Raw genomic sequence first — 43,509 nt, 5'->3', positions numbered from 1 at the left:
CTCCGGACTGCCCCTGCGTCAACCTCGTACGCCTTCGGCTCCCTACGGTTTCCCTCGGGCGCATCTACACGCCCCGCACCCCCCGCCGCCCGCCGCGACAGACTTGCGTTGACGGCTCATGAGGGCCGTCGGGACGAAAGGTGTGCTTGGCGTTTTTGCCGACACTGTCGTGGGGAGGAGCGTCTTGCGGGGCTGCTGCAACGGGGCCGCGCGGGCGGCCCGTTGCAGCGTCTGGGCGGTGGGGCGTCGAGGCGATGCCGGGTGGCCGGTTTCGGCGGGGGGGGTGTCGCGGGGAGTGAATTTGGCAAAGGGCTTCTTCTTGGAAGCCCTTTTGTTTTGTTGGCGGGCGGATGTGGGGGTATCGCGCCCTGCGTCTGCCTGGTCGTTCAGTGGCGGTGACCCGGATCGTTGTGGCCGTGGGCGTGGTCGTGGCCGTCCTCTTCGTCCTCGTCGTCTTCTTCCTCGTCTTCCTCATCCGGATCGGGCAGGGGTTCCTCGGTCAGGGCGAAGGGCAGGACATCTTCCAGGTTGTCGGACCAGGCGGATTCCTCGCCGTCGTGGTCGAGCTTGATGAAGCGTTCGCCTTCGTTCAGCGAGATCTGGATGGCCCAGAGGTAGAGGCAGTCGTAGGTGTCGTCGCCGGTCTGGGGCAGGCCGCCGCGGTTGCCGAGCAGGCGGGCGCCGGCGCCGCCCAACTGCACGTGGGTCTGCTCTTCGTCGGGCTTGGCGTTTTCGTCGATGGGCACGCCGTAGGTGACCCATTCGGTGCCTTCTTCGCCCAGCGCGACTTCGGCCAGCACCGGCTTGCCCAGGTAGGCGCTGAGGGCGTCGGCGGTCTTGGCGAGCATGTCCAGCTCGGTCGCGCTGAAATGGGTCAGGGAAGGCGGGGGCGTGGCGGAGGCGGACATGAGGGTTCCTGGCGCGATGATGCCGCGGGGACGGCGTTACGAAAAATTTGCAGACGCTATTGTCTCGCGATCGCGCGAGGCTTGCATCGGACGCTTGGATTACGCGGGTTTCAGGTGGGCGTGGCGGCGCGCTTGCGGGCCGTGTCGGGCGACTGGCCGGTCAGGCGCTGGAACATGGCGATGAAGGCGGAGGGTGTGCTGTAGCCGAGTTCGCGGGCGACGGTCTGCACGGCCTGGCCGGCGTCGAGCATTTCGAGGGCGCTGACCACGCGCAGGCGCTGCCGCCATTCATTGAAGGACATGCCCAGGTGCTGCTGGCAGTGGCGCAGCAGCGTGCGTTCGGTAATGCCGGCGGTGGCGGCCCAGTGGGCGGCGCCGCGCTTGTCGCCGGGCTGGCGTTGCAGCGCGGCCAGGACCGGGGCCAGCACGGGTTCGGTGGTGGACGGCAGATAGCTGGCATAGGCGCGCGCGACGCGGATCTGGTCGATGACGACTTGCGCCAGGCGCCGGTCTTCCGGTGTATCCGGATAGGCGATGCCGCGCCGTTCGAAGTCGGCCAGGATGGCGCGCATGACCGGGCTGATCTCCAGCGTGCAGGGCGCGGCGGGCAGGTCGACGCAGGCGGCGGCCGGGATGTCGATGCAGGCGTAATGCACTTCGCCCTGGTTCTGGCAGCAGTGCGGCACGCCCGGCGGTATCCAGATGGCGTACTGCGGGGGGGACAGGTAGGTCGTCTCCGAGATGCCGATTTCCATGATGCCGGACAGCGCGAAATTCAGTTCGCCCCACGGCGAGGCATGACGCTGGATGCGCGAGCGCGGCAGGAAGTGCAGGATGCGGCAGGCCAGCGGATAGGGCCGGCCCGGGCCGAGGCTGGGCGGGGAAGCGGCAAGGTCCATGTCCGAAGTTCGCGGGCGGTTGTCGGTTTTTCATTATATACAGCGAGTCAGACAAGCCCTACACTGGCCCGCCATCGTCCTGTTTCTGCTGTTTTCCATGACCCGCCCAGAAGCCTCGCCCACGCCCGCCCGCTATTTGCTGTTCCCGCTGCTGGCGGCACTGATCTGGTCGGTCAACATGATCGTGACCAAGATGGCGGCCGGCGTGATCGCGCCGGCCGCCATCGGTTTTTACCGCTGGGCGTTGGCCGGGTTGCTGCTGACCCCGTTCGCGCTGCCGGCCGCGTGGCGCCAGCGGCGCGCGCTGTGGCCGTACCTGCCCAAGTTCGCGGTGCTGGGCGGACTGGGCATGGCGCTGTACCAGGGGCTGGCCTATGTGGCGGCGGGCAGCACCACCGCCACCAACATGGGCATCATCACCGCCATGATTCCGCTGCTGACGATCGCCGTCGGCGCCGTGGTGCTGCGCGAGCGGCCCTCGGCGATGGCGCTGCTCGGGGGGCTGCTGTCGCTGGCGGGGCTGGCGCTGCTGATCGGCGAGGGCGACCCGGCGCGCCTGCTGTCGGTGGGCGCGAACCACGGCGATGTGCTGATGGGCGTGGCGGCGCTGGCCTACGCGCTGTACGGCGTGCTGCTGCGCCGCTGGGGCCTGCCGGTGGGGCCATGGCTGTCGCTGTATGTGCAGGTGGCGTTCGGTGTGCTGTTCCAGCTTCCGGCTTTTCTGATGGCGCCGCCCTCGCCGCTCAATGGCGACAACCTGCCGCTGGTGCTGTATGCGGGCCTGTTCCCGTCGCTGTTCGCGCCGTTCCTGTGGATGCAGGGCGTGCGCCACCTGGGACCGGCCCGGGCCAGCGTGTTCCTGAACCTGATGCCGGTGGCCACGGTGGCGATCGCGGCGCTGTTCCTGGACGAAAAACCGCATCTGTTCCATATCGTCGGCGGCGCGCTGGCGCTGGCCGGTGTGATGCTGGCGCAGATGCGGGCGCCGTTCGCCCGCGCGCGGCGGGCCCGGGCCGCTTCGTAGGGCGGCCGCCTGTCGCACGCCTGTCGGGGTTCCGGCCTACAATCAGCGATTCATCAGCTTTCTTTCCCTATACGAGCCCATGGCCCAATACGTCTACACCATGAACCGCGTCGGCAAGATCGTGCCGCCCAAGCGGCAGATCCTGCGCGACATCTCGCTTTCGTTTTTTCCTGGCGCCAAGATCGGCGTGCTGGGCCTGAACGGCTCGGGCAAGTCGACGCTGCTGAAGATCATGGCCGGCGTGGACCGCGAGATCGAAGGCGAAGCCATCCCCATGCCGGGCCTGAACATCGGCTACCTGCCGCAGGAGCCGCAGCTCAACCCCGAGCACACGGTGCGCCAGGCGGTTGAGGAAGGCCTGGGCGCGGTGGTCACCGCCAAGAAGCGCCTGGACGAGGTCTACGCCGCCTACGCCGAGCCGGATGCCGACTTCGACGCGCTGGCCGCCGAGCAGGCCGAGCTGGAAGCCATCATCGCGGCCGCCGCGTCCAGCGGCGCCGACGACATCGAACACCAGATGGAAATCGCCGCCGACGCGCTGCGCCTGCCGCCCTGGGATGCCATCGTCGGCAACCTGTCCGGCGGTGAAAAGCGCCGCGTGGCGCTGTGCCGCCTGCTGCTGTCCAAGCCCGACATGCTGCTGTTGGACGAACCGACCAATCACCTGGATGCCGAAAGCGTCGAATGGCTGGAGCAGTTCCTGCACAAGTTCCCGGGCACCGTGGTGGCCGTGACCCACGATCGCTATTTCCTGGACAACGCGGCCGAATGGATCCTCGAACTGGATCGCGGCTACGGCATCCCCTGGAAGGGCAACTACAGCTCGTGGCTGGAACAGAAGGAAGACCGCCTCAAGCAGGAAGAGGCTTCCGAATCGGCCCGCCAGAAGACCATCAAGAAAGAACTGGAGTGGGTGCGCCAGAACCCGAAGGGCCGCCAGGCCAAGGCCAAGGCGCGCCTGGCCCGCTTCGAGGAACTGTCGTCCTACGAATACCAGAAGCGCAACGAGACCCAGGAAATCTTCATTCCGGTGGGTGAGCGCCTGGGCAACGAGGTCATCGAGTTCAACAACGTCAGCAAAGCCTACGGCGACCGCCTGCTGATCGACAACCTCAGCTTCAAGGTTCCGGCCGGCGCCATCGTCGGCATCATCGGCGCCAACGGCGCCGGCAAGTCGACGCTGTTCCGCATGATCGCGGGCCGCGAGCAGCCGGATTCGGGCGAAGTGAAGATCGGCCAGACCGTCAAGCTGGCCTACGTCGACCAATCGCGCGACGCGCTCGAAGACAAGAAGACCGTGTTCGACGCCGTGGCCGACGGCGCCGACCTGCTCACCGTGGGCAAGTTCGAGATGTCCTCGCGCGCCTACCTGGGCCGCTTCAACTTCAAGGGCGGCGACCAGAACAAGGTGGTCGGCCAGCTGTCGGGCGGTGAACGCGGCCGCCTGCACATGGCCAAGACGCTGATCGCCGGGGGCAACGTGCTGCTGCTGGACGAACCGTCCAACGACCTCGACGTCGAAACCCTGCGCGCGCTGGAAGACGCGCTGCTGGAGTTCCCCGGCAGCGTCATGGTGATCAGCCACGATCGCTGGTTCCTGGATCGTATCGCCACGCACATCCTGGCCTTCGAAGGCGATTCGCAAGTGGTGTTCTTCGACGGCAACTACCAGGAGTACGAAGCCGACAAGAAGCGCCGCCTGGGCGAAGAGGGCGCCAAGCCCAAGCGCCTGCGCTACAAGGCGCTCAAGTAAAGTAAAGCCAGCCTGTCAGGCAGCCCGAAAATCCCGGCCCATTGCGCGCCGGGATTTTTTTATGCCGGCGTCGGCCCGGGAGATGGCCCCGCGCCAGGCGGGCTGACGGCTGGCCCGCTTGGCGGCGAGCCTGCCGCGATATCATTGAGCGATATGGCATCACGCCGGCGGTGGTCCGCCGATGCGGCTCGATCAGGCCGTTCTCAAGATTCCAGGAGATCCCCATGTTGCTGCAAGCTTCCGATTCCACGCTGCTCATTGTCGACATGCAGGGGCGCCTGATGCCCGTGATCCACGACGGCGATGCGGTGCTGGCGGCCAATGCCAAGCTGGCGCGGGCCGCGCGGCTGCTGGAGGTGCCGGTGATCGCCACCGAACATCACAGCAAGATGCTGGGCGTCACGGTGGCGCCGCTGGCCGAACTGGCGCAGTCGACCTTCCAGAAGATGCACTTCGCGGCCACGCGCGAACGCGGCTTCGATGCCTGGCTGCCGGCCGCGCGCAAGACCGTGCTGGTCACGGGTTGCGAAGCCCACATCTGCGTGTTGCAGACCGTCATCGGCTTGGCCGAAATGGGCTACCAGGCGGTGCTGGTGGCCGATGCGGCCGGCTCGCGCAAGCCCGCCGACCACCATGCCGCGCTGCGCCGCGCGCGTGCCCATGGCGCCGAGATCGTCACCACCGAAATGGCGATTTTCGAATGGATGGAAACTTGCGAGCATCCGCGCTTTCGCGACGTGTTACGTCTGGTCAAATAGCGCGCGGTGGCTGCAACACTGTCCCGGGGAGCCGCAAGGATTCCCTCGCCCTTTGACACAATTCCTGGGCAAACTTCACACCCCGCGCAGGGATATTTTGCGATCCTGGAGACTCCAAGCCCATAAGGGGTATCGTGCGCTCGCGTCAGGACTCAGGTGCGGCCCCGGGGACAAGAATAGGAGCCTCATCATGAAAATCGCATCTCTTTCCAAAATCTGTGTGGCTGTGGCCATGACCGCCGCAATGGCGGGCTGCTCGTCGTGGGACAGCATGAGCCACCGCCAGAAAAGCACGGTGGGCGGTGCGGCGCTCGGCGGTGTGGCGGGTGCCGTCATCACCAATGGCGGCATCCTGGGCACGGTGGGGGGCGCGGCCATCGGCGGCGTCATCGGCGACCAGGTGGGCAAGCGCTGAACTTCGCCCCTGGCGCCGCCGCCTGCGCGCGGCGGCGCCAGACGCAAGAACGCCCGGCATTGCCGGGCGTTTTCGTTGCGGGCGCAGCGAGCGCCCGCGTCCGGCGCCGGCCAGCGGCGCGCGGAACGCATCAGGACTCGCTTTGCGGCATCTCGATCTTCACTTCCAGGACTTCGAGGGTGTCCTGGCGTTCCAGGTGCACCTTGATGTCTTCGGGATTGATCTTCACGTACTTCGAGATCACCGCAATCAGTTCCTGCTGCAACTGCGGCAGGTAGTCGGGCGAGTCGCCACGGCCCCGCTCGTGGGCCAGGATGATCTGCAACCGTTCCTTGGCGACGGAAGCAGAGGTTTTCTTTTGACCGAGCAGAAACGACAGGAAGGACATTGCTTACTTGCCTCCGAACAGGCGTTTCAGGAAACCCGGCTTTTCGTAATCGGTAAAGCGCAGGGCCTTGTCTTCGCCCAGGTAGCGGGCCACGACGTCCTTGTAGGCCTCGGAGACGTCGGTATCTTTCAGGTGGATGGCGGGCAGGCCCTGGTTCGAGGCCTGCAGCACGGCTTCGGATTCGGGGATCACGCCGATCAGCTTGATGCGCAGGATGTCCTCGATGTCGCCCAGCGACAGCATTTCGCCGTCGACCACGCGCTTGGGGTTGTAGCGCGTCAGCAGCAGGAACTCCTTGACCGGCTCGTTGCCTTCCACGGCGCGCTTGGACTTGGCCGCCAGGATGCCGAGGATGCGGTCGGAGTCGCGCACCGAGGAGACTTCGGGGTTGGTCACGACCAGCGCGTCGTCGGCGAAGTAGGCCGCCATCAGCGCGCCCGTCTCGATGCCGGCGGGCGAGTCGCAGACGATGTAGTCGAAGCCCATTTCCTTCAGGTCGTTGATGACCTTTTCCACGCCTTCCTGCGTCAGCGCGTCCTTGTCGCGCGTTTGCGAGGCGGGCAGGATGAACAGGTTTTCAAGCTGCTTGTCCTTGATCAGCGCCTGGTTCAGCGTGGCTTCGCCCTGGATCACGTTGACGAAGTCGTACACCACGCGCCGCTCGCAGCCCATGATGAGGTCGAGATTGCGCAGGCCGACATCGAAGTCGATGACAGCGGTCTTGTGGCCCCGCATCGCGAGGCCCGCGGAAAAACTGGCGCTCGTCGTGGTTTTGCCCACGCCGCCTTTGCCGGAAGTCACCACAACAATGCGTGTCATGACGATCAAACCCTTATGTTCGAATAAATCGCGTTATCGTAAAGCAAAAAGCCCATGTAAGGCTTCTTACAGAATGTGTTGAACGGGCACCGCCGGTTCAGGGGCGGACGGCCGGTTTCGTTGCAAGACCATTCCGAGCCTGGCGCGGTCGCGCGCCAGGCACGCCGGCAGGGGGCGCAAGCGTCGCGCCTCAGGCCTTCAGGGCCTCGATGCGCAGGGTGTCGCCGTCCAGCCGCACCAGCGCGGGCTGGTTGTGCAGCGAGCGGTCGAGCTTGTCTTCCACCACCCGGTACACGCCGGCCACGGCCAGCAGCTCCGCGTCCAGGTGGGTGGTGAAGATGCGCGCCGATGTGTCGCCGCGCGCGCCGGCCATGGCCTTGCCGCGCAGCGGGCCGTACACGTGCACGTTGCCGTCGGCGATGACCTCGGCGCCCTGGCTGACCATGCCGATGACGACCAGGTCGGTGTGGCGCGCGTAGACACGCTGGCCGGAGCGCAGCGGCTTGGTGATGACCAGCGCCGACGACGAGTGCGGCGCGGCCGGCGTCGGGCTCGGCGCCGACGTGGTGCTGGCGGCGGCGCGCTCGGGCAGCGGCTCGGCCGCCGCCTTGTCCGCGGGCTTTTCGGCGGCTTTGTCGGCCGGCGCTTGCGCGGCGGCGGTGGGAGCGGGCGCGATCTCGACGGCGGCGGCCGGCACCGACGGCACCGGCGTGGCGACATCGTTGGGCGGCGCGGTGTCGATCACTTGCGCCGGGCGGGCCGCGGGCGTCGACAGCTCCACCGGCGTCAGGCCGGCGGCGCGGGCCGAGGCCAGGTTGGCGCCTTCGGCGACCACGCCGATCGGAGGCAGATTGTGGCCGCGCAGGGCCGCGACCAGCGCCGGCCAGTCGATGGCATCCTCGACGCGGCTGGCGTCGATCACCACGGGCTCGTTCTCGAAGAAGCTGCCGGCGTCCGCCATGCGCTTGGCCAGCGCGGCGTTCAGGCGTTCAGGGTCGGCGCTGTGCAGGACCACCCGGATGGCATACAGGGTGGCGCTCTTGAAGTCCAGGGCTAGGGATTCAGTGTTCATCTTGATTGGGGCTGGCGGGGTTCGGGGCGCCTGGAAGGGGCGCGCGCAACCAGCTGCGGAATGTCGGGCATGATAACCCGCCCCGGGCCTGTTCAATCGTTTCGCCAAGGGGGAAAAACCGCGGGTTTGCGGCGGCGCCGGCCGATACCGGCGCCGCCCGGGAGGGCATTTCGCGCGCGTGCCGGCCCGGGGCAGCCCGTTCCGTGGACGCTCAGCCCTGGACCCAGGAGTCGCGCAGCGTCACGACACGGTTCAAGACCGGTTTTTCCGCCGTCGACTCCTTCAGATCGGCCGTGAAATACCCCAGCCGTTCGAACTGCCAGGTCGCGCCCGGCGTGGCCACCGTGCCCGGCTCCAGCCACGCCGTCACCGTCTGCTTCGAATTCGGATTCAGGCAGGCCAGGAAATCCTTGTCGCCGCCGTCGGGCCGCGGATCCGCGAACAGGCGGTCGTACAGGTGGATCTGCGCCGGCACCGCATGCGCCGCGCTGACCCAGGTGATATTGCCCTTGACTTTCACGCTGTCCGCGCCCGGCGTGCCGCTGCGCGTCTCCGGCAGGTATTCGGCCTGTACTTCCACCACGTCGCCGGCGTCGTTCTTGGTGAAGCCGGTGCAGCGCACCACGTAGCCATACTTCAGCCGCACCAGGTTGCCCGGGAACAGGCGGAAGTACTTCTTCGGCGCTTCCTCGCGGAAATCATCGCGTTCGATCCAGAGTTCGCGCGACAGCGGGAACTCGCGCACGCCGGCGTCCGGGTCGTGCGGATTGCGCGGCGCGGTGCAGATCTCGGTCTGGCCTTCCGGATAGTTGGTGATGACCAGCTTGAGCGGGTCCAGCACCGCCACCGAACGCGGCGCGATCGGATCCAGGTCGTCGCGCACCGCCTGTTCCAGCAGGCTGTAGTCGATGCGCGAATCCGACTTCGACACCGCCGTGCGGTCGCAGAACAGGCGGATCGAGGCCGGCGTGTAGCCGCGGCGGCGCAGGCCGAAGATGGTTGGCATGCGCGGATCGTCCCAGCCGTCCACGTGGCCTTCGCGCACCAGTTGCAGCAGCTTGCGCTTGCTGGTGACCACGTAGCTCAGGTTCAGGCGGGCGAATTCATACTGGTGCGGCAGCGGCCGGGCCAATTTGCCCAGCTCGGCTAGGCGCTCCAGGATCCAGTCGTAGAACGGCCGCTGGTCTTCGAACTCCAGCGTGCAGACGCTGTGCGTGATGCCTTCCAGCGCGTCCTCGACCGGGTGTGCCCAGCTGTACATCGGGTAGATGCACCACTGGTTGCCGGTACGGTGGTGGGTGGCGTGGCGCACGCGGTACATGACCGGATCGCGCAGGTTGATGTTGGGCGACGCCATGTTGATCTTGGCGCGCAGCACCAGGCTGCCGTCCGGGTGCTTGCCGTCGCGCATCTCGCGCAGCAGCGCGATCGACTCGGCGGCCGGGCGGTTGCGCCAGGGCGAGTCGGTGCCGGGTTCGGTCAGGGTGCCGCGGTTGGCGCGGATCTCGTCCGGGCTCTGTTCGTCGACATAGGCGTGGCCCGCCTCGACCAGGGCCTCGGCGAACTCATACATATAGCCGAAATAGTCGCTGGCGAAATACAGGTTCTCGCGGCCGTCGGCCTTCCAGTCGAAGCCCAGCCAGCGCACCGCCTCGATGATGGCGTCGACGTATTCCTGGTCTTCCTTCTCGGGGTTGGTGTCGTCAAAGCGCAGGTGACAGACACCGCCGAAGTCGCGGGCCAGGCCGAAGTTCACGCAGATGCTCTTGGCGTGGCCGATGTGCAGGTAGCCGTTGGGCTCCGGCGGAAAACGGGTGCGGATCTTCGCCGGATCGGGCTCGCCTTGCTGCTGCACGGCGGCCGGCCCGGGCTTGCCGGCCCAACGCTTACCCTGGAAGCGGTTGGCTTGCAGGTCGTCTTCGACGATGTTGAGCAGGAAATTGGATGCGGCGGGGGTCGGCGTCGTGGCGGAGGTCATTCTTGAAAGAATAGGAAAAAGCAGCGACAAAGCGTCAATTTTGCCACGTTCCCGGGACGAGCCCTTTTTGGCCCGCTGCAAGCGGTTTCAAACCGGCCCCCATTGTCATGTAACTGGCTCTACACTACGGGCCATCATGGATATCTCCACCCTTTCCCTGGCCCGCGCGCAATTCGTGGCCAGCCTGAGCTTCCTGGCGTTGTTCCTCGCCGTGGCCCTGGCGCTTGCGTGGGTTCTGCTGTTCTTCAAGATCCGCGCCCGGTTCTCGGCGCGGGGCGGCTGGACCGCCGCCTACCGCTTCTGGGTCCGCATTTTCGCCCTGTCGTTCGTGCTCACCCTGGCGGCCTGCGTGCCCGTGCTGATTCAGTTGGGCAGCCTGTGGGCCGGCCTGATGGACAAGATCGGCAACGTCGCCGGTCCGCTGCTGGGCTACGGCATCCTGTCGGTCTTCATTCTCAAGTCGTGTTTCCTGGGGGTCATGCTGTTCGGCCAGCGCCGTGTTTCCGACGGCGCCCATACCCTGGCGGTGCTGATGGTGGCGGTGGGCCAGCTGGTGGCGCTGTTCTGGGTGCTGGCGCTGCAATCATGGATGCAGACGCCGGATGGCGCCGTGCTGGTCGACGGCCGCTACCAGGTCTACGACTGGACCGCGGTGGTGTTCAACCCCTCGGTTGGCTGGCGCATGGCCGTGGTGGCGGTGGGCGCGGCCCTGGCCGCCGCCTTCCTGATGATGGGCGTGACCGCGCTGCAATCCTTGCGCCGGCCGCTCGGGGACGGCGAACGCGCCACCTTCAAGACCGGCCTGGTGATCGCCGTGCTGGCCGCCGTGCTGCAATTGCCAGTGGCCAGCGGCGCCGGCGAGGTGGTCGCCAAGTACCAGCCCGCCAAGGCCGCCGCCGCCGCCGGCTATTGGGAAAGCGGCAAGCAGCCGCGCCTGGTGCTGTTCGGCTGGCCGGACGCCCGCAATCACACCAACGTGGCCGACTGGACCTGGAACAACGCCGGCGGCAGGTGGCTGCACCGCGATGAAGACGGCACCTACCTGGGCCTGGACAAGTATTCGGGCATGTTGCCGCCGGTGGCGCTGACCTTCTGGTCGCTGCGGGTCGCGGCCGGGCTGGGCCTGTTGATGCTGGCGGTTTCCTGGATCACCTTCCTGTGGAGCTGGCGTCGCGGCATGGACGTGTCGGTGTTGCCGCAATGGTGGCAGCGCGTCCTGTGCGGCATGATGTTCTCGGGCGGTATCGCCGTGGTGGCCGGCTGGTGGTTCTCGGTGATCGGCCTGCAGCCCTTCGTCGTCAGTGGCACCATCACCCAGACCGAGGTGCTGGGCACCATGTCCTCCAGCACCGTGCTGTACGGACTGATCGGCTATGGCCTGTTGTACACCCTGCTGCTGGCGGCCTTTGCCGGCATGTTGTTCCACGCCGCCCGCTACGGCGTGGTGCCGGTGCGCAAACTCGCGGGGGGCGCGCCATGATCGCCATGCTCGCCGCCTCGCAGGGCCTGAGCCCCGATGATCCTTCCTTCTGGATGCCGCTGGCGTTCATGGGCCTGTTGTTCGTCGTTATCGCCGCGGGCGTGGTGCTGGACGGCTTCGACCTGGGCGTGGGCATCCTGTTGCAGTTGGCGCCCGAGCAGGAGCGCGGCCGCATGATGAGCCTGCTCAGCCCATGGCGCGACGCCAACGAATTCTGGCTGTTGCTGGGCATGGGCCTGTTCGCCTCGGCCTTCCCGTTCGCCTGGGGCGCGGTGCTGGGCAAGCTGTACGGGCCGCTCACCTTCATGGTGCTGGGCGTGGTGCTGCGCAGCGTGTCATTCGAATTCCGCATCCGCGCCCGCAACGAGGCCAAGCCGCGCTGGATCTTCGGCTTCTGGGCCGGCTCGCTGATGACCGCCTTCGGCCAGGGCATGCTGTTGGGGCGCATCGCCACCGGCTACCAATCCGACGCCGGCTACGGCTGGTTCGCGCTGTTCGTCGGCCTGTGCGCGGTGGCGGCCTATGTGCTGCTGGGCGCCTCGTGGCTGGTGATGCGGGTCGATGGCGACCTGCAACGCCGCGCCGCCAATTGGGCGCGCCACGCGATCCGCTGGACCGCGGTCGGCATGGTCGCCATCGCCGTTACGCTGGGCCTGGCCAATGCCGGCATCTTCTACAAATGGAGCAACATCGCCCACCTGAGCCTCGCGGCCACGGTATGGCTGATGATGCTGGCCGGCTTCGTCGCCGCCGAAATGCTGCTGACGCGCCTGCCGGGCCGCGCCGACCGCTTCAGTTGGCTGCCGTTCGTGTTATGCGTGGCGCTGTTCCTGCTGATGCTCAGCGGCCTGGCCTACAGCCTGTTCCCCTACTTGATCCTGGACGACATGACGCTGTGGGACGGCGCCGGCGCGCTGGGCTCGATGCGGCTGGTGATGGCCGGCGCGGTGGTGGGGATTCCGGTGGTGCTGGTGTTCAACATCCTGGCCTACCGCTCGGTGTTCGGCAAGGAGCGCGCGCCCGTCGCGCTGCTGCCGCCGCCGTCGCCCTGACGGCCGGCGCGCGGCGTTACAGCACCGGCCGCGCCACCCGTTGCAGGATCTCTTCGCCGTAGGCTTCCAGCTTGCGCGCGCCGACGCCGCTGATGTGGCTGAGCGCGTCCATCGAGTCCGGCCGGGCCAGCGCGATCTCGCGCAGCGTGGCGTCGTGGAAGATGACGTAGGCCGGCACGCCGTGGCTCTTGGCCACTTCGCCGCGCCAGGCGCGCAGCGCCTCGAACACCGGTTGCAGTTCGGCGGGCAGGTCGATCGCCGCGGCCTTGGCGCGGGTGCCGCCGCTCTTGCCGGACCGGGCTTTCTTTTCGGATTCGCGCCGCAGCATCAACTGGCGCTCGCCCTTGAGCACGGCGCGGCTGCCCTCGGTCAGGGCCAGCGTGCCGTAGCCTTCGTTGTCGACCGTCAACAGGCCCTGCGCCAGCAACTGGCGCAGCACGCCGCGCCAGGCGGTGTCGCTGAGGTCTTCGCCCACGCCGAACACGCTCAGGGTTTCGTGGCCGTGCTGCTTGGTGCGCTCGGTGACCTTGCCGCGCAGGATGTCGATGATGTGGCCGGCCCCATAGCGCTGGCCGCGTTCCTTCCACAGCCGGTAGACCGCCGACAGCACCTTCTGCGCGGCCACGGTGCCGTCCCAGGCCTGGGGCGGATCGAGGCAGACGTCGCAATTGCCGCAGGCGCTGATGTGCTGGCCGAAGTACGCCAGCAGCCGCACGCGGCGGCATTCCACGGTTTCGCACAGGCCCAGCATCGCGTCCAGCTGCTGGCCGAGGCGGCGGCGATAGGCGTCGTCGCCGGGGGATTCGTCGATCATGCGGCGCTGCTGCACCACGTCCTGCAGGCCGTAGGCCAGCCAGGCGGTGGCGGGCAGGCCGTCGCGGCCGGCGCGGCCGGTTTCCTGGTAGTAGCCCTCGACCGATTTGGGCAGGTCGATGTGGGCCACGAAGCGCACGTCGGGCTTGTCGATGCCCATGCCGAAGGCGATGGTGGCGACCATGACCACGCCGTCTTCGCGCAGGAAGCGCGCCTGGTTGGCGGCCCGCACCTGGGGGCTGAGGCCGGCGTGGTAGGGCATGGCGTCGATGCCCTGGTTGCAGAGGAATTCGGCCGTTTCCTCGACCCGCGCCCGCGACAAGGCATAAACCACGCCGGATTCGCCTTCGTGTTCGGTGCGGATCATGTCCAGCAGTTGCTTGCGCACTTCGTTCTTTTCGACGATGCGGTAGCGGATGTTGGGGCGGTCGAAACTGGAAACGAAATGGTGCGCGTCGGTCAGCGACAGGCGCTGGGCGATCTCGGTGCGGGTTTCGGCGGTGGCGGTGGCCGTCAGCGCGATGCGCGGCACATCCGGCCAGCGCTCGTGCAGCATCGACAGGCCCAGGTATTCCGGCCGGAAATCGTGGCCCCATTGCGAGACGCAGTGGGCCTCGTCGATGGCGAACAGGGCGATGTTGCCGCGTTCCAGCAGCTGCAGGCAGCGGTCGGTGAGCAGGCGCTCGGGCGCCACATACAGTAGGTCGAGTTCGCCGGCCAGGAAGGCCTGCTCGACGTCGCGCGCCACGCGCCAGTCCTGGGTCGAATTCAGGAAGGCGGCGCGCACGCCGAGTTCGGTCAGCGCGTCGACCTGATCCTGCATCAGGGCGATCAGGGGCGAGACGACGATGCCGGTGCCGTCGCGCACCAGGGAGGGAATCTGGTAGCACAGCGACTTGCCGCCGCCGGTGGGCATCAGCACCAGCGCGTCGCCGCCGTCGATGACTTGCTGGACGATGGCTTGCTGGTCGCCGCGGAAGGATTCGTAACCGAAAACGCGCTGCAGGACGCCGAGAGCGCGCGTGTCAGACATGGGGGTAGGCCGTGAGCATCATGGCGGGGATTTTAAGCCGCAAATCCGGCGGCCCGGGCGCGGCGGGCCATTTTCATCCACCGATCCGGCCGTGTCACCAGCTCAGCCAGGTCCCGCGCATGAAGGTGTCCACCGGCATGCTGAGGTTGGCGCGCCACTCGTAGTTGCCCGAAAGGATGTCGCGGTCGGCCGCGACCGCCAGCTTGACCTTCGGCGCCACGAACATGCTGTGGCTCAGGCCGACGCGCTGCTCGGCCAGCGCCGAGCCTTCGTGCAGCCCCGAATAGGTGCCGCTGAGCGTGCCCCAACCGGTGATCGGCACGCCGGCCGTCAGGGTGTTGCGGGTCTGCGGGGCCGCGGCGACGCCGCCGGAATAGGTGGACAGGTCGCCGAAGCCGGCGCCGATCTGTTCGTTGGTGTAGCCGAGGTTGACGGCGTCGGCCACGTCCACGCTGTAGCCGACGCGGTAGCGCCAGGCGCTGGCGGCATCGAACGAACTCTGGGTGGCGCCGGCCTGGAAGGTGCCGTAGTCGCCGGCGGCATAGGTGGTGCCCATGCCGCGGGTGGTCAGCGACGGCGCGCTCTGCATCTGGCCTTCCAGCGTCAGCGCCGGCGTTAGCCCGTAGCGCACGGTGCTGTTGCCGACCGAGGCGCCATAGTCGACCGCGCCGGAGGTGGCCGACGGATCCATGCGGTTGAGCCGGCCCAGCGACGACGAGTAACCGAAGCTGCCTTCGGTCAGCGGTGCCGTGGTGCTATGTAGATTGGAAATCTGCAGCCCGCCCACCGGCGCGCTGCTGCCCCAGGTGGGCGCGTTGGCGTTGATGTTGCCCACCGCGAAAGAGGGGCCGCCGGTGCTGCGATACACCCAGTTGCGGTCGCCGCCGTAGCGCAGCCCGTCCTGGCCGCTGACCGACGCGAACCACGGGCGGCTCGGGCGCGACACGCCCGAGATCACGACCACGGGTACCCGCGGTATGTCCCCGCTTTCCAGGTCGAGCGCGTAGTCGGGGCTGTCGGCCGGGGCCGTGGCGCTCTGGGGCGCATCGCACCCCAGCGGGGCGGTGGCGGCGTCGCCAGCCAGGCTTGAGCCCGTCCCCGGAATCACTTCGGCAGCCGGGCCGCTGCCGGCCACATTGGTGTCGATGGCCGGCTCACTCGTCTGCAGATCGCACGGCGCCGGATCGAGCGGCACCGCGCGCGACGCCATCGACGGCGCCGGCCGCACCGGCACCGGCTGCACCGGCGATAGCGCGCCGATGCCGCGGGCCACGTAGGCGGGGGCGGGGGAGGAAACCGCAGGCGTGCCGCCGAACGCCGGCATCAACGGGCTGGCCAGGCCAACCGTCAACGCCGTTTGCAGCAGCCGTCTGCGCCAATGTGCAGGGACGACCATAACCGACAGTGTAGAAAGGGGACGTTGCCTCAGCTGTAAACGATTTTTAGTAAACCGGACCAGCGGATGCGGGGCAATGAGGGGATATTTTAGGGCCAGTCCCGGCCCGAGGCCATGCCGGCGCCAAAGGGCCGCCAACGCCGGCAAACATCGTGCAACAGGTATATTTCAGATGATTTCCCGGCTCTTGCCGCCAACGTCGGACGGCTCCACTATGGCATCCATGGACAATCACCACACCAAGCTGTTGGTCGTCGACGACGATCCGGCCCTGCGGCAACTGCTGGCCGACTACCTGAATCGCCACGGCTACGACACGCTGCTGGCGCCGGACGCCAGCGACCTGCCTTCGCGCATCACCCGCTACGCGCCCGATCTGCTGGTGCTGGACCGCATGCTCCCGGGGGGCGACGGCGCCGACGCCTGTCGCCGCCTGCGCGAGCAGGGCGAGGATATCCCGGTCATCCTGCTGACCGCCCGCGACGAGGCCGTCGACCGCATCATCGGACTGGAAGCCGGCGCCGACGACTATGTCGGCAAGCCTTTCGACCCGCGCGAATTGCTGGCCCGCATCGAAGCCGTGCTGCGGCGCAAGCGCGGCCCCTCGGCCCTGACCAAGGATGCGCCGGTGGCGTTCGGGCCGTTCCTGTTCGATCCTTCCACCCGCCAATTGTCGCGCGACGGCACGGTGGTCAAGCTCACCGGCGGCGAAATCAACCTGCTCGAAGCCCTGGTGCGCAATGCCGGCAAGCCGCTATCGCGCGAGCGCCTGCTGGCGCTGGCGCGCGACGACGACGCCGGCGAACGCAACGACCGCGCCATCGACATCGCCATCCTGCGCCTGCGCCGCGTCATCGAAGACGATCCCAAGCAACCCCGCTGGATCCAGACCGTCTGGGGCATCGGCTACCGGTTCTCGCCCTGATGCGCCTTTCCGCTGGTTTCCTGGTTCCGCGTTCGCTGCGGGCGCGGCTCATCCTGCTGATTCTCGGGTCGGTGCTGCTGACGCAGGCGGCCACGCTCGTAACGGTCTCGTACTTCCGCCATAAGTTCATGGAAGACGTGGCCATCGGCTACATCACCACCACCATCCGTACCCTGCGCGCCGCGGTGTCGCAGGTGCCGGCCGAGGATCGCGCCGATTTCGTGCGCGCGGCCTCGCAGAACCAATGGCGCCTGTGGTCGCGGGTGCTGCCGGCCGAAGCCAAGCTGCAGCGCTTCAACGGCCACCGGCCGCCGCGCAACCCCCAGCATCCGCCGCCGCCGCCCCCGCCGCCCAACTCGCAGCTCCACGGCCCGCCGTTGCCGCCCGAGATGCGCGACGGCGAGCGCGGGCTCGACGACGTGCAGGCCGAACGCGAACGCCAGCGCGAGCATGAGGAACACGTGCGCCGCTACAAGCCCGAGCCGGACGACATCCGGCGCGACCTGCGCGGCCTGGTGCAGCAGCTCAACGAGCGCCTGAACGACGGCACCCGGGTGGCGCTGTCGCGCGGGCCCACGCCCGAGATCTTCATCTCGCTGGCGCCCAATCCCGCCAGCGAGGACGCGCCCCGACTGCGCGAATGGCTGGTGATCCCGCTGGACCGCCTCGATCCGCCGGTGGCCACGCCGCTGATCGCCGCCTGGCTGGGCGGCCTGGGCCTGCTGTTGCTGTTGGCGGTGGGCTTCTCGTGGCACATCACCCGGCCCATCACCCGCCTGGCCGACGCCGCCGACCGCCTGGCCGCGGGCCAGCCGCAGCGGGTCGAACCCTCCGGCCCGCACGAAACCCGGGTGCTGGGCGAGCGCTTCAACGCCATGCTGGACGCGCTGGCCGAGTCCGATTCGGTCAGGCGCACGCTGTTGTCGGGATTGCCGCACGACCTGAAGGGGCCGCTGTCGCGCATGTGGCTGCGCATCGAACTGGCCGACGATTCCGCCCTCAAGGAGGGGTTGCGCACCGACCTGCAGGACATGCAGCACATGGTCGACCAGTTCATCGGTTTTGTGCGCGGCACCGATCCGGCGGCCTACCGCTATGCCTCGATGGTGCTGCCCGACTGGCTTACCGAGCGCGTCAACGCCTGGCGCGGCGCGGGCACCGACATCCATCTCAAGACCTACGACGGCGATGACACGCTGGTGGTGCAGGGCGATGCCGTCGCCCTGGGCCGGCTGCTCGACAACCTGATCGGCAACGCCCTGAACCACGGCGCGCCCCCCGTCGATGTCAGCCTGCGGCGCGAAGGCCGCCAGGCGGTGCTGGACGTGGCCGACCACGGCCCCGGCATCGTGCCGGAACGCCGCCAGGAAGCATTGCGGCCGTTCAGCCGCCTGGACGATGCCCGCACCCGCACCGGCAGCGTCGGCCTGGGGCTGGCGCTGGCCGAGGCCATCGCCCGCGCCCACGGCGGCTCGCTGGAACTGCTGCAGGCCGAATCGGGCGGGCTGTGCGTGCGGGTCAAGCTGCCGGTCGCGGACGCAGGCTGATCCGGGCCGGGCGGGTTTCGCGCCCGGCGCCGGCGCCGCGCCCGGCGGTTACGGTACGATGCAGCATCCTGCTCAGTATCCTGTCGTTTCCGCACCATGGCCATCCAGTCCGATTCGCTTTCCTCCCGTCCCGACGCGCCCCGTATCGTGGCGCCGCAACCGGCGTCGCCCAACGAGGAGTCGATCGAGCGCGCCCTGCGCCCCAAGGCGTTGCAGGAGTACGTCGGCCAGCAACGCGCGCGCGAGCAGCTCGAGATCTTCATCGCCGCCGCCCGCAAGCGCGGCGAGGCGCTGGACCACGTGCTGCTGTTCGGCCCGCCGGGCCTGGGCAAGACCACGCTGGCCCACATCATCGCGCACGAAATGGGCGTGCAGTTGCGCCAGACCTCCGGCCCGGTGCTGGAACGCCCGGGCGACCTGGCCGCGCTGCTGACCAACCTCGAAAAGAATGACGTCCTGTTCATCGACGAAATCCACCGTCTGTCGCCCGTGGTCGAGGAAATCCTCTACCCGGCGCTGGAGGATTTCCAGATCGACATCCTCATCGGCGAAGGCCCGGCCGCGCGCAGCGTCAAACTCGACCTGCAGCCGTTCACGCTGGTTGGCGCCACCACCCGCGCCGGCATGCTGACCAACCCGCTGCGCGACCGCTTCGGCATCGTCTCGCGGCTGGAGTTCTACAACGCGGACGACCTCGGCCGCATCGTCGCCCGTAGCGCCGGTCTGCTCAATGCCACCATCACGCCAGAGGGCGCCGCCGAGGTGGCGCGCCGCGCCCGCGGCACGCCGCGCATCGCCAACCGTCTGCTGCGGCGGGTGCGCGACTACGCCGAAGTCAAGGCCGGCGGCACCATCGATGCCGACGTCGCCGGCCGCGCGCTGGCCATGCTCGAAGTCGATCCGCAAGGCCTGGATCTGATGGACCGCAAACTGCTGGAGGCCATCATCCACAAGTTCGACGGCGGTCCCGTCGGTGTCGACAGCCTGGCCGCCGCCATCGGCGAAGAGCGCGACACCATCGAGGACGTGATCGAGCCCTACCTGATCCAGCACGGCTACCTGCAACGCACGCCGCGCGGCCGCACCGCCACCCTGACCACCTGGCGCCACCTGGGCCTGACCCCGCCGGCCGGCGCCGCCAGCACCAGCGGCGAGCTGTTCGGCAAGTAAATCGCCCCCGGGCGGCGGGCGCGGCGGCGCGAATGCCGCCGCGGGTTTATGATCCGAAGGTTTCGCTTCCGATTCTTTCCGCGATTAAAGGACTGTTTCCATGTTGCCCGAACTGCCCTCATTCGACGACGTCGCGCGCGCCAGCGAGCGCCTGGCCGGCCAGGCGCACCGCACGCCGGTGCTGACGTCGACCACGGCCGACGCCATCGCCGGCGCCTCGCTGTTCTTCAAGTGCGAGAACTACCAGCGCATGGGCGCCTTCAAGTTTCGCGGCGGCTTCAACGCCATCGCGCGCCTGAGCCCCGAGCAGCGCGCCGCCGGCGTGGTCACGTTCTCGTCGGGCAACCATGCGCAGGCGATCGCGCTGGCCTCCAAGTTGCAGGGCGTCCAGGCCACCATCATCATGCCGCTGGATGCGCCGGCGGCCAAGCGCGCCGCCACCGAGGGCTACGGCGGCCGGATCGTCACCTACGATCGCTACACCGAAGACCGCGAAGAGATCGCGCGCCGCATCCAGGCCGAGACCGGCGCCACGCTGATCCCGCCGTACGACCACGAGGACGTGATCGCCGGGCAGGGCACCGCCGCCAAGGAACTGTTCGAGGACGTCGGCGAGCTGGACTACCTGTTCGTGTGCCTGGGCGGCGGCGGGCTGCTGTCGGGTTCGGCGCTGTCGGCGTTTGCGCTCAGCCCGCGCTGCCTGGTCTATGGGGTCGAGCCGGAAGCCGGCAACGACGGCCAGCAATCGCTGCGCAAGGGCGAGATCGTCCGCATCCAGGCGCCCAAGACCCTGGCCGACGGCGCCGCCACCACCCACCTGGGCCACCTGACCTTCCCCCTTATTCAGAAGCACGTGCGCGACATCGTCACGGTGACGGATGAGCACCTGGTGACCACCATGAAATTCTTCGCCGAACGCATGAAGATGGTGGTGGAGCCCACCGGCTGCCTGGCGGCCGCGGCGGTGCTGCAGGGCGTGGTGCCGGTGCGCGGCGCGCGGGTCGGCGTCATCATCAGCGGCGGCAATGTCGACCTTCCGGCCTACGGCAAGTTGCTGACCAGCTGACCCGCGCGGGCGGGGCGGCGGTGGGATATCGTCCGGCGCTTCGGTCGCGCGCTTGCGGATGCGGCCGGTGCAGGGCAGAATCGGGCCTGAATCCTGAAGAACAGGGGCTGCTACATGCGTATCCTTGTCATCGGCGGCACCGGCTTCATCGGCCGTCATCTCATCGCCCGGCTGTCGGGCGGGCAGCACCAGATCCTGGTGCCCACCCGCCGCTACGGCCAGGGGCGTGAACTCCAGATCCTGCCCACCGTCACGTTGGTCGACAGCGACGTGCATGACGACGACGCGCTCGATCGCCTGGTACGCGGCTGCGACGCGGTGGTCAATCTGGTCGGCATCCTGCACGGCAATGCCGGCCGGCCCTATGGTTCCGATTTCGCGAAGGCGCACGTGCACCTGCCGCAGCGTATCGCGCGCGCCTGCCGCCGCCAGGGAGTGCGCCGGTTGCTGCATATCAGCGCCCTGGGGGCGGATTCCGACGGCCCCAGCATGTACCAGCGTTCCAAGGGCGACGGCGAGGCCGCCATCAAGCAGGAACTGGCCGACTGGCGCGAGGGCGGCTGGACGATCTTCCGCCCCTCGGTGGTGTTCGGGCCGGACGACAATTTCACCAACATGTTCGCGCGCCTGGCGCGCTTGCTGCCGGTGCTGCCGCTGGCCGGCGCGCACGCGCGCATGCAGCCGGTGTACGTGGGCGACGTGGTTTCGGCGATGCTGACGGCGCTGGGCAATACGCATACCTGCGGCAAGACCTACGAGCTGGGCGGGCCGCAGGTCTACACCCTGGGCGAGATCGCGCGCCTGTGCGCGGCCTGGGGCGGCCATCCGCGCCCGGTGGTGAGCGTGCCGATGGGCGTGGGCCGCATGCAGGCATTGCTATTCGAATGCCTGCCGGGCCAGCCGCTGATGTCGCGCGACAATCTCGATTCCCTGCGCAGCGACAACATCTGCGGCGCGCCGATGGCACCCGAATTGAACGTGGTGCCGACCGGCCTGGAGGCGGTGGCGCCCGGCTACCTGGCGCCGGCGCGCTAGGGCGCGGCGCCGCTGTTGGCGGCATTGGCTCGGGGGCTTCTCTCTTGCCCCCGCTCAGGCGCCCGGCGCCGCCCGGGCGCGCTGCTAGCGCACCAGCGCTTTCAATGCCTGCTTGATGCCGTCCGACACGCCCACGCCTTCCGGCAGCGTCTTCAGGGCGGACAGCGATTCCTTTTCGGAGTACCCCAACGCCAGCAGCGCGTTCAGGATGTCGGATTGGTTGTCCTGCACCGCATGCGCGCTGGCGCCGAGATCCGCGCCTAGCTTGCCGCGCATCTCCAGCAACAGGCGCTCGGCAGTCTTTTTGCCGATGCCCGGCACGCGCGTCAGGCGGCCCGATTCCTGCAGCGTGATGGCCTGGGCCAGGTCGGCCACCGACAGACCCGACAGCACCGACAGCGCGGTGCGCGCGCCGATGCCGCTGACCTTGATCAGTTCGCGGAAGGCGCTGCGTTCACCCGCGGTGGCGAAGCCATAAAGGATGTGGGCGTCTTCGCGCACGGTCAGGTGCGTGTAGAGCGTGACGCGGGCGCCGGTTTCCGGCAGCGAGTACAGCGTACTCATGGGCACGTCGATGTCATAGCCCAGACCGTTGACGTCCACGCAGACGGTGGGCGGCAGTTTCTCGATCAGGGTTCCGGTAATGCGTCCGATCATGGTGGCAGTGGCCTGGCAAAAGAGGGGCCGCGTCAGTCGCGGCGGATGCGGGGATTCTATACGGGTCCGCGCAGCGCGTGGCGGGCCGGCCTCAGCCGAGCAGGCGGCCGTTGCGGATGCGGGTCCTGCCGCCCAGGCTCAGGCGGGTGCCCAGTTGCGCCAGCTTGTCCTGCAAGGGGCCGACATGGGCGTGGCAGATGGCGCAGGCCAGGGCGTCGGCCGAATCGGGCGCCGGTGTGCCGTCCAGCGCCAGCAGGTGCTGCACCATCATCTGCACCTGTTCCTTGGCGGCGCGGCCGGTGCCGACCACCGCTTTCTTGATCTGCAGCGCGGTGTACTCGTGCACCGCCAGCGAACTGTCGGCCAGCGCGCACAGCGCTGCGCCGCGGGCCTGACCCAGCAGCAGGGTCGAGGCCGGATTGGTGTTCAGGAAGACGATTTCCAGGGCGGCGACATCCGGTTGCGTGTCGCGCGCCACCTGGCGCAGATTGTCCAGGATGACCTTCAGACGCTCGGACAGCGTCAGCGCCGGCGGCACCACGATGGTGCCGCTGGCGACATAACGCAGGCGCGGGCCGTCGGCATCGATCACACCGAAGCCGGTGCGGCGCAGGCCGGGATCGATGCCGAGGACGCGCATCAGTGGCGGAAGTGGCGGGTGCCGGTCAGCACCATGGCGATGCCGTGCTCGTCGGCCGCCGCGATGACTTCATCGTCGCGCACGCTGCCGCCGGGCTGGATCACGCAGGTCGCGCCCGCCGCCACCACCACGTCCAGGCCGTCGCGGAACGGGAAGAAGGCGTCCGACGCCACCGCCGAACCCTTCAGCGTCAGGCCGGCGTTCTCGGCCTTGATCGAGGCGATGCGGGCCGAATCGATGCGGCTCATCTGGCCGGCGCCCACGCCCAGCGTCATGCCGCCGCCGACGAACACGATGGCGTTGGACTTGACGTACTTGGCGACCTTCCAGGCGAACGCCAGGTCGTTCATTTCCTGCTCGGTGGGCTGGCGCTTGGTGACGACTTTCAGGGCGTCGCGCGGCACGTTGTAGGCGTCCGGCGTCTGCACCAGCCAGCCGCCGCCGACGCGCTTGACGTCGAAGGCGTTCTGGCCCGTGCCCATCGGCACCTCCAGCACGCGCACGTTCTTCTTGGCGGCCAGGATGGCCAGCGCGGCGCCGTCATAGGCCGGCGCCAGCAGCACTTCCAGGAACTGGGCGCTGACGGCTTCGGCGGTGGCGGCGTCGACCGGGCGGTTGAAGGCGATGATGCCGCCGAAGGCCGAGGTCGGGTCGGTCTTGAAGGCCTGCTGGTAGGCGCCCAGGGTGTCGGCCGCGACCGCCACGCCGCACGGATTGGCGTGCTTGACAATGACGCAGGCGGGCGCCTCGAAGCTGCGCGCGCATTCCCACGCGGCATCGGCGTCGGCGATGTTGTTGTACGAGAGTTCCTTGCCCTGCAGTTGGCGGTAGTTGCCCAGCAGACCGGCGGGGCGCTGCGGGTCGACGTAGAACGCCGCGGTCTGGTGCGGATTCTCGCCGTAGCGCAGCGCTTGCTGTTGCCTGACCTGCAGGGTCAGGGTGCCCGGCCATTCCTGGCGCGCGGGCACGGCGTCCTGCGCCGGTTCGGCCTCGGTCAGACTGGTCAGGTAGGCGGCGATGGCGCCATCGTAGGCGGCGGTGTGGGCGTACACCTTGGCGGCCAGCGCCAGGCGCAGGCCGTACGACGTGCGGCCACCCTGATCCATCTCGGACAGCACGCGCGAATAGTCGGCCGGGTCGATCACCACCGTCACGCCACCGGCCTCGGTGCCGTGATTCTTGGCGGCGGCGCGCAGCATGGCCGGGCCGCCGATGTCGATGTTCTCGACCGCGTCGGCGAAGGTGCAGTCGGGCTTGGCCACGGTTTCGCGGAACGGATACAGGTTGACCACCAGCATGTCGATGCGATCGATGCCGGCCGCCTTGATGGTGTCCATGTGCTCGGCGCTGTCGCGACGGGCCAGCAGGCCGCCGTGGATCTTCGGGTGCAGCGTCTTGACGCGGCCGTCCAGGATCTCGGGCGAGCCGGTGTGGGCGGCCACTTCGGTGACGGTCAGGCCGGAGTCGGCCAGCAGCTTGGCGGTGCCGCCGGTCGACAGCAGGCGCACGCCGCGCGCGGCCAGGGCGCGGGCAAATTCAACGATGCCGGTCTTGTCGGACACCGAAAGCAGGGCGGTTTCGATTTTCATGGTGAGGGACGGGAGTGGGGCGCGTGCGCCTGTCTCGCTTCAGGTCGGGATGGGAAATCTGTCATGCGGGACGCGCCTGCCGGCCCGCCCGCGCGGCAATGCGCTATACCTGGATGTTGTGGGCCAGCAGCTTCTTGCGCAGGGTGTTGCGGGTGATGCCCAGCATTTCGGATGCCCGCGACTGGTTGCCGCCAGACCGTTCCAACGCCACTTCAAGCACCGGGCGCTCCACGCAGCGCATCACCATGTCCCACATGTCGTGGGGCTCGGATTCACCCAGGTCTTCGAAATAGCGCTCCAGGCTGGCGCGCACGCATTCTTCCAGGACATCTTTCTTGCTCATCGGAGTACAGATATTTTTATGTTGGTGTTGAGGCGGTCATGCCGCCAGCAGGGCTTTCGCGACAGGCGCCGGGTTGGGGTTGCCGTCGCGGGAAAGATTGAGGAACCAATCCGACACCGCCCGCCACTGGTCGCGGGTGTTGTCGATGAGGTTCATGCGGTCGCGGAACGAGTCCGCGTCCGGCAGGCCGTCCAGATACCATCCTATGTGCTTGCGCGCCGTGCGTACGCCGGTGTGTTCGCCATAGAAGCGGTAGTGGTCGTCGAGATGTTCGAGCAGCAGTTCGCGCATTTCCCCATAGCTGGGAGGGGCCAGTGTTTCGCCCGTGCGCAGATAGTGATCGACCTCGCGGAAAATCCAGGGACGCCCTTGGGCCGCCCGGCCGATCATGACCGCGTCGGCGCCAGTGTAATCCAGGACGCGCCTGGCCTTTTCGGGCGAGTCGATATCGCCATTGGCGATCAGCGGGATTTTCAGCTCGGCGCGGACGGCGCGGATAGTGTCATATTCCGCTTCGCCCGTATAGAGGTCGGCGCGGGTGCGTCCATGCAGTGTCAGGGCGGCGATGCCGGCGTCTTGCGCCAGTTTGGCCACCCGCAGCGCGTTGCGGCTGTCGCGGTCCCAGCCGGTGCGGGTCTTGAGCGTGACCGGCACCCCCAGCGGCGCGCAGGCCTCGACCACGGCGTCCAGGATGCGGGCGATCAGGTCTTCGTGGCGCAGCAAGGCCGAGCCCGAGGCCACGTTACAGACCTTCTTCACCGGGCAGCCCATGTTGATGTCGATGATGCGCGCGCCCTTATGGGCGTTGAACACGGCGGCCTCGGCCATCATGGCCGGGTCGGCGCCGGCGATCTGCACGGCAATGGGGGCGATCTCGCCGTCGTGGTTGAGGCGGCGCGAGGTCTTGACGCTGTCCCACAGCTTGGGGTTGCTGGCGGCCATTTCCGAAACGGCGTAACCGGCCCCCAATTTCTTGCAGAGTTGGCGGAAAGGACGATCCGTCACGCCCGCCATGGGCGCGACCAGAACGTTGTTGGGAAGGGTCCACGGGCCGATGCGCATGGTCACATTTTAACCGGCTCGATCGAACCCTCTTTTTTGCCTTTCGACCGCTTGGTAACAGGAAGGCAAAAAAGGGGGATGTCAGGCGCGGAAACCTTGCAGCAGATGGCGGGCCAGCGGCGCGCGCAGGGGCGCGGCCAGGTCCAGGCCCAGCAGCGCCAGGCCGCAGGCGTGCTCGACGGGCGCCAGGCCGGTGGCGAAGATGCGCGGCATCAGGTCGGTGACGCCGGCGGTGATGAGCCGGTCGACCTGGCGCGCGCGGGCGAAATCGTTCAGCGCCTGATTGGGCGTGGCGTTCGGCTGGGCCAGCCAGCCGCCCAGGGATTGCGCCAGCCGGGCGGCATCGCGCAGCCCGAGGTTCAGCCCTTGGCCGGCCACCGGGTGCAGCGTCTGCGCCGCGTTGCCGATCACGGCCACGCGGCCTTGCACCAGAGCGCGGCGCGCGTTCAACGCCAGCGGGAAGACATGGCGCGGCGCCTGGCACGTCAGACGGCCCAGGCGGTCGCCAAAGGCCGCGCTCAGCGCTTGCGAAAAGGCCGTGTTGTCCAGCGCGGCCAGTTCGGCCGCGCGCGCGGGCGCGCTGCACCAGACCACCGAACAGGCGTCCGGCGTCTGCGGATGCGGCAGCAGCGCCAGCGGCCCCTCGGCGGTGAAGCGCTCCCAGGCCCAGCCGCGGCGCGGCAGGCTGGCGTGGACAGTGGTCAGCAGGGCGTGCTGGCCGTAGTCGCGGCGCACGTCGCTGCCGCCGGCGCCGTCGGACTGCACCGCGATCCGGCAGCTCAACGCCGCGTCGCCCTGGCTGATGCGCACGCCGTCGGCGTCCTGGCCGTCGACCACGGCCGGCGGCCCGGACAGCACGGTCACGCCGCTGGCCGCCACGCATTCCTCCAGCCGCGCGTGCAGCGCCGCGTAGGCGACCACGCAGCCCAACTGCGGCACGCCGAAATCGGTGTTGCGGATCACGCTGCGGCCGAGCCGGCCGCGCTGCGAGACGTGGATGTTGAGGATGTCCGCCGCCTTGGCGGGCCAGGCGTGCAGCGATTCGAGCAGCACGCGGCTGCCATGGTTCATGGCCAGCACGCGCGGATCGGCCGCGGGCACGGCGGCGGCCGGCGCAACGGGCGCCGGCGACGCGCCCTGCAGCAGGGCGATGCGGGACGGATCCGGCGCCACGCGCGCCAGCATCAACGCCAGGACCCGTCCCACGGGGCCGGCGCCGAGAATCGCAATGTCGAAGGCGGAGATAGTCATGTCCGGATTTTACCTGTCCACTACAATCCGGTTCAGCCGGCGCGGCTTGGCGCCCGGGGACCCTTTACCGGTTGATTGATATGACGCAGCTCGAGGCTTCATCTTCGCTGTCCGCCGCCGTTGCGCGCCGCCCGCGCGGCAAGGTCGCCGTCGGCCTGCTGGCCTGTCTGTTCGGCTGGCTCGGGGCGCACTGGTGGTACCTGGGCCGGCGTCATGCCTGGCTGGTGACGACGCTGGCGCTGCTCAGCCTGTTCTGTGCGTTCCGCTATTACCCGGTCTGGTACGACAACCCGGCCTTCTTTGTGCTCTTCATTCCCATGATCGACGGCTTCATCGAGAGCGCGGTGTTCTCGCTGATGCCCGACGAAAAGTTCGACCGCCGCTACAACCCCGGCTTGCCGCCGTCTCCCAGAACCGGCTGGGGGCCGGTGCTGGTCGCCCTGCTGGCCTGCCTGGTCGGCGCCACCGTGTCGATGTTCGCCATCGCGATGGTGGTGGTCTACGTGTGGGTGGCGATGGGCTGGTTGGACGGCCTGGTGCTGTAGCGCGTCGCGGGCGGCGGCGCCGGCCCTGTCATCATGGCCCGGGCGCCTGCGCGGGCCGGACGCGCCGGCCCGTTGCTGCCTTACTCGCGCATCAGCGCCTCGATCTCGCCGGCCTGCACCGGTACGCCGCGGGTGATCAGCTCGCAACCCTCGGCCGTCACCAGCGCGTCGTCCTCGGTGCGGATGCCGATGTTCCAATAGGCCTCGGGCACGTCGTCGGCCGGGCGCACATAGATGCCCGGCTCGATCGTCAGCATCATGCCGGTTTCCAGCGTGCGCCAGGGGCGCTCGGCGCCTGGCGCCGCGCCCGGCTGACGGTAGTCGCCCACATCGTGCACGTCCAGCCCGAGCCAATGGCCGGTGCGGTGCATGTAGAAGCGGCTGTAGTCGCCCGATTCGATCACCCCATCCAGCGAACCCTTGAGCAGCTTCAGGTCGAGCATGCCCTGCGCCAGCACGCGAACCGCGGCCTCGTGGCCGTCGTTCCAGCCGCGGCCCGGGGCGGTGGCCTGGGCCGCCGCCTCCTGGGCCGCCACCGTCAGGTCGTACAGGGCGCGCTGCGGGCCGCTGTAGCGGCCATTGACCGGGAAAGTGCGGGTAATGTCGCTGGCATAGCTGTCGACCTCGCAGCCCGCGTCGATCAGCACCAGGTCGCCATCGCGCAGCACGGCTTCGCCGGCGGGATAATGCAGCACGCAGGCGTTGGCGCCGGCCGCGACGATGCTGTTGTAGGCCACCGCCTGGGCGCCGTGGCGGCGGAATTCATACAGCAGTTCCGCCTCCAGTTCGTATTCGCGCATGCCGGCGCGCGTGGCCCGCATGGCGCGCGCGTGGGCGCCGGCGGAGATCTTGGCCGCGCGCCGCATCGCGGCGATCTCGCTGGCGTCCTTGATCAGCCGCATCTCGGCCAGGATCGGCCGGATATCCTGTTGCCGCGCGGGCGCCTGGAGGCCGCCGCGACTGGCCTCGCGCGCCGCCGTCAGCCAGCGGTGCAGCCGGCCATCGCCGCGCTTGTCGCCGGCCAGGGGGGCATACAGCGTCGGTTGGTCCAGCAGCAGCTTGGGCACCATTTCGTCCAGCGCGTCCAGCGGCTGCGCGTCGTCGAAGCCGAAATGCTCGGCCGCGGCTTGCGGGCCGAAGCGCCGCCCCTCCCAGATCTCGTGCTCGATGTGGCGTGGCCGGCAGAACAGCAGGGCGCGATCGGTGGCGCCGGCGATCAGCACCAGCCAGGCGCCGGGTTCGGTGAAGCCGGTCAGGTAGAAGAAGTCGCTGTCGTGCCGGTAGGGGTATTCGGCGTCGCGGTTGCGGATGGCTTCAGGCGCGGTGGCGAGGATGGCGATGCCGCCGCCGTCGGCGCGCATGCGCGCCATCAGGCGCTGGCGGCGGGCGGCGAAGGGGGCGATATCGGTGGGAGGCAGACTCATGGGCGAGGGGGGCGCAAGGCCCGGCGGGAAACGGTGTTGCCAGTTACTTTACTCGCCGTGCCGCCGATGCGACAGTCCGGCCGGATTGCGGCAGGCGGCGGGAATTCACTGGACTGTCATCGACGCGCTGCTACAATCGCGGCTCTGTCATTGGGGAGTAGCCATCCTTTGTCCCCAAAGGAGTTAGCGTCAACAGACTTGGTGGTCCGGTATCGCGTAGCGGTTTCCAGGACGCCATGGCGCTAACGGTCTCCATGCCGCGGTCCGCCCGCGCATGGATCAGCCAGGCGAGACCTTTGGCCGCGCAGCGTTCACCCTGGCCGGGCGAGCCGTTGCGTCGCGCCAATTGGTTTCTGCTCGTCCGGCTCGTCTCTATGTTGCTCACCCTGTTCCTGTTTTTCCTGTCCGCGGCAGTGATTTATCTTGCCTGCGAATTCTTCGTCAATGGCGTCGAATGGGTCGGACATCGCTTCCAGCTCGGCGCCACCGCCACCGGCACCGTGTTGGCCGCGTTCGGTACCGCCTTGCCGGAGAGCGCCGTCACCTTCATGGCCGTGGTGTTCGGCAACACGCCCGAACAGAAGGACATCGGCGTTGGCGCCGCCATGGGCGGTCCGCTGGTGCTGGCGACGCTGGCCTATGCCGTGGTCGGCCTGGCGCTGTGGCGCGCGCGTCGCGGCCAACCCACGCAAGCTGCCTGTATCAACGCGGACCAGCGCCGGCTGGCCCGCGACCAGGCCTGGTTCATGGGCATTTTCGTTTTCAAGGTCGGGCTGGGCCTGCTGGCCTTCGCCTGGAAGCCCTGGCTCGGCATCCTGTTCCTGGCGACCTACGGCCTGTACGTCAAGCGCGAACTGAGCAACGACGAGGATTGCATCGACTGCGAGGACCTGGAGCCGCTCAAGCTGCGTCCGCGCGACGACAACCCGTCGATGTTCTGGGCCGCGACCCAGACGCTGCTGGCGCTGGTCGTGATCGCCGGCGCGTCGCACGTGTTCGTCCACCAGATCGAAGTGCTGGGCGTCGCCATGGGGGCTTCGCCGCACGTGGCCGCGCTGCTGTTGGCGCCTGTCGCCACCGAGCTGCCGGAAATCATGAATGCGCTGATCTGGGTGCGCCAGGGCAAGGAACGGCTGGCCTTGGCCAATATCTCGGGCGCCATGATGATCCAGGCCACCATCCCCAGCGCGCTCGGCATCTTCCTGACGCCCTGGCTGCTCGATGGCCCGCTGCTGGCCGCGGCCCTGTTCACCATGCTGTCCATCGGCCTGCTGTGGCTGCGCTTTCGCCGCGCCGGCATGAGCGTGCCGGCGCTGTCGGCGGTGGGCGGCTTCTACGCCTTGTTCGCGGCCTATCTGGGCTGGCATTTCTACGCATGACGGGGTGGCGGCGCGCGGCCCGCGAGACCACGCGCCGTTTTGCACAAAAGCGCGGTTTTTGTGCGGGTAAACCTTGTCCATCAGTGGAAACCCGCGTAAAATCCCGCTCGTTATCCATCCCAGGAGCAGTCTTCGTGAATACCGATTCCGGCGAAAGTAGTCGATCTTGCATCGACGCCGCTGTTTGACAGGTCCACGCAGAACTCCGTCTGCCGCAACCTGTTGAACAGGTTGCGGTGATATCCCTAGCCCCGGGCATCATGCCGGGCCACAGCGCAAGCCCACGGCTTGCCGGGATTCTCCCCAACATAAACCGCCAGAACCGCCGCTAGTCGCAGCGCCCGCGTTCGCGCACGCTTTTTTCGTGCGCGTCCGTCAGGCGCAGTGAGCTTGCGTGCGCGCGTATGCGCGAAGCCGTTCCCCATTTGCAATGGAGGTCGCTATGCGTTTCTTCGACTTGTTCCTGCGCCGCGCTGGCGTCGACCGTGCCGCCGCGATGGGCCGCCGCCGCGGCACCTCGCGCCTGACGGTCATCTGCCCGCGCGATGAACTGGGCGCGCTGCGCAAGCAGATCTGCCTGGACTTCAGCGCCGCCGGCCTCGATGTCTCGCAAGTGCAGATCGACCAGGGGCGCGACCCCGGCATGGCTTCGGCCTGCATCACCGTCAATTGCCCGCCCGAACTGCGTGGCGAACTGATGTCGCAAGCCCGCCGGCTCAGCGCCCACCCCGCCGTGCGCCACGTGCATTTCGGTGCCCAACCGCTGGCGGCCTGAACCACCCGTCATTTCCCAGGAGAGACCATGCCCAGTGCCTTAGACCCCGAGCCTCGATTGCGCCACGTGCGCGGCGCCGGCCTGCCTGTCTGACCTGTCTTCTCCTTTGCGAGCCGACTGGCCGGAGAGTCACCCGGTCTAGTACGGAATCCGCAGCCCTGAACCCCCGGCCAGGCCCGCTCGACGCGCGCCGCCCCCGCCGGCCCCGGTTCTGCCGCTAGTTTCCCGTTCCGCTTCCCGCACCCGGCGCGCCTCGACGCGATCCGGACACCGGCAACATCGCCCCGGTGCCTGCGCACGCCCGCACGGGGCGGCGACGGCCCGCCTGTGCGCGGGCCGCGACCCCGTGCTGCCCGCGCGCGGCGCCCGGCGCCTGTCGTCCGTGTCTTCCCCGACAACACCAATAACGGGAACACACCGATGTTCAAATTCCTCAAGACCTTTTTCTCCTCCGCCGCCGGACTGCGGCGGACGGCGCGCCACTTCCGGCGTTCCCCCATGCTGGAGCAAGGCAGCCTTCCGGCCGCCGCCGACGCTTCCGACGCCGCGCGCCGCGCCAACCGCCGCATGCTCGACATGGCGCACCTGGAGGTCGATGCGCTGTTCGCGCTGTGGCGCAGCGGCCGCGGCGGGCTCTCGCAAGGCCAGGCCGACGAGGCCCGCGCCCGCTACGGCGCCAACGAAGTCGACCACGAAAAGCCGCTGACCTGGTATGTCCATCTCTGGCAATCATTCCGCAATCCGTTCAACCTGCTGCTGACCGGCCTGGCCGCGCTGTCCTGGGTCACGGATGTGTACATGGCCGAGCCCGATGACCCGTCATGGAAGGGCGTCATCATCATTGGCTCGATGGTGGCGATCTCGACCCTGCTGCGCTTCGTGCAGGAACGCCGTTCCAACCGCGCCGCCGAAGCGCTCAAGGCCATGGTGCAGAACACCGCCACGGTGCTGCGCAGCGATCCCGCGGGCATGGCCGAAGGGGATGCCCGCCGCTACTTCGGCGCCACGGTGCATGCCTCGGGTTCCCGCCAGATCGAGGTGCCGCTGGCGCAACTGGTGCCCGGCGACGTGGTGCTGCTGTCCGCCGGCGACATGATCCCGGCCGACTGCCGCATCCTCGGCGCCAAGGATCTGTTCGTGGCCCAGGCCGCGCTCACCGGCGAATCGCTGCCGGTGGAGAAGTATGCGGAGCCGCGCACCGAGACGGGCAACGCGCTGGAGCTGGAGAACATGGCCTTCATGGGCACCAACGTGGTCAGCGGCTCGGGCAGCGCGCTGGTGGTGGCCACCGGTTCCGGCACCTACTTCGGCCAACTGGCCGGGCGCGTGACCCAGACCTCGCGCGTGCCGACGCAGTTCCAGCAGGGCATCAACCGCGTCAGTTGGGTGCTGATCCGCTTCATGCTGGTGATGGCGCCGATCGTGTTGCTGATCAATGGCTTCACCAAGGGCGATTGGCTGGAAGCCCTGCTGTTCGCGCTGGCCATCGCCGTTGGCCTGACGCCGGAAATGCTGCCGATGATCGTCACCGCCACGCTGGCCAAGGGCGCGGTGCGGATGTCGCGGCGCAAGGTGGTGGTCAAGCGGCTGGACGCGATCCAGAACCTGGGCGCCATGAACGTGCTCTGCACCGACAAGACCGGCACCCTGACCCAGGACCGCATCGCACTCGAACGCCATACCGACGTGTACGGCGCCACCAGCGACGACGTGCTGGCCTACGCCTATCTCAATAGTTACTACCAGACCGGCCTGAAGAACCTGCTCGACGTGGCCGTGCTGCGCCACGCGGAAGTCGAGCGCCAGCTGAACCTGGCCGCCCGTTATCGCAAGATCGACGAGATCCCGTTCGACTTCTCGCGCCGGCGCATGTCGGTGGTGGTCAGCGAGACCGAGAACGGCCGCGAGCACCACGAACTGATCTGCAAGGGCGCGCTGGAGGAGATGCTGTCCGTCTGCACCCGCCTGCGGGTCGGCAATGATGTGCATCTTCTGACCGACGCGCGGCGCGCCGACATCCGCCGCGTCACCGCCGAACTGAACCGCGACGGGCTGCGGGTGATCGCGGTGGGCGTGCGTGAGCTGCCGCCCACCCAGCAGGCCTACGGCGTGGCTGACGAGGCCGACCTGGTGCTGGTCGGATACATCGCCTTTCTCGACCCGGCCAAGGAATCCACCGGCCCGGCCCTGACGGCGCTGCGCGATTCCGGTATCGAGGTCAAGGTGCTGACCGGCGACGTCGAGCTGGTGACGCAGAAGGTGTGCCGCGAAGTCGGTTTCGAGGTGCGCAAGGTCTACCTGGGCGCCGATATCGAGGCCATGGACGACGCCCGGCTGGCCGTGGCCGTGCGCGAGGCCAATGTGTTCGCACGCCTGACCCCGGCGCATAAGGAGCGCATCGTGCGCGTGCTGCGTGCCCAGGGCAACACCGTGGGCTTCATGGGCGACGGCATCAACGACGCTCCGGCCCTGCGCGCCGCGGACGTGGGCATCTCGGTGGATTCGGCGGTCGATATTTCGAAAGAGGCCGCCGACATCATCCTGCTGGAAAAGAGCCTGATGGTGCTGGAAGACGGTGTCATCGAAGGCCGCAAGACTTTCTGCAACATGCTCAAGTACCTGAAGATGACCGCCAGCTCCAATTTCGGCAATGTCTTCTCGGTGCTGGTGGCCAGCGCTTTCCTGCCGTTCCTGCCGATGCTGCCCATCCACCTGCTGCTGCAGAACTTGATGTACGACATCTCGCAGACCGCGATTCCGTTCGACAATGTCGACGAGGAACTGCTGAAAAAGCCGCAGCAATGGGATCCGGCCGGGCTCGGCCGCTTCATGGTGTTCTTCGGGCCGATCAGCTCCATCTTCGACATCACCACGTATGCCCTCATGTGGTATGTGTTCCAGGCCAATGCGCCCGAGCACCAGACGCTGTTCCAGTCGGGCTGGTTCGTCGAAGGCCTGTTGTCGCAGACGCTGATCGTGCATATGATCCGCACACGCAAGATTCCGTTCCTGCAGAGCCGCGCCGCCTGGCCGCTGATGGCGATGACGGTGATGGTGGTCGGGTTGGGGCTGTTCCTGCCGTTTTCGCCCCTGGCCGCCTACTTCCAGCTGCAGGCGCTGCCGTGGAGCTATTTCCCCTGGCTGGCCGGAATCCTGCTGAGCTACTGCGCGCTGACGCAGTTGCTCAAGGGGGTCTGGGTACGCCGCTACGGCTGGCAATAGTCAATATCGATGTAGACCGCGGCGAGGCGCTGTCTCGTCGCGGATTCAGGAGATCAGCATGAAAATCTCGACGGTTGCCACGCTGGTGGCGGGGGTGGCCTGTTGGCCGCTGGGCGCCTGTGCGGCCGGCGATGGCCCGGGGGTGCAGCTCTATGGCGTGGTCGACGCCGGCATCGCCACGACGCATACGTCGGGGCTGGGCACGCACAATGGTGTGCTCAACGGCGGCCTGACCGATTCCCTGTGGGGCCTGCGCGGTTCCGAGGATATCGGCGACGGTTGGAGCAGCCGCTTCCAACTGGAAAGCGGCTTCGATCCGTCCACCGGCAAGCGCGCGGACGACGACCGCCTGTTCAACTACGGCGCCTGGGTCGGGCTGGCGCACGACAGCTATGGCGACTTGCGCCTGGGGCGCCAATACACGGTCGGCAAGACCTATGGCAATGCCCTGGAATTGGCGTCGTGGAAGGAAATGGGCATGGGCGCCACCTTCAAGGCCTCGGACAACTATCAGTTCAGCAATCTGGTGAACTACTACACGCCCACCTGGCAGGGCTGGCAGGCCGGCATCGGCTATTCCTTCGACGCCGACGGCCGCGACCGCTTCAAGACCGCGGCCAACAATCGCGCGCTCAGCATGGGCCTGAAGTACGAGGAGGGGCCCTTGCTGGCCGTCGCCACCTGGGACCAGTTGCGCCTGGCCGCCCCCGCGGCGGGCCAGGGCGGCCGGCCGCAAGCACTGCAATTGGGGGCGTCCTACGACTTCGAGGTGGTCAAGGTAACGCTGGGCTGGTCGCGCCAGCGCAACGGCTATGTCGGCTTGGATGGCGGCGATCCGGACAACCTGGGGCAGAACCTGGGGCCGGCGGCCTTCGCGCGCGGCGGCACCGTCAACGCCTGGCTGCTGGGCGCCAGCGTGCCGGTGGGCCACGGCGCCGTGGTGGCGCAGTGGTCGCTGGCGCGGCCCGACTGGCAATGGGAGGACGGTTCGACGGCGCGCAATGCGCAATTGGTGACATTGGGGTATACGTACAACCTGTCGCCGCGCACCACGCTTTATGCGTTCGCCGGCTACGCGTCCAATTACACCCTGGACAACCAGTTCGATCCTGGCCATTCCCACACCTCGCGCTTCGGTACGGGCATTTCGCACCGGTTCTGAGCCGCGCGGGGAGCGGCCGGGTCAACTACAATCGATCCGGCTGCGTGTTCCGGCCCCTGTGCGCCGGGGGCGATCACGCCCTGGTCGGCATTTTCCGGATGACCCGCATGGACAATCTCGAATGGCTCATACCCTGGGAGTTCTCTCCCACGCTGGTGGCCTCCTTCCTGGTGGCCATCGGGCTGTTCGTGCGCGGCCAGCGCGTGCATCATGTCACGGGCGCGCGCCGCGTCCTGTTCTGGGTGGGGCTGGTGCTGCTGTACCTGTCGATGCACACCCGCCTGGACTATTACGCCGAGCGCATGTTCTTCATCCACCGCATCCAGCACCTGGTGCTGCACCACCTGGGTCCGCTGCTGGTGATGGCGGCCTTTCCCGGGCAGGTCATGCGCGCCGGGTTGCCGCTGCGCTGGCGCGTGCGACTGCGTGATTTCCTGGGCACCGGCGCCGGCCGCGCCACGGTGGCGGTGCTGACGCACAAGATTTTTGTTCCCGCCTTGTTCGTGTTCCTGGTGCTGGTCTGGCTGATCCCGTCGGTGCAGTTCTATTCCATGCTCGACTGGCGCCTGTATCGGCTGATGAACTGGTCGGTGGTGATCAGTGGCTTCATGTACTGGAACCTGATCCTGGATCGCCGTCCCGCGCCGCCGGCCGCGATGACGCCGGGCGGCCGCGTCATTTCACCGATCCTGACAATGCTGCCGCAGATGGTGGCGGGTGCCGTCATCGCCTTCACCGAAAGCGACATCTATCCCTTGTTCGAACTGTGCGGCCGGGCCATCGCCATGTCGGCGCAGACCGACCAGACCATCGGCGGGTTGACCATGTGGATTCCCGCCGCGCTGGTCGAGGTGATCGGCTTGATGGTGGCCCTGGGCACGCTGATGCGCCTGTCGGCCAAGGGCCGGCTGCGCAAGGCCGACCGCGATGCCCTGGCGCGTGCCAGGGGGCGTCGCGCCGCGTCGGTCTAGGCGCCCCCACCCGGGGGCGTTCACGCGGCCGCGGGCCGCGTCATTCCGGCAGCAGGCCGTGGTACTTCTTGCCCAGCGCCACGGTGGCCTGGAACATTCCCGCCTTGTTGCCGCAGTCGTAGCGCGTGCCTTCGTAGCGGTGCGCATAGACCGCGCGTTCGCGCATCAGCGAGGCAATGCCGTCGGTCAACTGGATCTCGTTGCCGGCGCCCATCTTGGTCGAGCGCAGGTGATCGAAGATCGCGGCCTCCAGCACGTAACGTCCCACCACCGCGAGGGTCGAGGGGGCGGCTTCGGGATCGGGCTTTTCAACGATGTGGGTGACACGCTCGGTGCGGCCATTGGCATGGCTGTCGCCCGTGCGCGTGGCGACAATGCCGTACTTGCGCGTGTCTTCGCGCGGCACGTCCTGCACCCCCAGCACGCTGGCGTTCTGCGCCATGGCGATATCCACCAACTGCTTCATGGCCGGTGTGTCGGCGTCGATCAGGTCATCGGCCAGCAGCACGGCGAACGGTTCGTCCCCCACGGCCGGCGCGGCCGACAGCACGGCATGGCCCAGGCCCAGTGGCGCCGATTGGCGGATATAGAGGCAATTGACGTGGGCGGGTAGAATGCCCCGCACCATGGCGAGAAGCTCGTGCTTGCCCTTGCTTTCGAGGTCGGATTCCAGTTCGGGGGCGGAGTCGAAATGGTCTTCGATGGCGCGCTTGTTGCGACCGGTAACGAAGATCAGATCGGTGATGCCGGCGGCCACGGCTTCCTCGACCGCGTACTGGATCAACGGCTTGTCGACGACGGGCAGCATTTCCTTGGGCATCGCCTTGGTGGCGGGCAGGAAGCGCGTGCCCATGCCGGCGACAGGGAAAACGGCTTTACGGACGGGACGCATTGAAACCTCGTTGGGGGTATCGATGAAACATTTTAAGCGCATCGCTATCATAGGCTCATGAACCGCAGGAAAATGCCATCCATTTGCTCGATTGCGCGGCGGGGCGCGATCATCGGAATCTGTGCCACCCTGGCGCTGCCGGCCCTGCCCGCGACCGCCTGGGCCCAGCCCGTCGGGTTGCCCTCGATGGGCGCGGCCTCCGCCGCGGATCTGTCGCCGGCGCTGGAACGCAGCCTTGGCGAAGCGATCATGTCGCAGGGCAGGCGCGACCCGACCTACGTGGACGATCCGGAACTCAGTCAGTACCTCACCACCATGGGGCGCAAGCTGGCGGCCTTCTCGCCCGGCGCGGTGCCGGACGTCGAAATGTTCGGCGTGCGCGATCCCGAGATCAACGCCTTCGCCATGCCGGGCGGCTTCATCGGCGTCAACACCGGGCTGATCGTCTCGTCAGGCAGCGAATCCGAACTGGCGGCGGTGCTGGCGCACGAAATCGGTCACGTGGTGCAGCGCCATATCGCGCGCGGCATGACGCAGCAGAGCCAGAACAGCATGGTCATGCTGGCGAGCCTGGCGGGCGCGTTGCTGGCGGCGTTGGCCGGCGGCGGCGGCAACTTGGCGATGGGGGTGGCCGCGTTCGGCCAGGCCGCCGCCATCAACCGCCAATTGGGCTTTTCGCGCGATGCCGAGCGCGAGGCCGACCGCGCCGGTTTCACGATGCTGACCAAGGCCGGCTACGACGCCCAGGGCATGGCACAGATGTTCTCGCGTCTGATGAATGCCTCGCGCCTGAACGAAGGCGCGGGCGGTGGTTCCTGGGCCAGTACCCACCCGCTGTCGATCGAGCGGATGTCCGACGTGCAGAACCGCGTGCGCTCGCTGCCGCTATCGCGCCACGTCGACAGCGACGATTTCTGGTACATCCGCGCCAAGATGCGCGTGGTGCAGGGCCGCGACGCGGTCAGCCTGCGCACGGCCGGCCAGCAGTTGCAGGACGAGGCCCAGGCGTTGTCCGGCGTGCGCCGCTCGGCCGCCTACTACGGACTGGCCTTGCAGGCCTTCCAGCGCAATAGCCTGGACGAGGCCGATCGCCTGCTCACCCAGGCCGCGGCCGATGGCCGTGATTCGCCGCAGATGGCCAAGCTGGCCGTCGATATCGCCCTGGCGCGCAAGGACAACCGGCGGGCCCAGGATCTGGCGCAAGCCGCCACGCGGCGCTGGCCCGAGCAGCGCGCGTTGGGCATTGCCTATGCCACCGCCCTGCAGGCCAACGGTCGCCATGCCGAGGCTCAGGACTATCTGCGCGCCAAGATCAAGCAATGGGGCTCGGACGAGCCCAGTCTCTATCAGATGCTGGCGCAGAGCGAGGAACGCACCGGCAAGCCGGTGCAGGCGCGCCGCGACCTGGCGCGCTACTACGTCATGACCGGCGCCTTCGCGGCGGCCGAGTCGCAGTTGCAGCAGGCGCGCGGCATGTCCACCGACTTCTACGAGCAGTCGCAGATCGATGTGCAGATCAAGGAAGTCAAGGACAAGCTGGCTGAAGAGCGCCAACTGCTGGAACGTTTCAAGTCGGGCTGAGATCCGGGCGCTTTGCGGCGGCCGGCGTCATCAGCGGCCAGTGGCCTACAGCCCGGTCTCGAAGAAGCGGCCCAGCCGCTGCGGCAGCCAGCCCAGGTGGGCCGGGAAGGCGCCCGTCGGGAAACCTGCATGCCCCCCGTCGGTCGGTTGGTGCAGCAGGATGCTGGACGAGCATTCGTCCGGCTTGGGCAGGGCGCTGGCGGGAATGAACGGATCGTTCAGCGCGTTCAGCACCAGCGTCGGCACCGAGATCCGTGGCAGCCAGGGCTTGCTGGAGGCGCGCGTCCAGTAATCGAGCGCATTGCGAAAACCGTGCATGGGCGCGGTGTAGGCGTCGTCGAAGTCGCGCAGGTCGCGCGCGTGGGCGATACGCATCACGTCGATGGCGCCGGGGTAGCGGTGGGCCTTCTCCAGTACCTTGTGCTTGAGGGTCTTGAGGAAATGGCCCGTGTACACCTTGCGGTTGAAGAATCCGGTCGACAGGGTCTTGCCGCAGGCCACCAGATCCAGGGGCACCGAGACGCCGGCGCAGGCGGTCAGCCAGCCGCTGTCCTGCTGGTGCTCGCCCAGGTATTTCAGCAGCGCATTGCCGCCCAGCGACACGCCCACCGCGTGCCAGCGCGCGTGCGGGATGCGGTTGCGCACGGTGTCGAGCAGGAAGCCGACCTCGGCCGAATCGCCCGAATAATAGGCCCGTGCCAGGCGATTGGGCACGCCGGAGCAACCGCGAAAGTGCGCGATCACGACGATCCAGCCGCGCGCCCGGAAGTGGTGCGCGATGGACTGGGCATAACGGCTGGTGCTGCCGCCCTCCAGGCCGTGGAACAGCAGCAGCGCGGGGGTGTCGGCGGTCTGCGGCAGCGATTTCCAGTCGGCTTCGGTCATCCAGCGCGCCGCCGCGGTCTTGCCGTTGGCCACCGGCTGCTGGCCGCTCACGGGCGCGCCGTCGGCGGCCTTGTGCGGGAACAGCCCCGGCCCGGTCCAGTCGAAATCGACGAAGTCGGTATCGGGCGTCTCGACCCGGTCGCGCACGAATGCGATGCGGTGGTACTGCGCGAACAGCGCGGCGTAGACCGTCTGGGCATCGCCTCCGGGCAACCAGGAGGGAACGGGGCAGGGCGTTGTGTCGAAACGAGCAGCCAAAGTCGACCCGGATCAGTGCAGCATGTCGGGCACGTCGTGCAAGTCGAGCACCCCGGCTTCGGTGGGCGCCGAGGAGGCGTGGTGCATGACCATGCGCCAGCCCGTGGGGCCCTTGTGATAGATGTTGGTGGCGTAGCAGTTGGCGAACTGGGTGCCTTCCCGCGTGCGCACCGCCACCTGTTCGACCAGCACGTGCACCGCGCACATCATGCTCAGCATGACCAGCGGGCGCAGCGGCCGGATGTGCAGCGGGCCGTTCGCCAGCACGTGTTGCCAGGACTCGTGCACGGCCGAATGGCCGACGATGCGCAGGCCTCCCGGGTGGATGCAGACGACTTCCTCGTCGTCCGCCCATACTTGCATCAGGCGGACGGTGTCCCCCTGCTCAAGGGCTTCGTAGAAGGCGTGTTCTGCTTCTTCGGGCGTGGCGAACATGATGGCGGCGGGCAGAGCGGTTGGACGGCGGGTGTCAGTGGCCGTGGCCGTGCAGCACGGTGCCCGGCTTGAGCCGGTACTCGGCGCCGCAGTAGGCGCAGCGCGCCGAGCCGGTGCGGGCGACGTCCAGGAAGACGCGCGGGTGCATGCTCCACAGCGGGGCCTTCGGACCCGGACAGAACACAGGCAGGTCTTCGGCGCCGACTTCGATGACTTCGTGGGGGGCGGCGGCCGGGGCAGCGGCGGTCATGGAATTTCCTGAATAAAAAATACCGGTGATACGGCGGGTTGGGGCAGTGATGCCGCCCTGGCGGGCAGGGCGGCGCGAATCAGACTTTGCTCAGCCAGTGATGGTACTTCGGGTTGCGGCCATTCACCATGTCAAAAAACGCTTTCTGCAGTTTCTCGGTGATGGGGCCGCGGCGGCCGGAACCGATCTGGCGGTTGTCGACCTCGCGGATCGGCGTGACTTCGGCGGCGGTGCCGGTGAAGAAGGCTTCGTCGGCGATGTAGACGTCGTCGCGGGTCAGGCGCTTGGTCACCACGCGCAGGCCGAAATCTGCCGCCAGGGCGTGGATGGTGGAACGGGTGATGCCGGTCAGGGCCGAGGCGATCTCGGGCTCGCACAGCACGCCGTCCTTGACCAGGAACAGGTTCTCGCCGGAACCCTCGGCCACGAAGCCTTCGGTGTCCAGCAGCAGGGCCTCGTCGTAGCCATCCTGCAGCGCTTCGGTGTTGGCCAGGATCGAGTTGGCGTAGGTGGAGGCGACCTTGGCGCGCGGCATCGTCACGTTGACGTGCTGGCGGGCGAACGACGACACCTTGACCCGGATGCCCTGCGACAGGGCTTCGTCGCCCAGGTAGGCGCCCCAGGGCCAGGCGGCGATCGCCACGTGCACCTTGGCGCCTTTGGGCGACACGCCCATCTTTTCGGGGCCGTAGAACACCAGCGGGCGCAGGTAGCAGGATTCGAGCTGGTTCTCGCGCACCACGGTCCGCTGGGCCTCGTTGATCGTGTCGCGATCGAACGGCATGGGGATCTGGTAGATGTGCGCCGAGTTGAACAGGCGGTTGGTGTGGTCTTCGAGGCGGAAGATGGCGGTGCCGATCTCGGAACGGTAGGCGCGCACGCCCTCGAACACCGACAGGCCGTAGTGCAGGGAGTGCGTCAGGACGTGCGTGGTCGCCTCGCGCCAGGGCACGAGCTTGCCGTCATACCAGATGAAGCCATCGCGGTCAGCCATCGACATGGTCTGCTCCCTCTCTAAATCCGAGGGCCGTATTGTATCAAGCGGCGAGGTTACAATAGCGGCCTATTCGCGCACCGGCGCGGTGCCTGCGGGCCCCGCGGCCCCGGCGGGCGAGCAGGTTGTCGTGCGTTTCCTTCCCACAGAGTTTCCATGTCGTCCTGTCCGAATCCCCAGGGGTCCGCCGTTGTCCTCTGAGTCCGCGCTTTCCGAAACCACCGACGACCCGCGGGTGATCCGCCAGGAGCGCGTTGCCGCTTTCCGGGCCGGCGTGCATGCCATCGTGCCTGCCCTGATCGCCACCGCCACCTGGGGGCTGGTGACCGGCGTGGCGATGGTCAAGTCGGGCCTGACCGAATCCATGGCGCTGGCCATGACCCTGTTGCTGTATGCCGGATCGGCCCAGCTCACCTCCCTGCCGCTGATCGCCACCGGCGCGCCGCTGTGGCTGGTCTTCGCCGCCGGCTGCGTGGTGAACCTGCGCTTCCTGATCTTCGGCGCGGCGCTGCAACCTTATTTCCGTCACCTGTCCTGGCCCAAGCGCCTGGGCCTGGGATACTTCACCACCGACATGGGCTTCGTGCTGTTCATGCCGCGCTTTGGCGACGCCGCCGAACGCGGCACCCGGGAGCAGCTCTGGTATTTCATCGGCACCATCGCGCCGGGCTGGTTCGTCTGGCAGACCTCGTCGATCGTCGGGATCTACCTGGGCACCATGGTGCCGGCGGCCTGGTCGCTGGACTTCGCGGCGGTGCTGGCGCTGCTGGCGATCACCGTGCCGCTGGCCAATTCCAAACCGATGCTGGTGTCGATGCTGGCCGCGGGCGTGGTCGCCTGGACCGGGCAGGTGTTGCCGCTGCGCCTGGGCCTGGCGGCCGCGGTCATCGCTGGCGTGGTCGCCGGCATGTGGGCCGAACGCTTCTTCAAGGCGCGCGCATGACTCTCTGGCCCTCCGAGATCTACGTCTATTCCGCCATCCTGCTGCTGGCGCTGTGCAGCGTGCTGACGCGCGCCGGCTTCATGCTGTTCGGCGACTACATCCCGCTGCCCGACGGCGTGCGCCGGGCCCTGCGCTACGCGCCGGCCGCCGCGCTCACCGCCATCGTGGTGCCCGACCTGCTGCCCTGGAAGGCGGGGCTGGGCCCGCTCTTCGACTACAAGCTGGTGGCCGGCATCGTCGCCATCCTGGTGTTCCTGCGCACCCGCAGCGCCGTGCTGGTCATCGTGGTCGGCATGCTGGTGTTGTGGGGGCTGCGCTGGCTGGCGGGCTGACGCGGACTCAGCCCAGGATCGCGGCGGCTTCCATCTCGGATTTCAATCCGCTGAGGAAATAGCGCTTGAGCAGCAGCCGGGGAAGCAGGCGCAGGGCCGTGTTGCGCAGCCCGAATGCGAAAGCCGACGCCGGCACGTAGACCGGCGCCAGCTTGCGGCTGCGCAACTGCAGGCGCTCGATCACGGGCCGCAGGCGCCGCTCGTGAGCCGTCAGCGCTTGCGCAATCGGGGTCCGGTCGAGTTCCTGGGCCAGCACATAAGCGCTGGCCAACGCCATGCCGGCACCCTGACCAGAAATCAGGGACAGACTGTGCGCGGCGTCGCCGGCCAGCAGGACGCGGCCCTGGTGCCAACACGGCAGTTCGACCAGCGCCAGGTCATCCATGAC

General features: G+C 68.0%; 41 protein-coding genes and 1 riboswitch (1 of these 42 running past the window's edge). Of the genes, 20 read left to right on the top strand and 21 right to left on the bottom strand.

Translation table 11 applies throughout. From position 1 onward, the window contains the following. Window positions 1-386 precede the first annotated feature (386 nt). Window positions 387-908, bottom strand: coding sequence for a hypothetical protein (locus tag ACN6O8_RS25045; protein ID WP_427993669.1), 522 nt, complete (start codon window positions 906-908; stop codon window positions 387-389). 110 nt (window positions 909-1,018) lie between these two features. Beyond that, entirely contained in the window at window positions 1,019-1,807 is a 789-nt protein-coding gene (locus ACN6O8_RS25040) for an AraC family transcriptional regulator (RefSeq protein WP_427993668.1), read from the bottom strand. Window positions 1,808-1,904: 97 nt separating this feature from the next. Between ACN6O8_RS25040 and ACN6O8_RS25035 the strand changes: the two genes are divergently transcribed. The 4 genes from ACN6O8_RS25035 to ACN6O8_RS25020 all read left to right on the top strand — a co-directional run bounded on the left by ACN6O8_RS25035 (window position 1,905) and on the right by ACN6O8_RS25020 (window position 5,757). After that, a complete protein-coding gene (locus tag ACN6O8_RS25035; RefSeq protein WP_427993667.1) occupies window positions 1,905-2,831 on the top strand; it encodes a DMT family transporter in 927 nt (308 codons plus the stop codon). Window positions 2,832-2,910: 79 nt separating this feature from the next. Next, complete coding sequence (gene ettA, locus ACN6O8_RS25030; RefSeq protein ID WP_427993666.1) at window positions 2,911-4,584, top strand: energy-dependent translational throttle protein EttA; 1,674 nt, start codon at window positions 2,911-2,913, stop codon at window positions 4,582-4,584. Window positions 4,585-4,808: 224 nt separating this feature from the next. Further along, window positions 4,809-5,342: an isochorismatase family protein gene (locus ACN6O8_RS25025; RefSeq protein WP_427993665.1), complete on the top strand. Its 534-nt coding sequence runs from the start codon at window positions 4,809-4,811 to the stop codon at window positions 5,340-5,342. Window positions 5,343-5,532: 190 nt separating this feature from the next. Then, complete coding sequence (locus tag ACN6O8_RS25020; RefSeq protein WP_427993664.1) at window positions 5,533-5,757, top strand: glycine zipper 2TM domain-containing protein; 225 nt, start codon at window positions 5,533-5,535, stop codon at window positions 5,755-5,757. Between the two features lie 130 nt (window positions 5,758-5,887). Here ACN6O8_RS25020 and minE read toward each other — a convergent pair whose 3' ends face one another. The 4 genes from minE to ACN6O8_RS25000 all read right to left on the bottom strand — a co-directional run bounded on the left by minE (window position 5,888) and on the right by ACN6O8_RS25000 (window position 10,014). After that, the gene (gene minE / locus ACN6O8_RS25015) at window positions 5,888-6,145 is read right to left on the bottom strand and encodes a cell division topological specificity factor MinE (protein WP_006393143.1); all 258 of its coding nucleotides are present in this window, start codon (window positions 6,143-6,145) and stop codon (window positions 5,888-5,890) included. Window positions 6,146-6,148: 3 nt separating this feature from the next. Further along, complete coding sequence (gene minD, locus ACN6O8_RS25010; protein ID WP_427993663.1) at window positions 6,149-6,964, bottom strand: septum site-determining protein MinD; 816 nt, start codon at window positions 6,962-6,964, stop codon at window positions 6,149-6,151. Window positions 6,965-7,154: 190 nt separating this feature from the next. Beyond that, complete coding sequence (gene minC / locus ACN6O8_RS25005; protein WP_427993662.1) at window positions 7,155-8,036, bottom strand: septum site-determining protein MinC; 882 nt, start codon at window positions 8,034-8,036, stop codon at window positions 7,155-7,157. A 211-nt stretch (window positions 8,037-8,247) separates the two neighbouring features. Next, window positions 8,248-10,014 carry a glutamine--tRNA ligase/YqeY domain fusion protein gene (locus tag ACN6O8_RS25000; protein WP_427993661.1) on the bottom strand — a complete coding sequence of 589 codons (1,767 nt, stop codon included), beginning with the start codon at window positions 10,012-10,014 and terminating at the stop codon, window positions 8,248-8,250. Between the two features lie 136 nt (window positions 10,015-10,150). Here ACN6O8_RS25000 and ACN6O8_RS24995 point away from each other — a divergent pair, with 136 nt between their 5' ends. Together ACN6O8_RS24995 and ACN6O8_RS24990 are read left to right on the top strand one after the other, a co-directional pair. Next, the gene (locus ACN6O8_RS24995; protein WP_427993660.1) at window positions 10,151-11,494 is read left to right on the top strand and encodes a cytochrome ubiquinol oxidase subunit I; all 1,344 of its coding nucleotides are present in this window, start codon (window positions 10,151-10,153) and stop codon (window positions 11,492-11,494) included. After that, window positions 11,491-12,546, top strand: coding sequence for a cytochrome d ubiquinol oxidase subunit II (locus tag ACN6O8_RS24990; RefSeq protein ID WP_427993659.1), 1,056 nt, complete (start codon window positions 11,491-11,493; stop codon window positions 12,544-12,546). Before ACN6O8_RS24995 ends, ACN6O8_RS24990 begins: the two co-directional genes overlap by 4 nt. A 16-nt stretch (window positions 12,547-12,562) precedes the next feature. Here ACN6O8_RS24990 and recQ read toward each other — a convergent pair whose 3' ends face one another. Both recQ and ACN6O8_RS24980 read right to left on the bottom strand, forming a co-directional pair. Then, complete coding sequence (gene recQ / locus ACN6O8_RS24985; RefSeq protein WP_427993658.1) at window positions 12,563-14,392, bottom strand: DNA helicase RecQ; 1,830 nt, start codon at window positions 14,390-14,392, stop codon at window positions 12,563-12,565. A gap of 94 nt (window positions 14,393-14,486) precedes the next feature. Continuing rightward, a complete protein-coding gene (locus ACN6O8_RS24980) occupies window positions 14,487-15,788 on the bottom strand; it encodes a fimbrial protein (RefSeq protein WP_427993657.1) in 1,302 nt (433 codons plus the stop codon). A gap of 223 nt (window positions 15,789-16,011) precedes the next feature. On the opposite strand from ACN6O8_RS24980, the gene ACN6O8_RS24975 reads away from it, so the two are divergent. The 5 genes from ACN6O8_RS24975 (at window position 16,012) to ACN6O8_RS24955 (ending at window position 21,531) form a co-directional block, all read left to right on the top strand. After that, complete coding sequence (locus ACN6O8_RS24975) at window positions 16,012-16,713, top strand: response regulator (RefSeq protein WP_006388986.1); 702 nt, start codon at window positions 16,012-16,014, stop codon at window positions 16,711-16,713. Next, window positions 16,713-18,260, top strand: coding sequence for a sensor histidine kinase (locus ACN6O8_RS24970; protein WP_427993656.1), 1,548 nt, complete (start codon window positions 16,713-16,715; stop codon window positions 18,258-18,260). Before ACN6O8_RS24975 ends, ACN6O8_RS24970 begins: the two co-directional genes overlap by 1 nt. A 96-nt stretch (window positions 18,261-18,356) precedes the next feature. Further along, window positions 18,357-19,430: a Holliday junction branch migration DNA helicase RuvB gene (ruvB, locus tag ACN6O8_RS24965; RefSeq protein ID WP_427993655.1), complete on the top strand. Its 1,074-nt coding sequence runs from the start codon at window positions 18,357-18,359 to the stop codon at window positions 19,428-19,430. Between the two features lie 100 nt (window positions 19,431-19,530). Further along, window positions 19,531-20,496 carry a threo-3-hydroxy-L-aspartate ammonia-lyase gene (locus ACN6O8_RS24960; protein ID WP_427993654.1) on the top strand — a complete coding sequence of 322 codons (966 nt, stop codon included), beginning with the start codon at window positions 19,531-19,533 and terminating at the stop codon, window positions 20,494-20,496. 114 nt (window positions 20,497-20,610) lie between these two features. Beyond that, the gene (locus tag ACN6O8_RS24955) at window positions 20,611-21,531 is read left to right on the top strand and encodes a complex I NDUFA9 subunit family protein (protein WP_427993653.1); all 921 of its coding nucleotides are present in this window, start codon (window positions 20,611-20,613) and stop codon (window positions 21,529-21,531) included. Between the two features lie 84 nt (window positions 21,532-21,615). On the opposite strand, the gene ruvA is transcribed toward ACN6O8_RS24955, so the two are convergent. The 6 genes from ruvA to ACN6O8_RS24925 all read right to left on the bottom strand — a co-directional run bounded on the left by ruvA (window position 21,616) and on the right by ACN6O8_RS24925 (window position 27,073). Next, complete coding sequence (ruvA, locus tag ACN6O8_RS24950) at window positions 21,616-22,188, bottom strand: Holliday junction branch migration protein RuvA (RefSeq protein WP_427993652.1); 573 nt, start codon at window positions 22,186-22,188, stop codon at window positions 21,616-21,618. A 91-nt stretch (window positions 22,189-22,279) separates the two neighbouring features. Next, the gene (ruvC, locus tag ACN6O8_RS24945; protein ID WP_427993651.1) at window positions 22,280-22,828 is read right to left on the bottom strand and encodes a crossover junction endodeoxyribonuclease RuvC; all 549 of its coding nucleotides are present in this window, start codon (window positions 22,826-22,828) and stop codon (window positions 22,280-22,282) included. After that, entirely contained in the window at window positions 22,828-24,417 is a 1,590-nt protein-coding gene (gene purH / locus ACN6O8_RS24940; RefSeq protein ID WP_427993650.1) for a bifunctional phosphoribosylaminoimidazolecarboxamide formyltransferase/IMP cyclohydrolase, read from the bottom strand. Before purH ends, ruvC begins: the two co-directional genes overlap by 1 nt. 103 nt (window positions 24,418-24,520) lie before the next feature. Beyond that, the gene (locus ACN6O8_RS24935; protein WP_006217670.1) at window positions 24,521-24,760 is read right to left on the bottom strand and encodes a helix-turn-helix domain-containing protein; all 240 of its coding nucleotides are present in this window, start codon (window positions 24,758-24,760) and stop codon (window positions 24,521-24,523) included. Between the two features lie 36 nt (window positions 24,761-24,796). Further along, complete coding sequence (gene dusB, locus ACN6O8_RS24930; RefSeq protein ID WP_427993673.1) at window positions 24,797-25,822, bottom strand: tRNA dihydrouridine synthase DusB; 1,026 nt, start codon at window positions 25,820-25,822, stop codon at window positions 24,797-24,799. An 81-nt stretch (window positions 25,823-25,903) separates the two neighbouring features. Then, window positions 25,904-27,073, bottom strand: coding sequence for a UbiH/UbiF/VisC/COQ6 family ubiquinone biosynthesis hydroxylase (locus ACN6O8_RS24925; protein WP_427993649.1), 1,170 nt, complete (start codon window positions 27,071-27,073; stop codon window positions 25,904-25,906). 80 nt (window positions 27,074-27,153) lie between these two features. Here ACN6O8_RS24925 and ACN6O8_RS24920 point away from each other — a divergent pair, with 80 nt between their 5' ends. After that, on the top strand, window positions 27,154-27,618 hold the full coding sequence (locus ACN6O8_RS24920; protein ID WP_427993648.1) for a TM2 domain-containing protein: 465 nt from the start codon (window positions 27,154-27,156) through the stop codon (window positions 27,616-27,618). Between the two features lie 80 nt (window positions 27,619-27,698). Here the strand turns inward: ACN6O8_RS24920 and ACN6O8_RS24915 are convergent, their stop codons facing one another. Further along, window positions 27,699-29,042, bottom strand: coding sequence for an aminopeptidase P N-terminal domain-containing protein (locus ACN6O8_RS24915; protein ID WP_427993647.1), 1,344 nt, complete (start codon window positions 29,040-29,042; stop codon window positions 27,699-27,701). Between the two features lie 133 nt (window positions 29,043-29,175). Continuing rightward, window positions 29,176-29,338, top strand: a riboswitch (yybP-ykoY riboswitch). 78 nt (window positions 29,339-29,416) lie between these two features. On the opposite strand from ACN6O8_RS24915, the gene ACN6O8_RS24910 reads away from it, so the two are divergent. The 5 genes from ACN6O8_RS24910 (at window position 29,417) to ACN6O8_RS24890 (ending at window position 36,551) form a co-directional block, all read left to right on the top strand. Next, window positions 29,417-30,421 carry a sodium:calcium antiporter gene (locus ACN6O8_RS24910; RefSeq protein WP_427993646.1) on the top strand — a complete coding sequence of 335 codons (1,005 nt, stop codon included), beginning with the start codon at window positions 29,417-29,419 and terminating at the stop codon, window positions 30,419-30,421. Window positions 30,422-30,863: 442 nt separating this feature from the next. Continuing rightward, complete coding sequence (locus ACN6O8_RS24905; protein ID WP_427993645.1) at window positions 30,864-31,196, top strand: hypothetical protein; 333 nt, start codon at window positions 30,864-30,866, stop codon at window positions 31,194-31,196. 420 nt (window positions 31,197-31,616) lie between these two features. After that, the gene (gene mgtA / locus ACN6O8_RS24900; RefSeq protein WP_427993644.1) at window positions 31,617-34,418 is read left to right on the top strand and encodes a magnesium-translocating P-type ATPase; all 2,802 of its coding nucleotides are present in this window, start codon (window positions 31,617-31,619) and stop codon (window positions 34,416-34,418) included. A gap of 58 nt (window positions 34,419-34,476) precedes the next feature. Further along, window positions 34,477-35,580 (top strand): porin, encoded by a 1,104-nt coding sequence (locus ACN6O8_RS24895; RefSeq protein ID WP_427993643.1) that lies wholly within the window; start codon window positions 34,477-34,479, stop codon window positions 35,578-35,580. A gap of 98 nt (window positions 35,581-35,678) precedes the next feature. Next, window positions 35,679-36,551, top strand: coding sequence for a cytochrome c oxidase assembly protein (locus ACN6O8_RS24890; RefSeq protein ID WP_427993642.1), 873 nt, complete (start codon window positions 35,679-35,681; stop codon window positions 36,549-36,551). Between the two features lie 40 nt (window positions 36,552-36,591). Here ACN6O8_RS24890 and galU read toward each other — a convergent pair whose 3' ends face one another. Continuing rightward, the gene (galU, locus tag ACN6O8_RS24885; RefSeq protein ID WP_427993641.1) at window positions 36,592-37,443 is read right to left on the bottom strand and encodes a UTP--glucose-1-phosphate uridylyltransferase GalU; all 852 of its coding nucleotides are present in this window, start codon (window positions 37,441-37,443) and stop codon (window positions 36,592-36,594) included. A gap of 72 nt (window positions 37,444-37,515) precedes the next feature. On the opposite strand from galU, the gene ACN6O8_RS24880 reads away from it, so the two are divergent. Beyond that, the gene (locus ACN6O8_RS24880; RefSeq protein ID WP_427993672.1) at window positions 37,516-39,024 is read left to right on the top strand and encodes a M48 family metalloprotease; all 1,509 of its coding nucleotides are present in this window, start codon (window positions 37,516-37,518) and stop codon (window positions 39,022-39,024) included. A 45-nt stretch (window positions 39,025-39,069) separates the two neighbouring features. Here the strand turns inward: ACN6O8_RS24880 and ACN6O8_RS24875 are convergent, their stop codons facing one another. From ACN6O8_RS24875 to ACN6O8_RS24860, 4 genes are all read right to left on the bottom strand, one after another. Then, entirely contained in the window at window positions 39,070-40,167 is a 1,098-nt protein-coding gene (locus ACN6O8_RS24875; protein WP_427993640.1) for a YheT family hydrolase, read from the bottom strand. A 12-nt stretch (window positions 40,168-40,179) separates the two neighbouring features. Continuing rightward, window positions 40,180-40,602: a YybH family protein gene (locus ACN6O8_RS24870; RefSeq protein ID WP_006393176.1), complete on the bottom strand. Its 423-nt coding sequence runs from the start codon at window positions 40,600-40,602 to the stop codon at window positions 40,180-40,182. Window positions 40,603-40,636: 34 nt separating this feature from the next. Continuing rightward, entirely contained in the window at window positions 40,637-40,852 is a 216-nt protein-coding gene (locus tag ACN6O8_RS24865) for a zinc-finger domain-containing protein (RefSeq protein WP_427993639.1), read from the bottom strand. Window positions 40,853-40,931: 79 nt separating this feature from the next. Further along, a complete protein-coding gene (locus ACN6O8_RS24860; RefSeq protein WP_427993638.1) occupies window positions 40,932-41,852 on the bottom strand; it encodes a branched-chain amino acid transaminase in 921 nt (306 codons plus the stop codon). Between the two features lie 184 nt (window positions 41,853-42,036). Here ACN6O8_RS24860 and ACN6O8_RS24855 point away from each other — a divergent pair, with 184 nt between their 5' ends. Both ACN6O8_RS24855 and ACN6O8_RS24850 read left to right on the top strand, forming a co-directional pair. After that, the gene (locus ACN6O8_RS24855) at window positions 42,037-42,789 is read left to right on the top strand and encodes an AzlC family ABC transporter permease (protein ID WP_427993637.1); all 753 of its coding nucleotides are present in this window, start codon (window positions 42,037-42,039) and stop codon (window positions 42,787-42,789) included. Next, window positions 42,786-43,121, top strand: coding sequence for an AzlD domain-containing protein (locus ACN6O8_RS24850; RefSeq protein ID WP_427993636.1), 336 nt, complete (start codon window positions 42,786-42,788; stop codon window positions 43,119-43,121). The genes ACN6O8_RS24855 and ACN6O8_RS24850 overlap by 4 nt, the downstream gene beginning before the upstream one ends. Window positions 43,122-43,128: 7 nt before the next feature. On the opposite strand, the gene ACN6O8_RS24845 is transcribed toward ACN6O8_RS24850, so the two are convergent. Continuing rightward, a protein-coding gene (locus ACN6O8_RS24845) for an FAD-dependent oxidoreductase (RefSeq protein ID WP_427993635.1) crosses the window boundary here: on the bottom strand, window positions 43,129-43,509 show its 3' end. It continues 786 nt past the right edge of the window; 381 of the gene's 1,167 nt are visible here — the last part of the coding sequence; its start codon lies beyond the right edge, outside the window; the stop codon is at window positions 43,129-43,131.

The organism is Achromobacter sp. (genome assembly GCF_050285565.1).
Taxonomy (GTDB): Bacteria; Pseudomonadota; Gammaproteobacteria; order Burkholderiales; family Burkholderiaceae_B; genus Achromobacter.
This window is presented reverse-complemented; position numbering and strand designations above follow the sequence as displayed.

Bases quoted from the DNA above. Each gene is read 5' to 3' on its own strand.
- ACN6O8_RS25000 (WP_427993661.1), bottom strand. From the start codon at position 10,014: ATGACCTCCGCCACGACGCCGACCCCCGCCGCATCCAATTTCCTGCTC.
- ACN6O8_RS24860 (WP_427993638.1), bottom strand. From the start codon at position 41,852: ATGTCGATGGCTGACCGCGATGGCTTCATCTGGTATGACGGCAAGCTC.
- ACN6O8_RS24975 (WP_006388986.1), top strand. From the start codon at position 16,012: ATGGACAATCACCACACCAAGCTGTTGGTCGTCGACGACGATCCGGCC.
- ACN6O8_RS24990 (WP_427993659.1), top strand. From the start codon at position 11,491: ATGATCGCCATGCTCGCCGCCTCGCAGGGCCTGAGCCCCGATGATCCT.
- ACN6O8_RS24915 (WP_427993647.1), bottom strand. From the start codon at position 29,042: ATGAGTCTGCCTCCCACCGATATCGCCCCCTTCGCCGCCCGCCGCCAG.
- galU (WP_427993641.1), bottom strand. From the start codon at position 37,443: ATGCGTCCCGTCCGTAAAGCCGTTTTCCCTGTCGCCGGCATGGGCACG.
- ACN6O8_RS25045 (WP_427993669.1), bottom strand. From the start codon at position 908: ATGTCCGCCTCCGCCACGCCCCCGCCTTCCCTGACCCATTTCAGCGCG.
- ACN6O8_RS24890 (WP_427993642.1), top strand. From the start codon at position 35,679: ATGACCCGCATGGACAATCTCGAATGGCTCATACCCTGGGAGTTCTCT.
- ACN6O8_RS25025 (WP_427993665.1), top strand. From the start codon at position 4,809: ATGTTGCTGCAAGCTTCCGATTCCACGCTGCTCATTGTCGACATGCAG.
- dusB (WP_427993673.1), bottom strand. From the start codon at position 25,822: ATGCGCATCGGCCCGTGGACCCTTCCCAACAACGTTCTGGTCGCGCCC.
- ACN6O8_RS24995 (WP_427993660.1), top strand. From the start codon at position 10,151: ATGGATATCTCCACCCTTTCCCTGGCCCGCGCGCAATTCGTGGCCAGC.
- ACN6O8_RS24910 (WP_427993646.1), top strand. From the start codon at position 29,417: ATGTTGCTCACCCTGTTCCTGTTTTTCCTGTCCGCGGCAGTGATTTAT.
- ACN6O8_RS24895 (WP_427993643.1), top strand. From the start codon at position 34,477: ATGAAAATCTCGACGGTTGCCACGCTGGTGGCGGGGGTGGCCTGTTGG.
- ACN6O8_RS24865 (WP_427993639.1), bottom strand. From the start codon at position 40,852: ATGACCGCCGCTGCCCCGGCCGCCGCCCCCCACGAAGTCATCGAAGTC.
- ACN6O8_RS24880 (WP_427993672.1), top strand. From the start codon at position 37,516: ATGCCATCCATTTGCTCGATTGCGCGGCGGGGCGCGATCATCGGAATC.
- ACN6O8_RS24980 (WP_427993657.1), bottom strand. From the start codon at position 15,788: ATGGTCGTCCCTGCACATTGGCGCAGACGGCTGCTGCAAACGGCGTTG.
- mgtA (WP_427993644.1), top strand. From the start codon at position 31,617: ATGTTCAAATTCCTCAAGACCTTTTTCTCCTCCGCCGCCGGACTGCGG.
- ACN6O8_RS25035 (WP_427993667.1), top strand. From the start codon at position 1,905: ATGACCCGCCCAGAAGCCTCGCCCACGCCCGCCCGCTATTTGCTGTTC.
- minE (WP_006393143.1), bottom strand. From the start codon at position 6,145: ATGTCCTTCCTGTCGTTTCTGCTCGGTCAAAAGAAAACCTCTGCTTCC.
- recQ (WP_427993658.1), bottom strand. From the start codon at position 14,392: ATGTCTGACACGCGCGCTCTCGGCGTCCTGCAGCGCGTTTTCGGTTAC.
- ACN6O8_RS24920 (WP_427993648.1), top strand. From the start codon at position 27,154: ATGACGCAGCTCGAGGCTTCATCTTCGCTGTCCGCCGCCGTTGCGCGC.
- ACN6O8_RS25020 (WP_427993664.1), top strand. From the start codon at position 5,533: ATGAAAATCGCATCTCTTTCCAAAATCTGTGTGGCTGTGGCCATGACC.
- ettA (WP_427993666.1), top strand. From the start codon at position 2,911: ATGGCCCAATACGTCTACACCATGAACCGCGTCGGCAAGATCGTGCCG.
- ACN6O8_RS24925 (WP_427993649.1), bottom strand. From the start codon at position 27,073: ATGACTATCTCCGCCTTCGACATTGCGATTCTCGGCGCCGGCCCCGTG.
- ACN6O8_RS24960 (WP_427993654.1), top strand. From the start codon at position 19,531: ATGTTGCCCGAACTGCCCTCATTCGACGACGTCGCGCGCGCCAGCGAG.
- ruvA (WP_427993652.1), bottom strand. From the start codon at position 22,188: ATGATCGGACGCATTACCGGAACCCTGATCGAGAAACTGCCGCCCACC.
- ACN6O8_RS25040 (WP_427993668.1), bottom strand. From the start codon at position 1,807: ATGGACCTTGCCGCTTCCCCGCCCAGCCTCGGCCCGGGCCGGCCCTAT.
- ACN6O8_RS24935 (WP_006217670.1), bottom strand. From the start codon at position 24,760: ATGAGCAAGAAAGATGTCCTGGAAGAATGCGTGCGCGCCAGCCTGGAG.
- minD (WP_427993663.1), bottom strand. From the start codon at position 6,964: ATGACACGCATTGTTGTGGTGACTTCCGGCAAAGGCGGCGTGGGCAAA.
- ACN6O8_RS24970 (WP_427993656.1), top strand. From the start codon at position 16,713: ATGCGCCTTTCCGCTGGTTTCCTGGTTCCGCGTTCGCTGCGGGCGCGG.
- minC (WP_427993662.1), bottom strand. From the start codon at position 8,036: ATGAACACTGAATCCCTAGCCCTGGACTTCAAGAGCGCCACCCTGTAT.
- ACN6O8_RS24870 (WP_006393176.1), bottom strand. From the start codon at position 40,602: ATGTTCGCCACGCCCGAAGAAGCAGAACACGCCTTCTACGAAGCCCTT.
- ruvC (WP_427993651.1), bottom strand. From the start codon at position 22,828: ATGCGCGTCCTCGGCATCGATCCCGGCCTGCGCCGCACCGGCTTCGGT.
- purH (WP_427993650.1), bottom strand. From the start codon at position 24,417: ATGAAAATCGAAACCGCCCTGCTTTCGGTGTCCGACAAGACCGGCATC.
- ACN6O8_RS24955 (WP_427993653.1), top strand. From the start codon at position 20,611: ATGCGTATCCTTGTCATCGGCGGCACCGGCTTCATCGGCCGTCATCTC.
- ruvB (WP_427993655.1), top strand. From the start codon at position 18,357: ATGGCCATCCAGTCCGATTCGCTTTCCTCCCGTCCCGACGCGCCCCGT.
- ACN6O8_RS24850 (WP_427993636.1), top strand. From the start codon at position 42,786: ATGACTCTCTGGCCCTCCGAGATCTACGTCTATTCCGCCATCCTGCTG.
- ACN6O8_RS24905 (WP_427993645.1), top strand. From the start codon at position 30,864: ATGCGTTTCTTCGACTTGTTCCTGCGCCGCGCTGGCGTCGACCGTGCC.